The 57,671-nt window shown below is 41.8% G+C and carries 41 protein-coding genes, 1 tRNA gene and 1 pseudogene (1 of these 43 running past the window's edge); 29 read left to right on the top strand and 14 right to left on the bottom strand.

The window, feature by feature from the left end; all coding sequences use genetic code 11:
• Window positions 1–549 carry the 5' portion of an inosine/xanthosine triphosphatase gene (gene yjjX, locus Q4533_RS02580; RefSeq protein ID WP_102476923.1) on the bottom strand. Its footprint begins 9 nt before the window's first position, so the window shows 549 of its 558 coding nt (coding positions 1–549); it begins with the start codon at window positions 547–549; its stop codon lies beyond the left edge, outside the window.
• 102 nt (window positions 550–651) lie between these two features.
• On the opposite strand from yjjX, the gene Q4533_RS02575 reads away from it, so the two are divergent.
• The 3 genes from Q4533_RS02575 to Q4533_RS02565 all read left to right on the top strand — a co-directional run bounded on the left by Q4533_RS02575 (window position 652) and on the right by Q4533_RS02565 (window position 4,774).
• Complete coding sequence (locus Q4533_RS02575) at window positions 652–1,425, top strand: ribonuclease H family protein (protein WP_102439719.1); 774 nt, start codon at window positions 652–654, stop codon at window positions 1,423–1,425.
• A gap of 498 nt (window positions 1,426–1,923) precedes the next feature.
• Window positions 1,924–3,216, top strand: coding sequence for a serine/threonine transporter (locus Q4533_RS02570; protein WP_102476924.1), 1,293 nt, complete (start codon window positions 1,924–1,926; stop codon window positions 3,214–3,216).
• Between the two features lie 190 nt (window positions 3,217–3,406).
• Entirely contained in the window at window positions 3,407–4,774 is a 1,368-nt protein-coding gene (locus Q4533_RS02565; protein WP_102439717.1) for an L-serine ammonia-lyase, read from the top strand.
• An 89-nt stretch (window positions 4,775–4,863) separates the two neighbouring features.
• Here Q4533_RS02565 and Q4533_RS02560 read toward each other — a convergent pair whose 3' ends face one another.
• Window positions 4,864–5,319: a GNAT family N-acetyltransferase gene (locus Q4533_RS02560; RefSeq protein WP_102439716.1), complete on the bottom strand. Its 456-nt coding sequence runs from the start codon at window positions 5,317–5,319 to the stop codon at window positions 4,864–4,866.
• A 275-nt stretch (window positions 5,320–5,594) separates the two neighbouring features.
• On the opposite strand from Q4533_RS02560, the pseudogene Q4533_RS02555 reads away from it, so the two are divergent.
• Together Q4533_RS02555 and Q4533_RS02550 are read left to right on the top strand one after the other, a co-directional pair.
• A pseudogene (locus Q4533_RS02555) lies at window positions 5,595–5,816 on the top strand (hypothetical protein); the annotation flags it as partial.
• A 196-nt stretch (window positions 5,817–6,012) separates the two neighbouring features.
• Window positions 6,013–7,350 carry a dicarboxylate/amino acid:cation symporter gene (locus tag Q4533_RS02550; RefSeq protein WP_102439714.1) on the top strand — a complete coding sequence of 446 codons (1,338 nt, stop codon included), beginning with the start codon at window positions 6,013–6,015 and terminating at the stop codon, window positions 7,348–7,350.
• 71 nt (window positions 7,351–7,421) lie between these two features.
• Here Q4533_RS02550 and Q4533_RS02545 read toward each other — a convergent pair whose 3' ends face one another.
• Window positions 7,422–7,838, bottom strand: coding sequence for an META domain-containing protein (locus Q4533_RS02545; RefSeq protein ID WP_102439713.1), 417 nt, complete (start codon window positions 7,836–7,838; stop codon window positions 7,422–7,424).
• Between the two features lie 194 nt (window positions 7,839–8,032).
• On the opposite strand from Q4533_RS02545, the gene Q4533_RS02540 reads away from it, so the two are divergent.
• From Q4533_RS02540 to Q4533_RS02530, 3 genes are read left to right on the top strand one after another with little or no spacing between them, the layout of a single operon-like run.
• A complete protein-coding gene (locus Q4533_RS02540) occupies window positions 8,033–8,260 on the top strand; it encodes a hypothetical protein (RefSeq protein ID WP_102439712.1) in 228 nt (75 codons plus the stop codon).
• Window positions 8,257–8,799, top strand: coding sequence for a GNAT family N-acetyltransferase (locus tag Q4533_RS02535; protein WP_102439711.1), 543 nt, complete (start codon window positions 8,257–8,259; stop codon window positions 8,797–8,799). Before Q4533_RS02540 ends, Q4533_RS02535 begins: the two co-directional genes overlap by 4 nt.
• Before the next feature lie 50 nt (window positions 8,800–8,849).
• Window positions 8,850–9,215: a hypothetical protein gene (locus Q4533_RS02530; RefSeq protein WP_102439710.1), complete on the top strand. Its 366-nt coding sequence runs from the start codon at window positions 8,850–8,852 to the stop codon at window positions 9,213–9,215.
• Between the two features lie 47 nt (window positions 9,216–9,262).
• On the opposite strand, the gene Q4533_RS02525 is transcribed toward Q4533_RS02530, so the two are convergent.
• Complete coding sequence (locus tag Q4533_RS02525) at window positions 9,263–9,853, bottom strand: GNAT family N-acetyltransferase (RefSeq protein ID WP_157936101.1); 591 nt, start codon at window positions 9,851–9,853, stop codon at window positions 9,263–9,265.
• 316 nt (window positions 9,854–10,169) lie between these two features.
• Here Q4533_RS02525 and Q4533_RS02520 point away from each other — a divergent pair, with 316 nt between their 5' ends.
• Window positions 10,170–10,772: a flavin reductase family protein gene (locus tag Q4533_RS02520; RefSeq protein ID WP_303501741.1), complete on the top strand. Its 603-nt coding sequence runs from the start codon at window positions 10,170–10,172 to the stop codon at window positions 10,770–10,772.
• A 158-nt stretch (window positions 10,773–10,930) separates the two neighbouring features.
• Here Q4533_RS02520 and metK read toward each other — a convergent pair whose 3' ends face one another.
• The gene (metK, locus tag Q4533_RS02515) at window positions 10,931–12,082 is read right to left on the bottom strand and encodes a methionine adenosyltransferase (protein WP_102439707.1); all 1,152 of its coding nucleotides are present in this window, start codon (window positions 12,080–12,082) and stop codon (window positions 10,931–10,933) included.
• A 782-nt stretch (window positions 12,083–12,864) separates the two neighbouring features.
• Between metK and Q4533_RS02510 the strand changes: the two genes are divergently transcribed.
• From Q4533_RS02510 to Q4533_RS02455, 12 genes are all read left to right on the top strand, one after another.
• Window positions 12,865–14,949, top strand: coding sequence for a winged helix-turn-helix domain-containing protein (locus Q4533_RS02510; RefSeq protein WP_303501737.1), 2,085 nt, complete (start codon window positions 12,865–12,867; stop codon window positions 14,947–14,949).
• Between the two features lie 206 nt (window positions 14,950–15,155).
• Complete coding sequence (locus Q4533_RS02505) at window positions 15,156–18,932, top strand: S8 family serine peptidase (protein WP_303501734.1); 3,777 nt, start codon at window positions 15,156–15,158, stop codon at window positions 18,930–18,932.
• A gap of 83 nt (window positions 18,933–19,015) precedes the next feature.
• Window positions 19,016–22,615, top strand: a complete 3,600-nt coding sequence (locus Q4533_RS02500; RefSeq protein ID WP_303501731.1) for a S8 family serine peptidase — start codon at window positions 19,016–19,018, stop codon at window positions 22,613–22,615.
• Between the two features lie 408 nt (window positions 22,616–23,023).
• Window positions 23,024–25,018 carry a transketolase gene (gene tkt / locus Q4533_RS02495; protein ID WP_303501872.1) on the top strand — a complete coding sequence of 665 codons (1,995 nt, stop codon included), beginning with the start codon at window positions 23,024–23,026 and terminating at the stop codon, window positions 25,016–25,018.
• 129 nt (window positions 25,019–25,147) lie between these two features.
• Window positions 25,148–26,170, top strand: a complete 1,023-nt coding sequence (epd, locus tag Q4533_RS02490) for an erythrose-4-phosphate dehydrogenase (RefSeq protein ID WP_102439702.1) — start codon at window positions 25,148–25,150, stop codon at window positions 26,168–26,170.
• Between the two features lie 87 nt (window positions 26,171–26,257).
• On the top strand, window positions 26,258–27,433 hold the full coding sequence (locus Q4533_RS02485) for a phosphoglycerate kinase (RefSeq protein ID WP_102476933.1): 1,176 nt from the start codon (window positions 26,258–26,260) through the stop codon (window positions 27,431–27,433).
• A gap of 292 nt (window positions 27,434–27,725) precedes the next feature.
• On the top strand, window positions 27,726–28,790 hold the full coding sequence (fba, locus tag Q4533_RS02480; protein WP_303501728.1) for a class II fructose-bisphosphate aldolase: 1,065 nt from the start codon (window positions 27,726–27,728) through the stop codon (window positions 28,788–28,790).
• Between the two features lie 280 nt (window positions 28,791–29,070).
• Window positions 29,071–30,414: an MATE family efflux transporter gene (locus Q4533_RS02475; RefSeq protein WP_102531937.1), complete on the top strand. Its 1,344-nt coding sequence runs from the start codon at window positions 29,071–29,073 to the stop codon at window positions 30,412–30,414.
• Window positions 30,415–30,593: 179 nt separating this feature from the next.
• Window positions 30,594–31,334, top strand: a complete 741-nt coding sequence (locus Q4533_RS02470) for a YdiY family protein (protein ID WP_303501726.1) — start codon at window positions 30,594–30,596, stop codon at window positions 31,332–31,334.
• 399 nt (window positions 31,335–31,733) lie between these two features.
• Window positions 31,734–32,486 carry a hypothetical protein gene (locus Q4533_RS02465; RefSeq protein ID WP_102439697.1) on the top strand — a complete coding sequence of 251 codons (753 nt, stop codon included), beginning with the start codon at window positions 31,734–31,736 and terminating at the stop codon, window positions 32,484–32,486.
• A 16-nt stretch (window positions 32,487–32,502) separates the two neighbouring features.
• Window positions 32,503–33,033: a hypothetical protein gene (locus Q4533_RS02460; RefSeq protein WP_303501723.1), complete on the top strand. Its 531-nt coding sequence runs from the start codon at window positions 32,503–32,505 to the stop codon at window positions 33,031–33,033.
• Window positions 33,034–33,123: 90 nt separating this feature from the next.
• A complete protein-coding gene (locus Q4533_RS02455) occupies window positions 33,124–34,515 on the top strand; it encodes a hypothetical protein (protein ID WP_102439695.1) in 1,392 nt (463 codons plus the stop codon).
• 56 nt (window positions 34,516–34,571) lie between these two features.
• Here Q4533_RS02455 and Q4533_RS02450 read toward each other — a convergent pair whose 3' ends face one another.
• The 6 genes from Q4533_RS02450 to Q4533_RS02425 all read right to left on the bottom strand — a co-directional run bounded on the left by Q4533_RS02450 (window position 34,572) and on the right by Q4533_RS02425 (window position 44,524).
• Complete coding sequence (locus tag Q4533_RS02450) at window positions 34,572–36,806, bottom strand: PAS domain-containing protein (protein WP_102439694.1); 2,235 nt, start codon at window positions 36,804–36,806, stop codon at window positions 34,572–34,574.
• A gap of 168 nt (window positions 36,807–36,974) precedes the next feature.
• A complete protein-coding gene (locus Q4533_RS02445; protein ID WP_241904103.1) occupies window positions 36,975–37,616 on the bottom strand; it encodes a TatD family nuclease-associated radical SAM protein in 642 nt (213 codons plus the stop codon).
• 175 nt (window positions 37,617–37,791) lie between these two features.
• A complete protein-coding gene (locus Q4533_RS02440; protein ID WP_102439725.1) occupies window positions 37,792–40,932 on the bottom strand; it encodes an efflux RND transporter permease subunit in 3,141 nt (1,046 codons plus the stop codon).
• Between the two features lie 38 nt (window positions 40,933–40,970).
• A complete protein-coding gene (locus tag Q4533_RS02435) occupies window positions 40,971–42,185 on the bottom strand; it encodes an efflux RND transporter periplasmic adaptor subunit (RefSeq protein ID WP_102439693.1) in 1,215 nt (404 codons plus the stop codon).
• 254 nt (window positions 42,186–42,439) lie between these two features.
• The gene (srmB, locus tag Q4533_RS02430) at window positions 42,440–43,672 is read right to left on the bottom strand and encodes an ATP-dependent RNA helicase SrmB (protein WP_303501721.1); all 1,233 of its coding nucleotides are present in this window, start codon (window positions 43,670–43,672) and stop codon (window positions 42,440–42,442) included.
• Window positions 43,673–43,753: 81 nt separating this feature from the next.
• Complete coding sequence (locus Q4533_RS02425; protein WP_303501718.1) at window positions 43,754–44,524, bottom strand: tRNA1(Val) (adenine(37)-N6)-methyltransferase; 771 nt, start codon at window positions 44,522–44,524, stop codon at window positions 43,754–43,756.
• 448 nt (window positions 44,525–44,972) lie between these two features.
• Here Q4533_RS02425 and brnQ point away from each other — a divergent pair, with 448 nt between their 5' ends.
• The 4 genes from brnQ to recJ all read left to right on the top strand — a co-directional run bounded on the left by brnQ (window position 44,973) and on the right by recJ (window position 50,055).
• A complete protein-coding gene (brnQ, locus tag Q4533_RS02420; protein WP_198589256.1) occupies window positions 44,973–46,316 on the top strand; it encodes a branched-chain amino acid transport system II carrier protein in 1,344 nt (447 codons plus the stop codon).
• A gap of 85 nt (window positions 46,317–46,401) precedes the next feature.
• The gene (gene xerD, locus Q4533_RS02415) at window positions 46,402–47,304 is read left to right on the top strand and encodes a site-specific tyrosine recombinase XerD (protein WP_102439689.1); all 903 of its coding nucleotides are present in this window, start codon (window positions 46,402–46,404) and stop codon (window positions 47,302–47,304) included.
• A gap of 141 nt (window positions 47,305–47,445) precedes the next feature.
• Window positions 47,446–48,174 carry a bifunctional protein-disulfide isomerase/oxidoreductase DsbC gene (gene dsbC / locus Q4533_RS02410; RefSeq protein ID WP_102439688.1) on the top strand — a complete coding sequence of 243 codons (729 nt, stop codon included), beginning with the start codon at window positions 47,446–47,448 and terminating at the stop codon, window positions 48,172–48,174.
• Between the two features lie 156 nt (window positions 48,175–48,330).
• A complete protein-coding gene (gene recJ, locus Q4533_RS02405) occupies window positions 48,331–50,055 on the top strand; it encodes a single-stranded-DNA-specific exonuclease RecJ (RefSeq protein WP_303501715.1) in 1,725 nt (574 codons plus the stop codon).
• A 280-nt stretch (window positions 50,056–50,335) separates the two neighbouring features.
• On the opposite strand, the gene Q4533_RS02400 is transcribed toward recJ, so the two are convergent.
• Both Q4533_RS02400 and Q4533_RS02395 read right to left on the bottom strand, forming a co-directional pair.
• Window positions 50,336–50,411, bottom strand: a tRNA-Phe gene (locus Q4533_RS02400).
• Between the two features lie 182 nt (window positions 50,412–50,593).
• Entirely contained in the window at window positions 50,594–51,358 is a 765-nt protein-coding gene (locus Q4533_RS02395; RefSeq protein WP_102439686.1) for an outer membrane protein assembly factor BamD, read from the bottom strand.
• A gap of 125 nt (window positions 51,359–51,483) precedes the next feature.
• Here Q4533_RS02395 and rluD point away from each other — a divergent pair, with 125 nt between their 5' ends.
• From rluD to Q4533_RS02375, 4 genes are all read left to right on the top strand, one after another.
• Complete coding sequence (gene rluD / locus Q4533_RS02390; RefSeq protein WP_076540848.1) at window positions 51,484–52,458, top strand: 23S rRNA pseudouridine(1911/1915/1917) synthase RluD; 975 nt, start codon at window positions 51,484–51,486, stop codon at window positions 52,456–52,458.
• 38 nt (window positions 52,459–52,496) lie between these two features.
• The gene (pgeF, locus tag Q4533_RS02385; protein ID WP_102439685.1) at window positions 52,497–53,231 is read left to right on the top strand and encodes a peptidoglycan editing factor PgeF; all 735 of its coding nucleotides are present in this window, start codon (window positions 52,497–52,499) and stop codon (window positions 53,229–53,231) included.
• A 144-nt stretch (window positions 53,232–53,375) separates the two neighbouring features.
• A complete protein-coding gene (clpB, locus tag Q4533_RS02380; RefSeq protein WP_303501713.1) occupies window positions 53,376–55,949 on the top strand; it encodes an ATP-dependent chaperone ClpB in 2,574 nt (857 codons plus the stop codon).
• 250 nt (window positions 55,950–56,199) lie between these two features.
• Window positions 56,200–56,520 (top strand): hypothetical protein, encoded by a 321-nt coding sequence (locus Q4533_RS02375; RefSeq protein ID WP_303501711.1) that lies wholly within the window; start codon window positions 56,200–56,202, stop codon window positions 56,518–56,520.
• 119 nt (window positions 56,521–56,639) lie between these two features.
• Here the strand turns inward: Q4533_RS02375 and Q4533_RS02370 are convergent, their stop codons facing one another.
• Entirely contained in the window at window positions 56,640–57,089 is a 450-nt protein-coding gene (locus Q4533_RS02370) for a DUF4124 domain-containing protein (RefSeq protein WP_303501708.1), read from the bottom strand.
• Window positions 57,090–57,671 lie beyond the last annotated feature (582 nt).

Here is a 57,671-nt window from a genome sequence, read left to right as displayed (position 1 = left end):
GAAAAATTCAGCATTCATAAAAGGCGCCATCGCTAAAATAATCGCTTGGGTGTAAATGCTTTCGCGGGTTGCTAAGCCGTGAGTGAGTAATCCAATTGCGCCGCCTTTTTGCTTAATGTTGTGGGTATTAAAGAGTTTATCCATAACATGGCCCAGCTCTTCACCTTGCTCTAGCGCTTGGTAAACTTGAGTGGGTAATGGCAGTAGCGCGCTGCGACCAACTGATAGTTGTTGCTTATGAATGATGGCCATATAAGCAAATGTCGCAGGGCCATGGTCAAAATTATCAACACCGCCTTCCATCGCGATAAAAAAGTCAGCCTCTTGGGCATTTGATTGGTATTGCGACTGGCAAAACTGGGCGCGATTAATGGCCCCTAATTTGGTTTCTGCATCTGTCATGGGTTGATCGGCCACTAACGAGGGGGCATGCATGCCGCTGCAATTGATTTTACGATCAGGAAAATACTGACTGATGGCCACTTTGGCGGCATTGATTTTTACGGGGTTATTTGAGCCGACAATAATCGTTAATGGTGCTTGAGGCATAAATTAGTATCCAAGTTTTACTGAACAGTTGGTGATTTTGCTACGTCATACGCTAAACTGGTGCGCATTGAGTATCTTAAGCGATTTTATAGAGAAGTCATTATGGCGAAGAAGTTTTATGTGGTTTGGGCAGGGCGTGAGACCGGCATTTTTACCAGTTGGGATTATACCAAGAAGCAGGTGGATAAATTTCCCCAAGCAAAATACAAATCTTTCCCGACTGAAGCAGAGGCTAAAGCGGCATTTGGCGCATCGGCAAGTAAAAGTATAGGTAAAGCGGCTTTTAGCGCGAAAAGTAAAGCTAGCACTGCGACTAAAACAACATCGACCAGCAAAGCTAAGATTGATTTATCCACTCATGAGGTGATGATATTCACTGATGGTGGCTGTGAGCCCAACCCAGGTAAAGCGGGCTCTGGCATGGCGATTTACCGTAATGGCGCAGTCGCTGAGTTGTGGTTTGGTTTATATAATCCCAATGGCACCAATAATAGCGCCGAATTGAATGCGCTTTATCAAGCGATATTAGTGGCACAAAAGGCCATTAAGGCTAATCAAACGGTTAAAATACTCAGTGACTCCCAATATTCGATTAATTGCATCACTAATTGGGCTTATGGCTGGAAGTCAAAAGGCTGGAAACGCAAGACTGCCGGTGATATCGCCAATCTTGAAGTCATTAAGCAGGCTCATGAACTTTATGATGCCATTAAAGATGATATGGAGATTGAACACGTTGCCGCTCATGTGGGGATTGAAGGCAATGAATTGGCCGACCGTATGTCGATTTATGCCATTGACCAAAAACTGACTGGGTTTGTCAAATATGACAAGGCGCTGGATGTCGCCGCCATATTAAGTTTAAGAACGGGCTAGCGATATTGTTATATCGTATATAACTTCAGTTGAGTCGAATTTACCGCTGTAAAAATGTAAATTCGACGCTTTGCTGGGTGAATATTAACTTTGCTTTTAGCTTACTTATCTATTTCCAGCTAACTTTCTTTTTCAAGCTAATCTTCTATTTCAAGCTAACCTTCTCGTTTCCCTTTCGACAGTGATAAGGCTATTTTATCATCGAAAAACCTTGAGTTACTTGATTGAAATAGTCAAGTATTCACTAGGTTATTAGTGTTTAAACCCCTTTGGCTTGTGACTTTGCAGTACATTCGCAGTTGATCATTTGTATCTAATGTTGGCAATTAAATTAATTGTTGTTAATGAAGCTGTATTAGTAACCAAGTTAATATTTGATCATGCGCACATTGCGCCTCTCTTATTGCTGTGTGGGATCAAAAAAATGAACTAGGTCACTATTCTCAAATAAGAACACTGTATTCTCCGCGCAAAATTAGTTACCTCAAAGGTTATTCCATGCAAAGAGATTCAATCAGTGCGCAGGATGTTGCTGTAGCAACTCAAGGTGAGCAAACTCAAGTTAAAGGCTGGAGTCGTCAAGATACCACTTGGATGTTAAGTCTATTTGGCACCGCTGTTGGCGCCGGTATTTTGTTTTTACCTATTAACGCGGGTATGGGCGGTTTTTGGCCTTTAGTCATGATGGCCGTTATTATTGGACCTATGACTTACCTTGCTCATCGCGGTTTATCTCGCTTTGTGTGCTCTTCTAAGAATCCGGGTAGTGATATTACTCAAGTGGTAGAAGAGCACTTTGGCGTTAATGCGGGTAAAGCGATCACGCTGTTATACTTCTTTGCTATTTTTCCTATTGTGCTTATCTATGGTGTTGGTATTACTAACACAGTTGATAGCTTTATTGTTCACCAGCTTGGCTTTGCCTCACCGCCACGTTTTTTATTATCGGCATTACTTATTATTGGCATGATGTCAGTGATGGTTGCGGGTGAAAAATTCATGCTGAAAGTGACGCAATTTTTAGTCTACCCACTGGTTGCGATTTTGGCATTTATGTCATTTTACTTAATTCCTGACTGGAAAATGGATGCTTTGCAAGTGGTGCCATCGGCAGGTGAGTTTTTTGGTACTGTTTGGTTAACTATTCCAGTATTGATCTTTGCTTTTAACCATTCTCCTGCAATTTCACAATTCTCTGTGTCACTTAAGCGTGAGCATGGCAACAATGCAGCTAAAAAAGCAGATGTGATTTTACGTAACACCTCAATGATGCTTGTGGGCTTCGTGATGCTGTTCGTGTTCTCTTGTGTTTTATCATTAAGCCCAGCGCAACTTGCTGAAGCAAAGAGTGAAAACTTAGCTATTTTGTCTTACTTAGCCAATGTTCACTCAAGTGGTTTTGTGAGCTACTTTGGCCCTATTATTGCGTTTATTGCGATTATTTCTTCTTTCTTTGGCCACTACTTAGGGGCGACTGAAGGTTTAAAAGGCATGATCACTAAGCAATTACGTAGCAGTAATAAAGAAGTATCAGAGGCTAAGCTAAATAAATTCATTTTGGCTTTCATGTTCTTCAGCATCTGGATTGTTGCGGTTATTAACCCAAGCATTTTAGGCATGATTGAAGCGTTGGGCGGTCCGATTATTGCTGCAATCCTTTATCTAATGCCTATGTATGCTGTCCATAAAGTACCTGCGCTAAAAGCTTACCGTGGCCGCATTAGTAATGTGTTTGTGGTTATTGCTGGTTTACTGGCTATGACAGCGATTCTATTTGGCTTAATGAGCTAAATTAATTCAAGTTTTGCTGTAGTAGAGGAGTATCTTTGATGCTCCTCTTTTCTGTTTTATCTTTGCTGTTTTAGTGTGTTGTTTTGGTCCAAGTGAATTAAGTTAACTCAACTGATTAACTACAATCGATGTTGATTTGACATGATAGCCAAAACCGCGCGCTTAGATACAAAAGTGTTGAGGTACATCTATGTTTAGTGCATTTGAAATCTTTAAGATTGGTATTGGGCCATCAAGCTCGCATACCGTAGGCCCAATGAAAGCGGCTAATCGGTTTGTTGATGATTTAATTGAACAAGGACAGCTAACACAAATTACTAAATTTACCGTGGATGTTTATGGTTCTCTTTCACTAACGGGAAAGGGTCATCATACTGATATCGCTATTATTATGGGTTTAGCCGGTAATGAGCCTGAAACTGTGGATATTGAAGCTATTGAACATTTCATTGCTCAAGTGGCTAAAACCGAAGAAATTATCATTGGTGATGCGATTCATCATGTGGCGTTCCCTACTGATGCATTAGTGTTTCATCCTGAAACGCTGCCATTACATGAAAATGCGATGAAGTTGCATGCTTGGATTGGTGATGAGCGTGTTTACTCAAATACCTACTATTCAATCGGTGGTGGCTTTATTGTTGATGAAGCTGAGTTTAATCAAACTCACTCTAATGGGGTAAAAGTACCTTATCACTTTAATTTTGCTGATGAACTCATGGCGCACTGCAAAGAGTCAGGTTTAAGCATCAGCGGTTTGATGAAGCAAAATGAGCTGTGTTTTCGCACTGAAGAAGAGATGTACACTGGCTTTAGTTTAGTATGGAAAACCATGCAAAACGCCATTGAAAAGGGCTGTCATACTGAAGGGGTGTTAGCGGGGCCGCTAAAAGTGTCACGTCGAGCGCCAGCGTTACATCGTGAGTTATTACGCTGTGAGCGTTTAAGTAATGATCCAATGGAAATAATTGATTGGGTTAACTTATTTGCCTTAGCTGTGAGCGAAGAAAATGCTGCTGGTGGCCGCGTGGTGACGTCACCAACCAATGGCGCTGCTGGGATTATTCCTGCGGTATTAGCTTACTATAATAAGTTTATTCAAAAGGTTGGCCCTAAAGAATGCAGTCGTTATTTTTTAGCAGCAGCGGCAGTCGGCTCGCTTTATAAACGTAATGCGTCAATCTCTGGTGCTGAAGTGGGCTGTCAGGGTGAAGTGGGTGTGGCGTGTTCTATGGCGGCGGCGGGCTTAGCTGAGTTAATGGGCGGCTCACCTTCACAAGTGTGTATGGCGGCTGAAATTGGCATGGAGCATAACCTTGGCTTAACTTGCGATCCAGTCGCAGGTCAAGTGCAGGTGCCTTGTATTGAGCGTAATGCCATAGCATCGGTTAAAGCGATTAATGCCTCACGTATGGCGCTTCGTCGTAATTCAGAGCCTAGAGTAAGCTTAGATAAAGTGATCGCGACTATGTATGAGACTGGCAAAGACATGCACTCTAAATACCGTGAAACCAGTCAAGGCGGCTTAGCCATTAAAGTGACTAACCTTTGTGCTTAATTTTTAGTTTGAGATAACAGCTTGAACTCAATAAAAAGGCTTTCATTTGAAAGCCTTTTTTATTGAGATTTTTTGATAGTTGACGCTGATTAGTGAGCTTCTGGAAGCTGTTCAAACATCAAATAATGGCTTTGCTCCATGCCGAGTGCCTTATAGGTTTGCTGAGCGGCATGATTATCATGCTCTACATATAATCTGAAACTGGCCGCGCCGCCCATGTCCTCAGCCATTGCTTTAACTTGCTGATAAAGTTTGCCATATATTCCTTGGCGGCGGTTTTGCGGGCGTATATACACACTTTGGATCCAGCAATAGTTAGTTGCGCGCCAATCACTCCATTCAAGGGTGACCATTAATGAACCCACGATGTCACCATCTATCTCAGCCACTAAATAAAAGCCTTTTTCTGGGCTGCTTAGCATAGTGCTCACCCCTTTAGTGAGCTGTTCATTATCCAAGTGAAGCTGCTCAGTTTCCATTGCCATGGCTTGGTTAAATTCAACTAATGCTGATAAATCTGATAGTTGGCCTTTTCTTATTTTCATTGTGGCTCCTTGATATAAAAATAGTGCTAATTTTTATTCGACTAAAGTCTAAGCTGCTATGCTTAATAATTATACTTGTTTTGTTTTTGGGGGCAGTTATGGCAAAGCCACATGCTCAATGTCAATCAGGATTAAATTCTACGGTTCAGGCTAATAAAGCTGTCAGCTCATCGATTTACCGACGCTATCAATTTAGGGTTAGGCGATATTTTAGCCACCCTAATAGGATTCACTTAGCTCATGCTACTACAGTCAGATCGCTTACACAGCCTTCGATTAATCATTTGTTGCATTTTTTGCTCACCATAGTCACCTTTGGCTGTTGGGGCATGGTCTGGTGGTGGTTAATCTTAAAATCACGTGGCGAGGGCAATAATTTTCTCGCGGGATTTGATGATGATTACTGGAGTTACTTAATTGAAAGGGAGCGACCTCCGGCAGCACTTTATACTCTAAAGGTCGGTACTGATGAGGCTGAAACTGTTTTTGAAGCTTAATGCGCTTAAACCCTGTAATTTATAGTGTATAGACCTTATAAGGTGACCTAGATCATCTAATGTAGTTGAGGTGTCATGCTAGTATGCGTCGCCGATTTTTATCGTGATATATGCCACCTTTAGCGGTGCATTCGTTAGTCATATCATAAGCAGCGTACTTAATTACTCAACTATCAATTTTACAGGGTTTTAAATCATGTCAAAACATGCTCCTTCACTTCTTGGTCGGGCCTGGTCTCGCTGGATGTCAGTTCCTTTGTGGTTACAAATCCTCATAGGTATGGTGCTAGGTATTATTACTGGGGTAAGCCTAGGTGAAGATGCCAACTATTTAAAACCCATTGGTACTTTGTTTGTAAATACCATCAAAATGTTAATTATTCCTTTGGTATTTTGCTCGCTCATTGTTGGTGTGACCTCGATGCAGGATACGGCGAAAATGGGCCGAATTGGCTTTAAGTCTTTTGCCTTTTATTTAGGTACCACTTCGATTGCTATCAGTATTGGCCTGCTTGTCGGTTATATCATGCAGCCTGGTGCAGGTCTTGGTCTTAAAGGGGCTGCAGCTGCAGCCGATGTAAAGCAAGCGCCAAGCTTAATGGATACCTTGATTAATATTGTGCCGACTAACCCTGTCGCGGCACTAGCCAGTGGTCAAATTCTGCAGGTAATTGTATTTGCTGTGGCATTAGGTATTTCACTGGTGTTAATCGGCGAGCGTGGCAAGCCTGCGATTAAGCTATTTGAAAGCTTAGCAGAAGCCATGTACAAGCTGACTGACATGGTGATGAAGTTAGCACCTTATGGCGTGTTTGGCCTGATGGCTTGGGTTGCAGGTGAGTATGGCTTAGAGATGTTGTTGCCGCTAATTAAAGTCATTGTAGCGGTTTATTTGGGGTGTGCATTACATATTCTTGGTTTTTACAGCTTAGTATTAACTGTGTTTGGCAAACTCAATCCGCTGCAGTTTTTTAAAGGCATTGCTAATGCGATGGCGGTGGCATTTACCACTTCAAGTTCAGCAGGAACCCTGCCTGCGAGCATGAAGTGTGCCAGTGAAAACTTAGGTGTGAATAAAAAGATTTCAAGCTTTGTATTGCCACTGGGAACCACCATTAATATGGATGGCACAGCGCTTTATCAGGGCGTGACTGCGTTATTTGTTGCTCAGGCATTTGGGGTGGATTTAACTTGGGTTGAATACATAACGATTATTCTTACCGCGACTTTAGCCTCAATTGGCACTGCGGGTGTGCCTGGCGCTGGTTTAGTGATGTTGACCTTGGTGTTAACAACGGTAGGCTTACCACTTGAAGGTGTGGCAATTATTGCCGGTATCGACCGAATATTAGATATGGCGCGAACAGTGGTTAACGTTTCAGGAGACTTAGTGGCAACGACTATGATTGCTCGCTCTGAAGATGAACTTGATGTTGAGCATTATAATGCGGATATGGAGCAGTCTGCGATGATTGTGCAGCAGGCAGAAACTGAATTACAACAAACTGAGTCACAGGTAAAAATACCTAGCTAGCATCATGCTGTGAGCGATTGATACAAAAAGAGTGAAGCCATGGCTTCACTCTTTTTTTGTTTAATCGCAAGCTAATCTTGTTTAGCCAATACCAATAAGGTGGCGCCATCTTGAGATTTTAGTAATAGCTTACCCGATTTCGCTTGTTTGATATTGGTGACTAACGTCATTGCTTTCATAATACTTTGCTCTTGCTGCATCAATACTTCAACACAGGCCATTCTGGTAGTGCCTGCAGGCGTTAAGCTTAGCTTATCTTGTTGCTGGCTATAATCACCAAAGAAGCGGTTACAGCTGTTGTTGCCAGATAATTTACCTTCTTCAGCAAAGGTAATTTGTGCAGGGCTATTATCAATCACAGGATTTGATAGCGCGGTTTCAATATGCCAACTGCCAAGTAGATTGACTTGTTCAACTGGAGGCGGCGCACTTTGACAAGCACTGAGTCCAAAAATAATACAACACGCGCCGAGGAGAGGTTTGAACATGAGAGGCATTTCCAAATAGGGTCGTTAATAGCCATAGTATATACTGAGTCACATTGATTTTTTTCATCTTGAATAATAATTAATGATAATTTACTGATTTTATTACCGCCTTATTTAATCAATAAATGTTAAATCAGCCGAATCTGCCCGATAAGGCGATACAATAAGGCTATTAGCCAAAAAGAGTGAGTTTAATGAGTAACATTTTTAAAATTTTGCATGCCGTTGGATTGATTTTTGTCGCCGTCGGCGCTGGTTTGTATTTATTCACTGAAGTGGCTAGTCAAGTCTCTGGCATGTTAGTCGTGGCGTGTTTAATTGGGCTTGGGTTTGTCATCATGGCGCCTTATCCGGTAGCCCTGGTTTTTAGTTGGGCGCAAAAACAAGCCGTAAACTCAACTGATGATGAGCAAGATAAATGAAAGTTAGTTATCGATTAGCCCAACGAGATGATGCCGCTGAAATTGCTCAGCTTGAGCTAACTCATATGCATGATGAGCTAGGGGCAAATGGACAGGGGATGGCAGGGCAACACTTTTCGGAGCCGCAAATTACCAGCTTAATTAATCAAGGCTGGATAATGCTGGCTTGCTGCGATAGCAAGATTATTGGTTATGTTATTGCTGGCCCTTGGTCCCTATTTAAATCTTGGTCTATCTATCAAGCGATATTAAAGCGCTTACCCAGTATCGAAATGGGTTATAGCCGTTTATCTGAGAGTAACAGTTGCCAATATGGTCCTATTTGGATCCATAGTAATCATCGCGGCCAAGGTATTTTTGAACAACTGGTTAGTCAGTTAGCAAGGCATGTAGGCAAAAAGCTACCTTATATGGTCACCTTCATTGCTGAAGATAATGCATTATCTTTTGCCGCACATACCCGTAAGGCATCGATGGAAGTGGTCGATTATTTTGGCTTTCAGCAGCGTGATTATTATTTACTGGTGTTAGCTAATTAGTATCGTACTCTCATCGAAAAAGACATCAAGATGAGGTTTAAGAGGTCACTATGGAACAAAATACAACTCAGCTGTTTAATGAGTTATTTGCATCTTATTTGTCGTTAAGACTATCAGCATTCGAGAATTTAAAAATTGTAGTGGGTGTGCTTGCGGCTAATGATTTGGATTGTGAAGCATTTGAGCTTAATAAGCAGCCGACAACCAGCGGGAATGCTCAGTCAATATATGCAGTAAAATGGCAAGACCAATGGATTTTATGCGGGCGTTCAAATGGTTATCAAGAGCAAATTGTGCTGAGTACTGACAATCACCTACTTGATACTGACAATGGTCGAGTGATGAATGTACCAGTTTTATCATTACAGCAGATTTCCTTTATGTGTGTCGAAACTGCGCATTTTGATCACTGTTAACGAAACGATTATTAACGCGAAGTTTTTAACAAGCGGTTGCTTTTAAACTATTTTCTAGAAGAAAGTTGAGTCTGCAGCTGCATTAGCACCAATGGTTTTTGTGGTGAATGATGTTTTAGATAAAGTTGTTGAATATCATTTGTCGCCAGTTTTACCTCATTGAAGCCATGCTCTTGATAAAGTTGGGTTAAATGGGGTAAGGAAAATACAAAACATTGCTCGCATTTTAGTTTTTCAGCAATGAATGCTAGCAATGTATGGGCAAGTCCACCGCCTCTATACTCACTAGCAACGACAAGGCCGGTTACCAACTGATATTGGCCAATGGGCTTTATTCTTACTACCGCAATAATACTATTGTCAGGATTATTGCGACTCTTTCCTTTAGCAATAGCGGCACTAGAAACTGTATTAACAGGTTCATTCATTTCTTTATCAATATTCGACTGCTGTAACTGAGTATCTTGAGCCATGATCACCGCTATATCTTCTTTCATTGTTGGCTTTGAATAAGGCATCTGTTGTTTGTAAAACTGTTTCAGCATTGACCAGCACTTTTGTTGCCCGGCTGTCATCGCTGGTGCTATTGACGTTTTGAATTGAGTGACATCATCAAATAACCATTGGGTTTTACGCATTAAATTTTTACCTATTGAGTATGTAGAGCGATAAAGTTCTGAAAGGTGAAAGCTCATTCTTTTGTTATTGGATGGCACAATTTTAATGTTTAATTGATGGCTTAGATAGAAAAGACTCGCTTCATTACTCCCTTGTTAGAATTGAGCAATTGTCATTCTGAACAGCGGTTTGATATCTTGCAAAGGAGTTTCATCTTTAACCGATCAAAATGTGTTGGGTTAACATATTTTTAAAACCTATACAGCGTACATACCTGACATAGTACTGTTAAAGTTGAATGTGATTTACCCTATTAAGAATATTTGCGAGAGCCTAATGTTATTGTCGCCACAACAGTTAAGTAAGCAACAAATATATAAGTTATTGATTGGTGGAGTAACGCCTAGACCCATCGCATGGGTTTCCACTATTTCTGTTGATAGGGTGGCCAATTTAGCACCTTTTTCGTTTTTTACTGTGGCCAGCGCTAACCCGCCAGTGCTGTGTTTCAACCCTATGGGCATGGGTGATGGTCAGGAAAAGGATACGTTAACTAATATTCGCCAACAGGGTGAATTTGTCATCAATACAGTGAGCTATCCTGATTTAGCGGTGATGAATGAAACTTGCCATCATATTCCTGCGGATATAGATGAATTTGAGTATGCCAACATTGAAAAAGCCCCAGCATCTATAGTTAAGCCGAGTCTCGTTAAGCAAGCGCTAATTAGCTTTGAGTGCCAGCTTAATCAGATTATTGATTTGGGCAATGAACCGTTATCTGGCCATTTAATATTAGGTAATGTCGTCGCTATTCATGTTAAAGATGACATCATTGAGGATTTTAGAATCGATAGTGACAAATTAGATGCCATAGGAAGAATGGCCGGCAGTGATTACTGCTTAACCAGAGAGAAGGTTAAGCTTACTCGTAAGTAGTGACAGTTTATGTGCTCTGCAGAACTGTAGCGAAATAAAACTATAGCGAAATAAAACTATAGCGAAATAGTCCAAGTTGAATCAATCAGCAAATTATAGATATAAAAAAACCGTCAATTGACGGTTTTTTTAGTTTTACATACTGTAATGAGGGCTAATTATAGACCGGCATCAGCACGTAAGATTTCAGCTTTATCAGTCGCTTCCCATGGGAATTCGTTACGGCCGAAGTGACCATAAGCAGCAGTTTGTTGGTAAATTGGACGAGCCAAATCCAACATCGCTGTTAGGCCGTAAGGGCGCAGTTCGAAGTGTTGACGAACTAACTTAATTAATACGTCTTCTGATACTTTACCGGTACCAAATGTTTCGATGCTAATTGAGGTAGGCTCTGCTACACCGATTGCATAAGAAACTTGGATTTCACAACGATCTGCAAGACCTGCAGCGACGATGTTCTTCGCTACATAACGTGCTGCGTATGCAGCACTACGGTCAACTTTTGATGGGTCTTTACCTGAGAAAGCACCACCACCATGACGCGCCATGCCGCCATAGGTATCAACGATGATTTTACGACCGGTTAAACCACAGTCACCTACAGGGCCACCAATAACAAAACGGCCAGTTGGGTTGATGAAGTACTTAGTATCTTTGTTTAACCACTGTGATGGTAAAACTGGCTTAATGATGGTTTCCATTACGCCTTCGATTAAGTCTTCCTGACTAACATCTTCACGATGTTGAGTTGATAGAACGATTGCATCGATACCAACAATTTTACCTTCATCATAAGCAAAGGTAACTTGGCTTTTTGCATCTGGGCGAAGCCAAGGTAAGGTGCCATCTTTACGTACTTCAGATTGACGTTTCACAAGTTTGTGAGCGTAAGTAATAGGAGCAGGCATTAATACGTCAGTTTCGTTGCTGGCATAACCAAACATTAAACCTTGGTCACCAGCGCCTTGTTCTGCAGGATCACTGCGGTCAACACCTTGGTTGATATCAGGAGACTGCTTACCAATGGCATTTAAAATGGCGCAAGAATCAGCATCAAAACCCATATCAGAATGAGTGTAACCAATTTCACGCACTGTTTTACGCGTGATTTCTTCGATATCAACCCATGCAGAAGTTGTGACTTCACCACCGACTAATACCATGCCTGTTTTTACGTAAGTTTCACAAGCAACACGCGCTTTAGGGTCTTGCTCTAAAATTGCGTCTAATACTGCATCAGAAATCTGATCAGCGATTTTATCTGGATGACCTTCTGAGACCGACTCAGAGGTGAACAAGTGGTTTGCCATAATGGGAAATCTCGTCTTTTTGAATTTGAACGTGTAGAGGTATCTACATCTAGACGTCTATTTTAGTCGAATTTAAAAATGATAACACCCCCCAATACGATAATAAGTCAAAAATTGTGCAATGCCGCAAATAATTAAATTCAACCTAAAAGCTTGTTTAGGAATTAGTTGTGCTTATCTTTATGATTGTATTAGTTTAATGTGTTTTTTGTGGTGATATTTTTTAAGGCTGTATGCTAAATTAAACAATTTATTTAGCCAGTGGATTTGGGCTTATCAATAGAGGCCCCCTTATTGACTTACTAGAAATATGGTCATTAAGCCTTATGTAAACCAGCAAGATTCCACTTTATTGTACCTATACAGAGTTTGATAAGCCTTAAGAGAGGCTAAGCTCTGAAAAAATACTGTGGTTAACCTCGTGTCTTTATTGAATAAAATCAGACAAGTAAGTTGTATTTTAAATAATGCTGCTGTGCCTTTAGCATTTATCACTAAAAAAAGCGCTAATATCAACACAAATCACTTGTTAAATAAGTGTAAACATAATTGTTAGCTGATACTCTGTTTTGTATACTATCAAGGTATAACTCATAATATTTATGTATATAAAGTGACTGTTTATATTTTGATACAAGTTGTAACGCGGGTTAACGCCTTCGTTAACAATAGCTTAATTAGATTTGTATCAAATGAGTTGCGCTTGGAATGGTTTTTTGTAGATATTTATTTATGATGACTAGTGAAAATAATAATAATAACAAATTACTAGGTGAGACTTGATGGCATTACTTCAGTATCAAATAGGGCCGTGTACGTTAGATTGCAGCATAATGACCTTAAGCTGTGGTGATAAGACAATTAAGTTGTCGGCTAAAGTGTTTGAGTTGCTGAAACTGTTTATTGATAGTCCAGATCATATTGTTTCTCGCCAAACAGCAATTGATACCATCTGGGATGGTAACCAAGCTGTTGGTGAAAAAGGTTTCACTAATTCAGTATGGCTAATACGAAAATCCTTTAAAGATTTACATATTGAAGCTGATTTACTGCTGACATTACCAAAACTTGGTTACCAATTAGTGTTACCGATTTCATTAATTTCTTCAGCTAATGAGGAGACGAGTCTTTCAGATATCACTCACAAAAAGGCAGGCCGTAAACATACCGTGTTGGCAGTTTTTGTGCTCGCATTTGTGATACTACTCAGTTATTCCGCTTATCAATTTATCAAATCTTTTACAGAGCCTGAAGCCGCAGCCGCTTTGGCGTCACCAATAAAAAGTAAAGTGACCAATTTTGAAGGGGTTGAAGAGCATATTGCCGTGTCCAATGATGGCAAATACCTTGCGATGCAATGGCGTAATGGTCAGCAACCGGGCAAAATTTATATTAAAGAGCTTAATAACAATGACTCGCCACTGAAATTAATTTCGTTTGTCGATAGTGAAGAAGCTTCTCCCGCTTGGTCGCCGTCCGATCAAAAACTGGCTTACGTGCGAGTTTTAGCTAGTGGTGTTTGCCAAGTAAGAGTAAGGCATTTACAGCAAAATACCGATGATCTTGTGACTGAGGGCTGCTTTTATTTGCCATTTAAACGAGTACTGAGCTGGTCAAAAAATGATGAAGATACACTTATTTTTGCGAAGCAATTAACTGATAGAGTGGCTTTGTTTTCATATTCGATGTCGACAAAGCAAAGTACACAATTAACCAAGCCCGGTAAAAACGAGGTAGACTTTTCGCCTCATCAATTGACCAATAATGATGAAATTGCGTTTATCAGAGAAAAAAGTTCATCACTTCAAATGAGCCTGCTATTAAAACGTGGTGAAAGTGATGTTGTTGATTTAATAGCGAATAGTGTCAGTATTATTGACTATGACTTTAGTTATCAAAATGACAGCTTTTATGTGAATCATATTGAAGGATCAAATTTAGTGATCTCTAAAATTGATCTGTTAGGTAATGTTCAGCATACCATTCCATTTACTGGCTTAATCAGTAGCGTCACTTATTCCGATGTGTCCGAGACGCTATTTATTAGCGAGCACATTTCAAAAGAGTATATTGCACAACTGAGCTATCAAAACCAAAAAGTACTGCGAAAAATCTCCTCATCTTCACGAGACATGTATGCCCGTTATTCAAAAAAGACTGGTGATATTTTATTTTTGTCAAATCGTTCAAAATTGTGGTCCACCTGGAAAAATAACCAAGTCACTAGTAAAAACCTGACTAAAAGCATGGGGAATGCAGGGGTCGTGGGGGTATCGCCTACCAGTGAGATGTTTGCCGTCACCATCAACCGTAATGATAAACAAACCTTATATTTAGGTAATATTCAGTCGGAACTATTTGAAAGAGTTGATATTGGCGATCTTGCAGCCGAAAACATCAGTTGGTCTAAAGATGGTAAGGCTATCTATTTTAAAGGCACTGAAAATGAGAGTAGTGGCATTTATCGTTATTCACTTGATGATAAATTACAGCCAATTAAGTTTGGCCAAGGGAATTATGCTGTTGAAGGTGAGTCCCCAGATATACTGTATATGTCGAAGTTTAATTTAAATGGTATTTGGCGTTTTGATGCCAATACTAATGAAGTTAGCCAGATTACCGATCGTTTAGCTAAATATGATTTTGGCTCATTTTACTATGAAGATGGCTTTGTATATTTCGTCGAACGCACAGTAAAACAAGACCTGATCCAACGAATCAATGCTGCTGGCGAGATACAAACTGTGATGTCATTTCCAGCGAATACAGTGCGCAAGTTTTTTGGTTTATCAAGCGCTGATGAACAGTCTTTATTGTTAACATTAAAGGTTGCTAACGAGGCCGATGTTGTTGGTTATCGCCTCTAACTAGTGTTGTTAGTATTATGTTTTTCGTAGTTAAATGCCTGTATTTAAATAAAAAAGATAATTAAAAGATATAAGCTAGACAAGCGCAGATATAAATATGAGTATTAAATGAATCTGAGGTTGTTGTGACAATGTTCCTTGCACGTTATTAATTGGTTAGAGCCTGAAAAAGGCCGAATAACAAAAAATAACGTGAAGGAATGGAAATGAAATTTAATAAATGCACGCTCGCATTATGCGTCTCAACCGCCATTCTGTCGGGTGCTCTACATGCGAATGCTCAGACCGAATCAGTATCAGCATATGGTAGCGCTCAGCAGCAAGAACGCGCGACCTATACTCTATATTTAACAAATGCCGCAGCTATCGAGCGCCAAGGTGATAAACGCGATTACACGCAACGCCTTGCTGAAGTTAGCAAATTACAAGATCAAGTATTCAACCAAATTAAAGCCATTGATCCGCAGGCAATATTAACAGCGCGTTCAGGGTTAGTTGCGAATATAATCAATGTTGAACTGCAAAGCGGCTCAGTTGCTCAAGTTAAGGCGCTTGATGCAGTGCAACGTATTTTCAGTGCCAGCAATACTAGCAGCGTTAAGCAAACTGAAGCGACTCAGTCTGTTCAGCAAAATGCTACGGTAATGGCCGATGAAGAAGTCGCCTTACTGACTCCATATACTGGCAATGAATCGGCTGGTGCTGGTGTTAGCGTTGCAATCATTTCTACCGGTATTGATTACACTTTACCAATATTTGGTGGTTCAGGTGTTTATGGCGAAAATAATGACCCTGAAACGCCTCCACCGGCTGGCAGTTATTTAGAAGCCTTAGAAAATGGCGCTATTGAATATAGCGGCTTCCCTACAGCGGTAGTTGCAGGTGGTTGGGATTTTTCAAGCGAAAACTACGGTAATGACGCTAACCCAATCGATCAAAACCTAAGCTATGAGTCTTGGGATGGTTGGGTATACCCTACAGGCATGGGGACTGAGCTTGCGAGTATCGTGCATCAACTTGCACCTGGTGCATCACTTCATGCTTATAAAGTCTATAACGTATCGGGCGCAAGTTGGGACCCTACTTATATTACGGCGTCAGGACCTTCATTAGATAAACTTGTTCAAGCCTTTGAGCATGCTCTTGACCCTAACCAAGATGGTGATATTAGTGACCGTATCGATATTGCATTACTAGAGGCTTCTGGCGCGGGTGCATTTTTTGATATCGATGGTAATGCCTCGGTAAGCTTACTGCAATTGATGATTGAACGTGTATCAGCTCAAGGTATGACTGTAGTCACTCATGCTGGAGATTTAGCTGAGTACTCACTTTATGGTGACGCTGAAGCTAAACACCGTAACTGGATTTCAGCTGAAGGTAGTGCGACTTCGGCAATTACTGTTGGTGCAGTAAACTATGCTGACGATGGTGAAACACTTGTTGTACCTGAATGGGCTGCAATGGGCCCAGTGCGTGGCTCACAAACGTTAAAGCCTGAAATTGTCACTTTCACTGACAATCAGCCAGTGGTGCATATTTCCAATGCAGATGAAACTGCAGCTAAGTACGGTATGCGCTCTGGCTCTATGGCAGGTGCTGCAAGAATTGCTGCCGCTGCTGCGGTGATTAAAAGTCAGTTCCCAGGTTTTGGTCCTGCTGAAATTAAAGCTGTTTTAGCTAACACTGCTAATATCGATAGTATTTTAGAAAGTGATGAAATTACCCCTGCTGAAATCTATTCTATTGGTCATGGTGTTGAAGATTTAGATGCTGCAATCAGCTCGCCTTTAGTGGCTTGGGAAAGCGCTTCAAATCAACCTTACGTTCAATTTGGTATGCATGAAATTGCAGATACTAAAACAGTTCATAAGAATATCACTGTTCGCAATGTCTCAGATACCGCTCAGACCTACAGCTTATCGTTTAAAATGGTCGGTGATAAAGCTGCCCATGAAGCATTAACACTTAACTTGCCTGAATCAGTGAATATCCCTGCTAATTCAAGTGTGGTTATACCTGTGTCTATGATAGTTGATGCTAATAAACTGCCACAATGGCCGTTGATGAGCACTGCGGATCATACTGACGCTAACTTAAAAGCAACTGAGCTAAATGGTTACATTAGCTTAATGTCTGAAGGTAAGCCTGAGCTTAACCTTGGTTGGATGGTAAAAGCGCGTCACAGCACCTCGATTACTAAACGCCCAAACGCGATTGAGTTTCCGACTTATCTAGGTTGGAACCCAGACACTTTCCAAACAGAATGGAATCACTTAGCTTGGGGTCGTGAATTATACCCTGATGATGAGTTTGGTAATGGCAGTTATCAAGGTTATGTGGCTTCATTCATTAATGATTCTAAGACTGAAACAACCTTTCAAGCTTATCCGTTAATTTTACAAAACCGTACCGTTAGACCTGATTTAGAAAATGTTAAAGGTCATAAAATCAAAGCTGTTGGTGGCGCTATTTTTGATGATGCCATGTGTACGGTTTCAGGTAAGAAACTCAATATTGCGGTGAGCTTATTTGACCGCGCTGATGTGGCACTGGCTAACTTTCAAGAACGCGGCCCACAGCTATTTGCTTACGACCTATTTTTTGAATCTGTTGTTTTAGAAAATGGCTGGAATGAGAGTTTTGCAGATGGCTACATTTATGATGAAGCGCAGCAGGTCAATCAACCACGTATTGCGTTAAATGCCAAAGGTCAACCAGCGACATATGTAATTGATTACAGCGTTGCTTATGACTACACCAACCCAAATGGTCGTATGAAAGAATCTACCCTACCAACGTATTTTACCAATAATGGCAAAAATATCGTTTCTCAGGTTTGTCTTGAAGACCTATATCACCACGAGCTTGATAGCGTAGAAGATTTTGACCAAAACTTTGGTTTCCATATTCAAACCGACCGCCACACAGGTAAAGAACAATACGAACCAATTGCACAATTTAACCCGATTAAAGGTGGTAATTATGCAGTTGAAGAGTCTTGTTACTTTGATTGGTTTACCGGCATGGATGTGTGTACCGATGTAGCAAATGACCGCTCTGTTCATGTTGGTTTTGCGGCAATGGGTCAAGATGCTGAAGTTGGCGAGCTAGCGTTTTCACCAACCTATACTGCTCAACCAGGTGAAGAGGTTTATATCGCTTCAGTGGGCGCATCTGATTTAGGTGGTATCGGCCAGATCCCTGCACCGAAAGATTTCATGGTTGTTAGTGTAAACGATGACTTTATGCAAATTGGCTATAACGCAATGGTAGATGATGATGGTTCTATTGTTGCAAAAGCACAGGCTAACCAAGTCTTTAGCGTTGCAGAAGGCGCTGAAATGAATACTGTTTTAGGAAAGATTGAGCTGGATACTCAGGGCTTCTTTACTTACGGTTCAACAGACTTTGAGCCGCTTGAATTGCATATCGTTAATTCAGTTACAGGTACGCCTTTTGCGATTGACCAAGAAACTCATGAGTTATACGTGGTTAATCCATCAGCGCTTGATTTTGAGAATAACCAAGAATTTGAACTTAAAATCCTTGCTCAAAAAGGCAACACAGTTGGTGAAACCGAAAGCATTAAGGTGATGGTCACGGACGTGAATGATATTGCGCCAGTAGTTGATGAAGACGTTGCCGCTGCTATGCCGACTCCTCAATTGACCTTCAAAAAAGGCGATTCAGCAAGCTTTACCATGGATATCGATGGACTGTTTATGGATGTCGAAGGTAACAGCTTAAGCTACACAGTTGAAGGTTCAGGCTTTACTGCACTGGCTATCGCTGGCACTCAAATCACGGGTGAACTTGATAGTGAAGGTAGTCATCAACTAACTGTTACGGCTTCTGACGGTGTGAATGAAGTGAGCCACACGTTAACTGTAGAGTCAACGTATGAAAAAGACAGTGGTGGTAGCTTAGGTATGCTTTCACTATTGTTTGCAGGATTAATCGCTCTTCGTCGTCGTTTCTAACTGGCTAAACACTTGCTTGTTTAACCCTGGTAGGGAAAGCCGAATTCGGCTTTCCCTTTATAAAAAGAATAATAGGTTATCAAATGAAATTAAGTAGTAGATATTTGGTTCTTAGTGCTGTGAGTTCAGTATTGGCATTTTCTAGTCATGCTGATTCAGGCAAACCGCTTAACAGCATCAATCCTGGCCAAGAAAAAATAAAACTAGAACTTGCCGGAAAAATGCGTACTGACGGACTGTACTTTGTCCGTTTAAAAGATAGCGCGCTAGCAAGTTACGATGGCTCGGTTACAGGCTATGCCGCAACCAGCATCAAAAGTAATCAAAGTAACAAAACTACAGCGGGCGTATTAAATCTTAAATCTCAAGCCAGTGTGAGCTATAAACGCTACCTTGAGTCAAAGCAGACACAAATTACCCAAAGGTTAAGCGGTAAACTTAACCGTACTTTAAAGCCAACACAACAGTATCAAGTAGTTGCTAATGCATTTGCACTGCAGCTTGATGCCAGTGAAGTTAAAACCATCCAAAAAGATCAAGATGTATACAGTGTTGAACCTGTCGGTATGCATTATATTCAGACTTCTACAGGACCTGAATTTATCGGAGCCAAAAAAGTTTGGCAAGGTGTCAATGATATCCCTGGTACCAAAGGTGAAGGGATTATTGTAGGTATTATGGATACCGGCATTAACGCTACGCATCCCTCATTCAAAGAAGTGGGCGATGATGGCCATGTATTTGTTAATCCAAATGGCGAAAATCAATACTTTGGCGATTGTCAGCAATACCCTAAATTTTGTAACAACAAACTGATTGGTATTGTGAGTTATCCAGAGCTTGTTGATTATCGGGCAAGTGTTGCAGATAACCTAGATGACCCAAGTTATGATGACCTAGCGGATAAAGCTAAAGTGGGTTATGACTTCCACGGACATGGCTCACATGTGGCATCTACGGCAGCAGGTAACGTCGTTCAAAACGTTAATTATTACCTTCAAGTGGAAGAAGAAGATGGCAATATCATTGCCGAAAAAAGTGCCTTTGAGTTTCCTGAGATTAGTGGCGTGGCCCCCCATGCCAATATCGTCTCTTACCAAGTATGTGACGATGTAGGCTCTTGTTACCCTGAATTTACGATTCAAGCTCTTGAGCATGCCATTGAAAATGGCGTGCAAGTACTTAATTATTCAGTTGGCGGCTCTGCAACTGACCCGTGGGATTCAGTAAGCGCTGAGGCATTCCTAAATGCTCGTGAAGCTGGTATTCATGTGGCAACAGCAGCTGGTAACGCAGGACCTACAGCGAGCACAATTGGCTCTCCTGGTAATGCGCCTTGGGTAACAACCGTAGCAGCTTATAGCCATAACCTGAGTTTTGACGAGAAAGGTTTGACTGATTTCACCTCTGTTGGTGGCACTTCTCTGGCTGATTTATCGGGCCGTGGTGTTACCAAAGGCTTTACCGGTAAGGTGGTTCAGGCTAAAGATTATGATGAAGCCAATGCTATGTGTACTGAGCCTTTTGAAGCAGACACATTTACTAGCGATCAAATTGTTGTCTGTGAACGTGGCCTTAACGCTCGTGTACGTAAAGGTATTATTGTCAGAGACGCCGGTGCGGGTGGCATGATTTTGATTAACCTGGAAGGTGGTGCAGATACGGTAAATGATGATAACCACGTACTTCCAGCTATTCATTTAAATGATGTTGACGGTCAATTATTGACTGACTGGTTAGCAACTGGGACTGATCACCAAGCAACAATAGCTGCCAGTGTAACCAGCACTGATGATAGTTTGGGTGATATTGCCGGCGCATTTACATCTCGTGGACCAAACTTGCCATATCCGAATATTTTTGCTCCTGATATTGCTGGACCGGGTGTGGATATCTATGCTGCAAATGCAGAGGACAGAGTATTTGAAGGTGAGATTGGCCATATTCCTTATGTGTCATTCTCTGGGACATCCATGGCAAGCCCACATGTTGCTGGCGCACTTGCCTTGATCAAATCAGCTTATCCTCAATGGACGCCTGCGCAAGCGCAAATGGCTATTATGTCTACAGCTTATCAGGTGACTTACCAAGATGATGACTATGACGGTGTTAAACAGCGCTCTGATTTCTTCACTCAAGGTGCCGGTAGTATCCGTATTAATGATGCCCTAAAAGCGGGTTTATTAATGGATATCACTAAAGAAGAATATCTTGCAGCTAACCCATCGATTGACGGTAACCCAGGTGATTTGAATACAAGCTCGATGGTTAACAATGAGTGTATTTCAAATTGTACTTGGACACGTAAAGTCACAGCGACGAAAAGCAGTAACTGGACAGTGGGTTATGAGTACTTAAATGATGGGTTTACTTTTGAAGTGTCACCTTCATCATTTGCACTTAACGCTGGTGAGTCTCAAGTATTGACGATCAAGGCTATCGCTAATGCAGAGTTAGTTGATGAATGGGTGCATGGCTACATTAATCTAAAGAATTCAGCTGATGACATGAGTGATACTCACTTACAGGCCACTATTGGCTTTAAAGCGGGGCAAATCGTAGATAGCGTTTCAGCTAAGTTAAACAACCTAGATAATACAATCGAGATCAATGACATCGTTACATCTGGTAGTAATGATCTGCAAGTTAACGGCTTTGGTTTATTTAAATCACAAAGCTTTAGCGGCACAGCGATCGGTGCATCTAATGATGTTGAGCGTAACAGCCCTGCATACAATCAAGAGGTGTTATTTACCACAACGACTGTTGTTAAACCATATACCAAACGTTTAGTGGTTGAAATCACAGATACAACTTCACCTGACATGGACTTATATGTGGGTATTGATGAGAACAATGATGGTAAAGCGGATGCAAGCGAACTGTATTACTCATTAGTGTGTATCAGTGGTGAAATTGACTCTAACGAGCAGTGTATTATTCCAACACCTACCACAGGTAATTACTGGATACTTGCGCATAACTATGAAGGCACAGTCGCTGATGAGGCTGATGACGTTACAGTGCGAGTGACTCATGTTAGTTATTCTTCTCAAGCAAGTTTCGACATTGATGCGCCAAGTACTGTTGCCCAAGACGAAGAGTTTGATGTCAGCATGACAGTTAATGGCTATCTTGATGACAGTCAAACCTTAACTCCGCTAGAAGAAGGTGAGGTTTACTACGGCTTACTAGAACTGGGGACAACGTCAAATTTAGTGCGTAACATTGGTGGCACACTGATTAAAGTTGAAGGTTTGGCTCCAGTTGAAGTACCTGTTAATACCGCTCCAACAGTGGCTAATCCACTTAGCGATGTTGAAACTGAGCTTACTGACTCAGGCAGTGTTGCATTCAGTGTTGATTTAACAGATGTATTTGCTGATGCCGAAAATGACACTCTGACTTATAGCGTGTCAGGCTTAGATACATTAAGCATTGATGGCATGAGCTTATCTGGCAGCTTGACTGAAGCGGGAACATTTGAAATTAAAGTGACAGCAACGGATGGTGAGTTATCAGCATTTAGCATGTTCACACTCACGGTTGCAGCCGCGCCAGAAGTTATACCTCCGGTAATCGAAGAACCAACTAAAAGCAGTAGCGGTGGTGCTATGGGTATGGGTTGGATGATGTTACTTATCATGGCTTGTATTCGCCAACGTAAACGTGTTCAGAAATAGCTTAAAAACTAACTGTAAACTCGCTGTTAATATCAGCCCGATGAATTATCAAGTCATATAATTAATCGGGTTTGTGGCAGTACTTCTTATTGTTTAATTACCTTTATAAGGCCAACAAGGATGTTGGCCTTTTTTTCCTTCCCGTTATCATTTCAGCTATTGCCTCCCCAACGCATCCAAAGTTCAACTTTTACAAAATGTTAATTATTGGTGTAAATGTGATTTAAATGTTACCGATAACATGGTATAAATCGAGCCATTAATAATATCGTCAGGTGTAAGCAGTATTGCTCGGGATAAAAAATTGCTACTTATATTTAATTATAATTTGCGTCCCATCGCTGAGTAGGGGAAAATATGTCCCCACAATTGCCCGCTAGACCTCATCATCAACAAGCAGGAGAGAGCATGTCATCTCGTAAAGAACTCGCCAACGCAATTCGTGCGTTAAGTATGGATGCCGTTCAAAAAGCAAATTCTGGACACCCAGGTGCACCAATGGGTATGGCAGATATTGCAGAAGTGTTATGGAATGATTTTTTAAAGCATAACCCAACCAATCCTAACTGGGCTGATCGCGACCGCTTCATTTTATCAAATGGTCACGGCTCAATGCTTATCTACTCTTTACTGCATTTATCGGGTTACGAACTTCCGATTGAAGAACTTAAACAGTTCCGTCAGCTGCATTCTAAAACGCCGGGTCACCCGGAATTTGGTTACACACCAGGTGTTGAAACCACAACCGGTCCATTAGGCGCGGGTATCAGTAACGCTGTCGGTATGGCGATTGCTGAAAAAACCTTAGCAGCACAATTTAACCGTCCTGGACACGATATTGTTGATCACAACACTTACTGTTTCTTAGGTGATGGCTGTTTAATGGAAGGTATCTCCCATGAAGCTTGTTCATTAGCGGGTACTTTAGGTCTAGGTAAACTTATCGCATTCTGGGATGACAACGGTATTTCTATCGATGGTCACGTTGAAGGTTGGTTTACTGACGATACGCCTAAGCGTTTTGAATCATACGGCTGGCATGTTATTGCTGATGTTGATGGTCACGACAGTGATGCTATTCGCGCTGCAATCGAAGAAGCTAAGTCAGTAACAGACAAACCAACAATGATTTGTTGTAAAACTGTCATTGGTTTTGGTTCGCCAAACAAGTCTGGTAGCCATGACTGTCACGGCGCGCCACTTGGCGATGCCGAAATTGCAGCAGCTCGTGAGTTCCTTGGTTGGCCACATGCCCCATTTGAAATTCCTACTGATGTTTACCAAGGTTGGGATGCTAAAGAAGTTGGTATTGCTAACGAAAAAGCATGGGATGAAAAATTTGCAGCTTATAAAGCGGCAGAGCCAGCACTTGCTGCTGAATTTGAGCGCCGTGTATTAAACGGTGACTTACCAGCTGATTTTGAAGCTAAAGCTCAAGCATTTATCCAAGAGTGTCAAGATAAAGCAGAAGGCATTGCCAGTCGTAAAGCATCACAAAATGCCATTGGTTTCTTCGGCGAAATGCTTCCTGAATTACTAGGCGGCAGTGCTGACTTAGCGGGTTCAAACTTAACCCTTTGGTCTGGTTCAAAAGGTATTCAAGACGACGCTGCCGGTAACTACATCTACTACGGTGTACGTGAATTTGGTATGAGCGGCATCATGAATGGTGCATCATTACATGGCGGTTTTATCAATTATGGTGCAACTTTCATGATGTTTATGGAATATGCGCGTAATGCGGTACGTATGTCTGCACTGATGGGCATTCAAAACATCTTTGTTTACACCCATGATTCAATTGGTCAAGGTGAAGATGGTCCTACTCACCAACCTGTTGAGCAATTAGCTAACTTACGCATGACGCCAAACATGACGGTTTGGCGCCCATGTGATGCTGCTGAAACATCGGTATCTTGGAAGTCTGCAATTGAAACGCGCAAGTCGCCAACCTCATTAATCTTTAGCCGCCAAGGCCTAAAAGCCCAGGCTCGAACAGCTGAGCAGTTAGCCAATGTTGCTAAAGGTGGTTACGTACTTGCTGATTGTGAAGGCACAGCAGACGTTATCTTGATTGCCACAGGTAGTGAAGTACAACTTGCATTAGACTCGGCAGCAGCATTGACTGAAAAAGGTCAAAAGGTTCGCGTAGTGTCTATGCCATCTACGAATGTATTTGATAAGCAAGATGCTGCGTATAAAGAGTCTGTATTACCTTCATCAGTACTTAAGCGTGTTGCGATTGAAGCAGCTCACGTTGATTTCTGGCATAAGTATGTTGGTTTCAATGGCGCAGTGGTTGGTATGTCGACCTTTGGTGAATCAGCGCCAGGTGGCGACTTACTTAAACACTTCGGCTTTACTGTTGAGAATGTCGTTAATACGGTTAACTCATTAGGTTAATCCCTAAGCGACTCAATTAAAGGGTAAACTTTTAGCCTTTTAATCTGTATAATGGCGGCCTGCAATCACTTGCAGGCCGTTTTTTTTCTAAATTCTGCTGAGTACTGTTAAGAGGAAGCTTAACCCTCAATGATCCGAGTTGCTATCAATGGTTATGGCCGAATAGGCCGTTCAATCTTACGTGCCTTATACGAATCGGGTAAACGTCAACAGATCCAAATTGTTGCCATTAACGAGCTTGCTAAACCTGCTGCTATCAGTCATTTAACCCAATATGACACCACCCATGGCCGCTTTCAAAACAGCGTTAAATTGCATGAAGACCAATTACATATTGGTGATGATGTCATCCAATTATTTCACCAAGCTGACGCCAGTAAATTACCTTGGGCCGAATTAGACATCGATATAGTGTATGAGTGCAGTGGCAGCTTAATTGAAAGGCAAGCCTGTGAAGCCCACATCTATGCAGGGGCCAAACAAGTGTTAATAAGTCACCCATCTTCTGCAGATGTTGATGGCACTATCGTATTTGGGGTTAATGACCACTTACTTCAGCCGCATCATACTGTGGTGTCAAATGCATCTTGCACCACCAATTGCATCGTGCCAATCATCGATGTACTGGATAAGCACTTTGAAGTAAAAAGCGGCGCAATTACAACAATTCATTCAGCGATGAACGATCAGCAAGTGATTGATGCCTACCATGATGATTTACGTAGAACCCGCGCAGCAGGTCAGTCAATTATACCGGTTGATACTAAACTTGCCCGTGGCATCGAGCGGATTTTACCGCACATGAAAGACAAGTTTGAAGCGATCTCAGTGCGTGTTCCAACCATCAATGTGACCGCAATCGACTTATCAGTCACCGTTGATAAACTGGTTGATATTGCCAGTGTAAATCATGTGCTAGAGCATGCCGCCAGCGGTCGTTTTAATGCTATTTTGGGTTATACTGATGAACCATTAGTATCGTGTGATTTTAACCACGATCCCCGTTCCAGTATCGTCGATGGTACCCAAACACGCGTCAGCGCAGGGCATTTAGTGAAGCTATTACTGTGGTGTGACAATGAATGGGGCTTTGCTAATCGAATGCTTGATACCAGTTTAGCGATGATTTGCGCTAAAAATAACGGTAATTAATTTATATTAATTGAGCGCTTTATCTTATGAGGTAAAGCGCTCAATTGTAACAGCAGCTTTGTTTTTAAATTAAAAGGAAATATCTCCATGGCTATTATCAATATGAGTGAGTTGGATTTGACCAATAAGCGTGTGCTTATTCGTGAAGATCTTAACGTGCCAGTCAGTGACGGTGTTGTGACCAGTGATGCACGTTTACGCGCTGCTTTACCGACAATTAAGCTGGCCCTTGAAAAAGGCGCCGCAGTGATGGTGATGTCTCACCTTGGGCGCCCAACAGAAGGCGAATTCAACGCTGAATTTTCTATGCAACCAGTGGTTAACTACTTACAAGCGGCATTAGACTGCCCAGTGACTTTAGCTGCTGATTACCTTGATGGTGTTGCTGCGAACATTGGCGAAGTGGTTGTGTTTGAGAACGTGCGCTTTAATATCGGCGAAAAGAAAAACGATGAAGCATTAGCTAAAAAATTGGCTGCATTATGTGATGTATACGTAATGGACGCCTTCGGCACCGCTCATCGCGCACAAGCATCAACCCATGGCGTTGGTCTACATGCGCCTATTGCTTGTGCTGGCCCGCTACTTGCAGGTGAACTAGCTGCATTAGGTAAAGCACTTGATAATCCAGCTCGTCCAATGGTGGCCATTGTGGGTGGCTCGAAAGTATCAACTAAGCTGACGGTACTTGAAAGCTTATCAACTAAAGTTGATCAGTTAGTTGTAGGCGGTGGTATTGCTAATACTTTCGTTGCGGCAGCAGGCCATCAAGTGGGTAAATCACTCTTTGAAGCTGACTTAGTTGATGAGGCTAAGCGTTTAGTGGCCAATGCACAAAGCCGTGGCGGCGATATCCCTGTCCCTACAGATGTTGTTGTTGCCAGTGAGTTTAGCCCGACTGCAGCGGCAACCTTAAAGTCAGTGGCGGATGTTGCTGACACAGATATGATTTTTGATATCGGCCCCGATAGCGCTGAAGCATTAGCAAAAATCATTGAAGCTGCAGGCACTGTAGTATGGAATGGCCCAGTGGGCGTATTTGAATTTGATCAGTTTGGCGCAGGGACTAAGCGTATCGCTCAAGCGATTGCCGATTCAAGTGCATTTTCAATTGCGGGTGGTGGTGATACTTTAGCGGCAGTGGATAAATACGATATAGCAGACAAAGTCTCTTATATCTCAACAGGTGGCGGCGCGTTCTTGGAATTCCTTGAAGGTAAAGAGTTACCAGCCGTTGCTATGCTCGAACAACGCGGCAAATAATAAGCACTAATAGCTTAAGCGGCGAATTTAATCGCGATTATCAGAGTTATCTCGGCACAACTGAGTCAAGATGAGTCGTGGTTTATCGCGAATAACGAGTAAAAATTGTAGTACGAAACCGATAATAATTAGAAAAAAACCGCTCTTATACTTGCTAGTTTACTGTTTGAGTGCTTGCTGACATAAGTTAACAAGCACTTTTACATCGGATATTAGCAAGATGTAAGGGTATAAAAATCAATCCAAGCGATAGCGACCTAGGTGAGTAATCACCCTATTTTTGGAGTAAAAAATGGCCTTAATATCTCTACGACAAATGCTAGATCATGCTGCAGAACACGGTTATGGTGTTCCAGCATTCAACGTAAACAACCTTGAGCAAATGCGTGCAATTATGCAAGCTGCTGAAGCGACTGACAGTCCTGTCATCGTTCAAGCATCTGCTGGTGCGCGTAAGTATGCTCGTCCACAGTTTCTTAAATATTTGATGGCTGCAGCGCTTGAGCAGTATCCAGATATTCCAGTATGTATTCATCAAGATCACGGTACTGATCCTGATATTTGTCAGCGTTCAATCCAGTTAGGTATGTCATCAGTGATGATGGACGGCTCTTTGATGGCAGATGGTAAAACACCAGCGTCATACGATTACAACGTTGATGTTACTCGTCGTACGGTTGCTTTTGCACATGCTTGTGGTGTGTCAGTTGAAGGCGAAATCGGTTGTTTAGGCAGTTTAGAAACTGGCGAAGCAGGCGAAGAAGATGGTATCGGTGCTGCTGGTATCTTAACGATGGAGCAAATGCTAACTACGCCTGAAGAAGCAGCGCGTTTTGTTTCTGACACTCATGTAGATGCACTTGCGATTGCGATTGGTACTAGCCATGGTGCTTATAAGTTCAGCCAACGTCCAACGGGTGATGTGCTGCGTATTGACCGTATCAAAGAGATCCACGCCCGTATTCCTAACACGCACTTAGTTATGCACGGTTCATCTTCAGTACCACAAGAGTGGCTGCAGATAATTAACCAGTACGGCGGTGAAATCCCAGAAACTTACGGTGTACCTTTAGAGGAAATCGTTGAAGGGATTAAGCATGGTGTGCGTAAAGTGAATATCGATACTGATTTACGTTTAGCATCAACAGGTGCAGTACGTAAGTTCTTAGCTGAAAACCCTGCTGAATTTGATCCACGTAAATTCTTAAAAGCGTCAATGGAAGCAATGGCTGACATTTGTACTACACGTTATGAAGCATTTGGTTGTGCTGGCATGGGTTCTAAAATTAAGCCTAAGTCACTACAAGCAATGTACAAAGCGTATCAATCTGGTGAGTTAGATCCGCAAATTAACTAACTTACTCAATAGTGCATACAAGATGTTCAATGGTTTTTTACTGCTGCTTTTTGTGTAACTAATTGATTAATAATAGTACTAAAAACCCAACCTTTCGCGTTGGGTTTTTTTATGGCTTTTTTTCTAAAACCACTTGTATCCCTTAGGTAAATAGCGCAATATCGCCGCCCTTAAAAACGGACTTAATTTCATATTGATAATAAGCTGGGCGAAATCTCATAAATTATTGTTAAGCTTTAGAAGGAACTGACTAACCTTTAACCTATATTGAATATGACGTATGCACGCTAAACCCAATGCCCAGTTATCGCTTTTCTCCCTCACTTGGCCATTATTTTTTGACTTTGCGTTGCACTTTTTGACCGCAGCTTTAAATACATTAATGATTAGCCGAGTTTCTTATCAAGGGGTTGCCGCACTGTCAGTGGGCAACATGGTATTTGAGCTATCGATTACGCTTTTTAGCTTCGTCAGTATTGGCGCCAGTGTGGTGATCACTCAATATCTTGGAGCCAATAATAAGGCAACGGCTAGCGACGTTGTTTACTCGTCGATAGGGTTTAATTTATTAGTGGGTGTGGTTGCGGCATTAGGGGTATTTAGTGGTGCAGGATTAATTCTACATCTAATGAATTTACCTGCTGAGCTGATCCCAGATGGTAAACTTTACCTGCAAATTGTCGGTATTTGTTTAATACCTGAGGCGATGGCAATGTGTCTTGCTGCAGGGATGCGAGCCCATGGCTTTACCCAACAAGCCATGTGGGTCACTTTACTGATGAATGTGATTACCTTTTGCGGCAACTTGCTGTTACTTTACGGCTGGTTTGGTTTGCCGCAAATGGGCGTTGCAGGTGTGGCTATTAGCACGGTTGTAGGGCGCTTAGTTGGCATGACATTAATGGCTTACTTATTTGTTAAGTACACCAAAATCCAACTTAAACTGCTTGAAATTATCAAACCTAAAAAGCAGCTTCTTAATAAAGTTTTTCATATCGGACTGCCTGCAGCGGGAGAAAATATTTCTTGGATGCTGCAATTTATGGTGGTGACCGCCTTTGTGGGATTAATGGGCGATAAAGCCCTCGCCGCACAAGCTTTGTACTTCCAAATTTGTATGTTTATCTTGTTATTCGGCTTATCTATTGGCATTGGTAATGAGATTATTATTGGTCATATGATAGGCGCCAAACAATATCAAGCTGCTGAAGCACAAATGTATAAAGCACTCAAGATAGGGCTAATCGTCACCACTATAGTGGCGGCATTAGCTGCTGCTTTTGGCGAGCATTTAGTGGCCTTTTTTACCAAGGACCAAGATATCCTTACTATGGTTGGTCAGCTATTTATTCTAACTCTATTAATGGAACCTGGTCGGACATTTAATCTGGTCGTCATTAATGCCTTAAGAGCCAGTGGCGACGCTCGTTTCCCATTTTTTATCGGCCTTTTATCTATGTGGTGTATTGCTGTGCCTGGGGCATACTTTTTAGGAGTACATTTAGATTTAGGCTTAGTAGGCATTTGGTGCGCTTTGGCTGTGGACGAGTGGGTTAGGGGCTTATTGATGTTATGGCGCTGGCGCAGTGGGCGTTGGCAGCAAAAGTGCCTAGTGATGGCTTAGTGATAATTTGGCAGCGCTAAGCTGATGCAGCACAAGAGATTATAGAAAATGGTTTTTAGGGTTTTGTATTAATCGCTTTAATAGGTGAGTAGTTTTTTCATTTTCGCTATCAAAGTGTTAGAATTCGGTTCGATTTTTGGGGTGAGTTTGAAACTATTGTAATTAAAGGACTTGATGACATGAAAAAATTGCTACTTGCTGCAGCTGTAACTATAGCTATGCCGTTTGCTGCCCATGCTGGTGCAGACTTTGTTGAAGGTGATAAAACCTTCGCTGGTGAGGCTGAATTAGGCGCAACACTAACAACGGGTAATACCGATACTTCTTCAGTTAAAGCGCGTTTAGGTTTGAAACAAGAATTAGGCAATTGGGAGAATGCATACCTGCTAGAAGGTTTGTATAAAGAAGATTCTGGTGAAAATACTGCTAAACGTTACTATGCCGGTGTTCAAGGCAACTATCAGTTCGACGAAAAAAGCTATATGTATATCACCGCAAACTATGAAGCCGATCCTTTTACTGGTTTTGATTACAAAATGATTGCTTCAGCGGGTTATGGTTACAAGTTTATTGATAATGAAAGAGCTTTTTTGAGTGCAGAAATCGGTCCAGGTTATATCTATAAGCAATTAGATGATGAGCAATCATTGGCATTAGGTTATGACACTGAGGACAGTGTTGTTGCTCATGGTATGATGAACTTTACCTATAAAATTACCGATAGCTCAACTTTTAGCCAACTGTTTGTTGCCGATTACGGTGACAACTTAGAAGGCCGCTCTGAAACTGCGCTAACGGCTAATATCATTGGTGCATTGGCAATGAAGTTTGCTGTTATTGTGCGTTATAACGATGCACCACTTGAAGATAAAAAGAGTACTGATACTGAAACCAATATGACTTTGTTGTATGCATTCTAATTAGTTTTTGGGGCAAGCGCCCTTAAAAAAATCGTCATATCAGAAACCGAGCTATGCTCGGTTTTTTTTTGCTTAATAATACAGCTTTATTGATACAAAATTAGCGCAAAAAAAAGCTCGCCAACTATTGAAAATGATTTTTATGTTCGCTAGGGGTGGTGGGTGGTGTTACTAAGTATCGGTTGATGTTGATCTGTGTTGGTTTCGGTGTGATTTTGATGCAACTTGGTTAACACTTGTATGCTTTTGCGGGCCGTTGGAGTTGATTTATGTCGAAATTTCGCGGCGTAGTTCACGAATTTTAATCTTGTCTGACTATCAGTTGTGTGGATCACAAATAACTATTTACTGCTCCGCTATAATCTAATGATATATAGAGCAATATGAGATGGACTAGGCATGCAAATTGGGTGTTGTTGGTTTGATGATAAGCAAAAAGTGCTTAGCAACCAATCCAAAGCTACCACATGGCAGCTCAATAATAACGAATTCTGGGTGTTGAGCTTATTAGCAAAACATCGCGGACAAGTTGTGCCTATCGAAAGCCTCTCTTTCCCCACTGATGGCCAGCATCAGCAGCAAATTTCAGAAGAAGATTTACAACAAATAATTGTGTTGTTTCAGGATTATTTAGGCGCTTCTCATAGCAGGCTAATAGAGTTAATCCCCAATCAGGGTGTCATTCTTTATACTAAAGTCGTTTCTGGTAAGAATAGCCTATTTGATTCACCTAATAAGGTGATTTCTTATGGTCAGTATATTGTGATTATTTTGCTAACGTTAATCGCACTATTTTTTGTTCATTCACACCTTAATAATCAAGAATCGGTGAAGCCGGATGCTAGCCGAGAGTTTTTAACTCAACAAGGCAATGTTTCTAACCTGTATTTATATGCCTCTAAAGCCAGTGAAATCGATTTAGATTTAAGCAGTATTGCAGACCGTATCTCTAATCAGTTAAGAAATTGCCCCATCATGCCTTGGGATGCTATTTCCGCCACTTTGGCTGAAGATAATAAAGCCGTCAGCATCGTAATGAAAAAACGCCTACCCGATCGCTGGCGTTTTTATAATATCAAGGTTTTGAGGGATCAAGCTCAGCATAGCTTTGTAACGCCTGCGTGGCTAAAAAAGGTAAATATTTGTGGTTAAAGCAGTAACAGATTTTTTGTTAACTAGAATTGGTCGTGTTGTTTTTACTGTCTGTTTCATCGTAGTTTCTTGTATTTCGGTGTTAATGTTAGAGCAGTTTGCTGATACAAGAGATATATGGGCCTTTGATTGCCAGAGTGATTTATATGAATTTAGCGCTGACAAAGAGCATACAATCGAGCTTGATCATGGACCACTATTTTTAGCATTAACAGTTAAAAATAAGCAAATTCAGTTGAATTATTACAATGCCAAAGGTTCAAAAAACCATGAATATGCAACATTCGATGGCGATTTGACTGAACTAGAGGTTGGTGACATGACCTATAAATTAGATTTAGTGTTAACCGATGCTCAGTTTAACCAAAATAATTCCTATTTGAGAAAGTACCTCGCCAAAGAGCTTAAAACCACAGCGGCTCAGTTGCAAACTCAAACACTGCTGCATATAGCTGTTCAAGTCTTAGAAATGGATATTGATAATAAATATATCTTAATGAAATTTAAGCCCTACAATATGCTTTGGGCATGCCGTTTACATGAATAATGGTATAGTTTTAGTTATTTACGCCTCCTTTATCTGCTGAAATTCGTTATAGTTAAGGCAAGGCAAACTCTGAGATAAAATACTTCCATAGTGGCTAAAGTCAAAGTAAAAAAAGAAGAATCATTATCGATTAAATTCAGCCATCAAATGGAGGCTGGGCAGCAGCGCAGCTTTGATTTATATTTTTACTTACCCACAGAAATGGGGGTTGGCGAAAAAACCCTAGACGAAGAAGAGTATTACCACAGCGCAATGCTTGGGCGGCGGTCTTATTACTCTCAAGGGTTACACCTACCATTAGTACAAAACCGTTTTGCCAGTATTAATAAACGCACTAAAGAAGAGTTCCGTTTATACCTCAACTTATTTGCCTATCAATTTGCCGTAGCCATTGAGACTGATGCAAAAGAATTGCGTCTTATCACTGACCCTGACGACTTTTATCCCGCATTAACTGAATTAGGTGAGTCGGTCACGCAGTTACTTAAAAAGTTTCGCCGTAACGAGCCCAGCGATGAAAAGCTCAAATCCTACTTCAATAATGCTGACAATTACCTGTCCTGGTTTTGTGAACAACAACTGTTAAAAACCTTAGCTTATCGGCCGCGTAGTGCTGAATATAGTGATGTTAAAGATCAACTGGTGGCGTTATGCCGCGCTGAGCATCATTACCGTGAAGAGGAAAGAAAGTATAACTCATCCGGCACCAAGCAAGATGCTAATCGTATTTCAAATAAGATGCTGTTATTAAGGCGCTTAATACAACAAGGTGTGGTATTAAAGGAGGAGCTAAAACCTTTAGGCATAGGCTTGAAAAAGTTCGTGACGGGATTAGCTACGGGGTTAGTGATGATGGTGGTATCAGCACTGATCATTAAGGCCCAAGGGGTGTTTAGCGGCTTAACCATGAGTTTGGTGGTTACCTTAGCGGTGATATACGGTTTTCGTGAAATTTTTAAAGAAGATGTACGGGTTGCGATGTGGCGTTATATTCAGCGAGGACGTCCACGCTGGAGTCAGATTTTAAGGGATACCACCACCCAAGCCGTGATTGCTAAGCAGTTCGTATGGCTGGATTTTATCCGCACCCAGGATATTCCCGCTGCAGTCGCTGAGATAATGAAACAGCGGCATAGGCAAAATAAAGTCGATGCCGTGGTGCTGCATTACCGTATTGCTTCAAAGGTGACCAACAAAGAATTTGAAGCTGGCTACTCCAAAATCCAAGAGCAAGTAAACTTTAGCTTGGTGCCATTTGCCCGTCACTTAGAGCGTGGTAAGGCAAAAATCTATAGTGAACAAGATGGCAAAGTCAGTAACGAATCAGTAGAAAGGCGCTATCAAGTCAACCTTGTTGCAGTGCTAAAAGATGGCAAAGGCCCACTTGAATATGCCCGTTACAAAGTTATTATGAGCCGCTCTAGTATCATTGAAATTACTCAAAGCAAACTGCCAGGTGGGCTGTTAGAAATTGGCGAATAAGTTGCTTATTCGCCAATTAGACTTTAGCTGTAGTGATGATATAAGGCTGGCTATGATTAGCGAGCCTTACGGGTAAAGGCTTGGCAAATATTTTGGTTACCGGTTTGCTTTGCACGCCTTAATGCTACCTCTGCATTACTGAGATAATGTTCAAAAGACTGCTGCTCTAGATACCCAGAAATACCGATATTAATCCCTTCATTTAATTCATTTTGCTCCAATCTATCCATAATGCTCATGGCGTATTTGTGTGCTTGAACGGAATCACTTAGTGGCAGCAATATCACCAAAGAGCCTAGACGCCAATGGGCGATTTGAAAGCCTGTGGGTAAATCGATGAGTAACTGCATTTCAATGTCTTTTTGGCGTTGCTCTAAATGGTCTATATCACTGATGTGACTTATGAGCCCCTCAGGGTTAATGTCCATGATCAATAAGCAGGTTTGTTCACGGCTAGACTCTGTTAGGGTATTAAAATGTAGTTCTAATTCTGAAAGCTGCAATACCATTGAACTCAGTGGCGTTTGTTGATTAGGTAATTGTTTTAGCGCTGTTTGCGGCAATAGATTTTCAAAAGTACAGATAAAATACTCGTGTTCACCGTCGACAGAATGCTCCGAGCGAATATTGGCTTTTAAGCTAGTGGCAAAAGGGGTTTCACTGCTGGCGATTACTTGGCCCTTCCATTTCCCTTGCAAGCTGATGCGGCTATTGATATCGGCCCATTGTTTGGTGATGTCTTTACCTAACAGGCTTAAGATATTGACATTGCTGTCAGCAGCGAGGGCCATTAAGTTTTTAAATTTAAGGTTATATTTGAGTAATTGACCGCTGGAATCCGTTAATGCCGTGGCTACAGCGCTCTCAGATAATAACTGGTAACGGTATGCTTGATGCTTTGCTTGGGTAAGTTCGGTGATGTTTTCAAAGGTCACCAGCCAGTATTGCTCACTGTGTTTATTTTTATAGCTGGGCTGACAACATAGTGAAATAGTGCAGTTGTCATTATTTAAATTGACCACCTGCTTCCAAGTGACATTGTCACGCATGGCTTCAGTGAGCTGTTTATATTGCTCATCTTCTAATGACAATACGCGCTGTAAACTGCGCTCAAACAGTGATTCAATACTGGTTGATAGGGTATTAGCTGCTTGTAAATTGGCTTTGATGATGCGACCGCTAGTATTCACTATTAAGCAATTTTGATTACTGTTAAATAATACGCTGGCTAAATTAATACTATTGCTATTGGCGGTGCTTTCTAAATAGAAGCGATGCTTTAACACCAATAAACTGGAGGCTAACGCGGTAATGATCAAAGAGAAGCAAATTAACATATAGCGCCAGTGATCAAACTTTGCAGCGATATCCTCATGGCGAATATAAGACAGTAGATAGTATTCTCTTACCTCTGCATCTTGAGGTGCTACTTCAACCTTTAAAAACACAAAAGTGCCACTGTCAGTATGAAATTGACCAAAATGGGTGTTGGCCATGTGTTGCCATAATTCTGGGTATGACTGAATAATACTGCTGCCCAATGTATTAGGTAGTCTTTTCATGGGAAACTGCTGATTACCGCCCGCATAGAGCACGCCTTTAGAGCCAATAAGCAGTAATGGCGAGTTATGGTTAAAAAATGCCGGTTTGATGGATTCGAGTATTTCAGAAACCGAGTTGTAGGTCACTAAGTAACCGCGAATACTTTGGTCGTTATTTTCAATCCATGCCAACTGGTAAACATAAGGGGTTAACTTGCCATTTATTGGCACAAATTGAATATTGGAGTAGTAGGTGTCATTGCCTCCCATTGTATTGGAAGCTTCTAGAATAAATTCAGGGATAGTGACGTTACTAAAAGCATCTGTTGAGCTTATGCGTGGATTACCTTGGGGATCAAACAGGGTTAAACCTAATAACTCAGGAATATTGTTAAGCAATATGTCCCAGTTTTCTTCTAGCTTATGACGTTGCGCCTCAGATGGATTGGCTAAATATTGTTTCACAAGCTCTGCTTTCGCGAAAGCTTGGGTGCGAAATTGAAGGAAGTTAATTTTATCCGATGCGAGGGTGCCTACTGTTTGTATTTCACTATAACGCTTATCTGCCCAATCTTCTTGTAGGCGCCTTTCGCCTAACTTAAGCAGTAGCACAGTCAAAATGACAATACTTAACAGCATAACCAATAATTGACTAGACAGCGCTAATACATGTTGTCGCGCCCATTGAATATCTTGGGTGGAGATTAAAACAGACTTTGAGACGTTTTTATTAGTATATCTCTTAAACATTCACTTACTTATTTTTAACAGTCCCGGTAAGTGAATGTTAGCACGAATGCCCCATAAGGTTGACCTTAGAGACTGAGTTTTTCAGTAATTTTTTGTTCAAAGGTAAAAGTTACCATAAGGGCAAGTGGAGCCAATAATAAAGCTTAATCCAGAAGCCTCTTGGTTTAGTTAGCCAACAATATCCAGTTGACGACATTTAAAGGTTGCGCCTCGTTGCTCAACTAATATTTTACAACGGGCAATATCAACCCCTTCAAGGCCATTGATTGCCGACACCTGTACATCACTTATAAAAGTGGGCGCCATTTCGATAAAGCTGAGTACAGCAGCAAATGCGTGTTTCAATTTGGGCTGACAATGCTGAATATACAGGGCTTCAGTATCGGCATTGAGCGATATTGACAAGCTATCAATACAAGATGCTAACTCAGGTAATATATTGCGCCGATGGAAAAGGTTAGCTAAGCCATCGGTATTTAAACGCACTTTCGCACCTGATTTTTTAAGCTGCGTAGCGACCACTAATAAGGTCTCAAGGTTTAAGGTTGGCTCGCCATAACCGCAAAAAACATACTCATCAAAGTCAGCAGCATTGCCTAATAAAGGAATAATATCGTCAGGCTTCACTTGCCTATCAAGAGATAATTCATATTGATGAACTTGTTTTGAGCCATTATGTTTGGGGCAAAACTGGCATCTTAAGGTGCAGCGACCAGTAATATTAAGGTAGCGACTGCCGCGAATATCATAGACTAAGGTGTTGGCTGCGGTATCATTTGTCGCCGTTGCTGTGGTATTCGTTTTTGACATTGTGGTTTCAGGCTTCATCTGAATATCATTATTGCAGTGTGATTAAATGATATTAACCTAAGCCAATATTGATATCTGTTTGTGAGTTCGCATTATTGGCTAAAGCGCCAATTTCATGAGCTTTAGGCATAAAAAAGGGAGCTAAGCTCCCTTGTTAATGTACTTGGACTAGGCGCTAATAATAAGCTTCATCGTCTTCTTTTTTCGGTTGCCACCACCAGTTAAATATCCGCCGCGTTAACTGCTTCACATCATCTAAAATGATGTACAGCACAGGCACTAAAATCAGCGTTACTACAGTGGAAAACAAAATACCAAAGGCTAATGATGTTGCCATCGGAATGACGATTTTAGCTTGCAGGCTTTTTTCTAACAAAATAGGTACTAAGCCAACAAAGGTCGTCATTGAGGTTAAGATTATTGCTCTGAAGCGATAACAGCCCGAGTCGATGGCTGACTCCATTAACGAGAAGCCTTTGCGGCGGGCGCGGTTAACAAAGTCCACCAAAATCAGTGAGTCATTGACCACAACCCCAGCCAAGGCAACAATGCCACAAAGGCTTAATACACTCATGGATATCCCAAGAATGAAGTGACCCACCAAAGCGCCAATCATGCCAAATGGGATCACCGACATAATGATTAATGGCTGGCTATATGACTTTAATGGAATCGCCATCAAAGCATATATGGTAAACATGGCAAAAAAGAACCCTTGCAAAAGGCCCAGCATGGCATCTTGTTCATCTTGACTGCCACCATCTAATGCGGCGTTGACCTCTTTGTAGCGCTCAGTCAATTGCGGTATAAATTCTTCTTGGATTTCACCAACCACTTTTGATGGCTCAACGGTGTTTTTGTTCACATTAGCGCTAATGGTAATCGCTCGGCGACCATCAACACGAGTAATTGATGCAAAGGATTCACCTAGCTCAATATCTGCCACCGTTGAAAAAGGCACAGCAACACCTTGTGGGGTGCGAATTAACATGTTTTCAAGGTGACCAATGGTGCGGCGCTGCTCTAATGGGTAGCGCACCATCACTTTGATCTCTTCTTTGTTACGAAGAATTCGCTGGGCTTCATAACCATAAAAGCCATAACGCACCTGACGGGCTAGATCTGACAGGGTTAACCCTAGTGCTTCGGCTTCTGGGCGAATGTTGAGTCTGATCTCTTGGCTACCAGATGAAAAGTTATCCGAGATATCGAACACACCTTCATAGGTGGCAAGTTTGGCTTTTAACTCTTTTGAGGCTTGGGCTAGTTGCTCTAAGTTACTTGAGGTTAATCTAAACGAAATATCGCCGCCGGCATCATTGGTACTGGCAGAAATATTAAGCTTTTTCACTGATAATAATTCAGGTAGCTGTTTACGCCACTCTTCAGCTATTGTGACACCGTCAATTTCACGATCTTCACCTTTTGACAGCTCAGCAAAGATAAACCCAGAGCTACTGGAATTTATCGCGATAAAGCTGTGCTTTAACACGTCAGAGCCAGTCTCTTCGACAAACTTTTCATTCATGGCGTACAGCGCTTCTTCAACTTGCTGTACCACATATAAGGTATTGAGCTCGGAGCTGCCTTCTTCCATCTCAAGGTTGACTTGAATAAAGTCCGACGGAATATCAGGGAAAAATACCCAACGAACTTTGCCACTGGCAACCAGTGCGATAGATAAAATCAGTACCCCGACAAACACCGCCACAACGTTGTAGCGATTTTTAATACAAGTACCTAAAAAGTTGCGATAATTGTTGTGAATAAAGTATTGCAGCTTCTCATTAATCCATAGTTTAAATTTTGAGAATATGTTAGTTGGCGGGCGCTTTTTCTTCACTTTCATATGAGCTAAATGCGCCGGTAAAATCAATTTTGATTCGATAAGTGAAAACGCTAACGCTAGGATCACCACCATACCGATGGACTTCCAAATTATCCCCATAGGTCCTGACACCATGATCATCGGTATAAAGGCGGCAATTGTGGTGAGTACGCCGAAGGTTGCGGGCATGGCGACCTTTTGCACCCCTTTAATGACATTCTCTAAGGAGTGACCGTTGTTTTCTACTTCTGTGTAGGCACTTTCGCCGATGACAATGGCGTCATCCACCACGATCCCCAACACCAGAATAAAGGCGAATAGGGTTAACATGTTGATTGACATGTTAAAGGGCTCTAATGGCATCAATAATAAAGTGCCAAGAAAACACACGGGTAAGCCGACCATAACCCAAAATGCCAGTTTCAAGTCGAGAAACAAGGCTAAGATCATAAACACCAATAATGCACCATAAAACATGTTTGATAACATCATGTTTAAGCGGCCTTCAAGGTAATGGGTTAAATCTCCCCAGGTATCTAGCTCGACATTGGCGGGTAGGGTGGTTTTCTTATCGGCGATATAGCTTTTAACTTGCTCTGAAATCGTCAGCGCGTTTTGATCGTCAATGCTGGTGATTTCAATAATCGCGGCAGGTTTACCATTAAAGCGGGTGTATTCAATGCGCTCTTCGAAACCATCTTTAATGGTGGCAACATCGGGTAGCATGATACGGCTGCCATCTGGGCGGGTGGAAACCACAATGTTGGCAAAGTCGGCTCCAGTATAGGCCTGGCCTTTAGTGCGCAGCAAGATATCACCATCTTGGGCTCTAATTGAGCCACCGGGTAAATCTATCGAAGAGTTTTGTACCGCTTGTGCGACTTGAGTGAAGGTTATTTCATATTCACGCAGCTTATCTTCTGATAACTCAATGCCTATTTCATAATCTAGCACGCCATTAACTTGGGCACGTGTGACAGCAGGTAAATCGGTAATATCATCACGGATGCTTTTAGCCATTTCTTTCATCTCATGGAGACTTAAGTCGCCATAGACAGAGACCCAGATGACATTGTTTTCAGGTTTTATTTGGAAAATATTCGGCTTTTCTATGTTGTCAGGAAAGGTTGAAATCGCATCGATACGCAGCTTAGCCTCATCTAAAACTTGCTGAACATCATAACCGTCTTCAACCTCAATGGTGACTGTTCCTACGCTATCACTGGCAACTGAGGTGACCTTGGTAATACCATTAATATCTTGAATGGCCTCTTCGATTTTAATATTAATCCCTTCCTCAATCTCTTGAGGTGCAGCGCCAGGGTAGGCTACTGAGATCGTCAGCAAATTAAGTTCAAAGCTAGGGAAAACTTCCTTATTAATTAATTTGGCGCTGAATAAACCACCAATGAGCAGGGCTGCCATAAGTAAGTTAGCGGCAACACTATTGCGAGCAAACCAAGCAATAATGCCTTTGTTGTAATCGATATCGTTATCGGAGGCTGAGTTTGAATTAGTGTTATCCATTACAGATCACCTGCTATGGTTATTTCATCACTGTTTTCTGCTGGCGCTTCTAGTTCCTCATCTGGCGCGTCAGCTTCTTCACCTAACAATTTCACTTTCTGGCCTGAGGTCATATTATTGATATCGGTGATCGATACGCGCTCACCACTTTTCAGGCTACCCTTAATATAGACATGTTCAATATCGGTGCGCACGATATTAACTGGGCGTATTTCAATGGTATTGTCGTCTTTAACAATGGCAACTTGATTGTCTCTTACCACATAGCGGGGTAGCTTCACTATGCCATCGACAGTGCGACCAGTGATAACGGCAGTCACAAAGCTGCCATATTTAAGTGGGAGTTCATTTTCGCCGCGCTGCTGTCTTAGGTAAGGATCTTTAACTTCTGCGACTAAGTAAACCATACGGTTTTGCTCATCAATGACGTTTTCACTGCGGACAATATTACCTTGCCAAGTAAATGAATTACCCGCCAAAGAAGCGCTTAAAGTGACTGAGGTATCAGGGTTATCCACCGACTCTAAGTAAGCTAAATCATTGTTGCTTAACGGTAAGCGAACTTCAGCAATGCTGATATCGTATAGCTCACCTAAATTTGTCCCTAAAGAGACATATTGGCCTAAATCGACGTTACGCGCTTTAATGAGGCCATCAAATGGGGCTCTTATCACTGTGCGCTCTAAATTTCGCTGAGCACGGGCAAGTGCGGCTTTAGCGTATTTGACATTGGCTTGTTCTTTTTTCAGTTGCGGTATACGCAGGCCTAACTCTGGCGGTAGGCCATCATCAAAATCTTTAAATTCAATTTTAGCGACTTCACCACGGGCGACTTCTTCATTAAGCGCTGCATAGGCTTGGGCAAGGCTAGCTTCTGCTTGGATAAAATCAGCTTCATAATCTGAAGGTTCAATTTGTGCTAAAGCTTGACCTTGTTTGACTATACCGCCGGCGACAAAACTTGGATCTAGGCTAACTAAACGGCCTTGTACTTCGGTGACTAACTGGGTTTTGTATTTAGGGCTGACAACACCATACGAAGGCAGATTTAACGAGACTGTTTGTAGCTCGACGTCAATGACATCAACAATAGCAATTTTAGCTTGTTCTTGTTTTTGCTCAGGAGCTTCTTTGGTACTTAGCAGCACAAAAGCTAAGCCTGCGAAAATGATCAGGATAAATAAAGGCGATAGGATTCTTAAGATTCGTTTCATTGGTAACTGTATCCATACAAAATATTACATCAGAGAGTAACTCTATTTTTTCATGACTTTTAGAGTCTTATACCCGCTAAATTAGCAGAGTTCGTCAGCGAGCTAAAGCGATAGATGTAAATTAAATGTTTCATAAGATTTTTTCATCTTTATTTAGGGTTTTACACTATAAAACTGATTTTTAGATAAAAAAAAGCCCTGAAGCATTATATTGATTCAGGGCTTAAACAGTTTTTTAATCGCGAGAGAAAGGCTTACTTTTTCTTTTTCGCTTTTGCTTTTTTAGATTTTTTCTTCGCAGCGATTTTCACTTTGTCTTTTTTCTTGCCAGGCACTTTCGCTTCTTTGTGCGTTGGTCGTAAACCGTCGATGTAACGACGTTTTAGTGGCTGCTCAATATAGCGCTCAATTTTATTAACGATGCGCATATCATGGGCTTCAATTAATGAAATTGCAGTGCCTTTCGCGCCAGCACGAGCAGTACGTCCAATACGGTGAACATAGGCATCGGCAGAGCGAGGCATATCAAAGTTAATCACGTGGGTGATACCTTCAATATCAATACCACGGCCAGCAACATCAGTTGCCAGTAAGATATTAACTTCGCCTTTACTGAATTTGCTTAAGGCTTGGAAACGTTTTTTCTGTTCCATATCGCCACGTAAGAAAGCGCAAGGAATACCTGCTTTAAGCAGCAGGCCTTCAAGACTTGCAACGATTTCACGGGTTTTTACGAATACGATAGTACGCTTAACTGACTCTTGCTGAAGAATGTTACATAGCAAGGCAAATTTATGGGCTTGGTTATCGGCAAGGTGAGCCCATTGGTGCACTTTGGCTTTTTCACTGCGAGGTGAATCAACGTCAATAGTGACCGGATCATTCAATAGGATTTGGGCGAAGCGCGATACACCGCTGCCTTCAAGAGTGGCAGAAAATAACATATTCTGCTTACGGCCTTGGGCTTCAATTGCGATGGTTTCTACCACTGACGAGAAGCCCATATCTAACATACGGTCGGCTTCATCAATAATCAGGATTTCAACTTCAGTCGCTTCAAATTGACCTTTGTCGAGGTATTCCATCAGTCGACCAGGCGTTGCAATTAATAAATCGACATTATCTTCAAGCTGTTCTTCTTGCGGACCGTATGGCACACCACCGGTAATGATGCCAACATCTAGGTCTAAACCGGTGGCAAGGTGGCAAGCATAACGATGAATTTGGCTAGCAAGTTCACGGGTTGGGGTAAGAATTAATACCCGCGCTTGACCATTAAATCGTCTTGGGAAATCAATCAAGTGTTGTAATGCAGGCAGCAAAAAGCTAGCCGTTTTACCAGTACCTGTTGGCGCTTTAGCTAAAATATCCCGTTGTTCCATTGCCATTGGCAATGTTTGTTGTTGAACAGTCGTTGGGGTTAAATGTCCCATCGCTTTTAACGAATCTAAAAGCATCGGGTCTAGGTCAAAATCTTCAAATAGCATGCGCTGTAGGTCTCACTGATTGATAGCCGAGCATTATAACCTAAGAAGCTCAACTCAGCGAGAGCGATATCTATACAAAGCTTAAAGTTTTAGATAGAACTCACGACAAAGGGTGATCATTTGTTGACTATATTGGCCACTGTTATCGCTTATCACTAAACTTGAGTGCTCAATAGTATCAATATTCGGCTGATGTTTAAGCTCAAGCAGCAATCGTCTAGCGGGTTTATTGATCACCGTTGAGATGCTGACTCGCTTAGATATGGCCAAAGACGTTTGTGTTAATGCGTCGGTAAAGCGCGCTTCACTTTCAACTGGAAGAATTAAGCTCGCCGCGCCATTTGGCGCCAGTAATAGCGCGATATTTTTCAGTAACTCGCTAAAGCTTAAGCTCTCGGTATGTCTTGCGGTTGCTCGCTGCTGCTGCTTTGATTGCGGCCCATTGTCAAAATAGGGCGGGTTACAAATTATGCTATCAAATAATGGGCTTAGCTTAGCTTTATACTGAACTAAGTGCTGGGCACTAAAGTCTTGTATTGCCCCATGGTGAAACTCAATCATCTCAGCCCAAGGGCAATTGGCGATATTGTGTAAACAATCTTGGGCAGCTAAATCATCGAGCTCAACAGCGACGATTTTAATCGCTTTGCTTGATAACCCTACTGCTGTTTTTGCCAATTGCTCAGCTCGCTGAGCAGCCATGAGGGTTAATAGTCCACTGCCGGCACCGATATCCAAAATCGTTCGGCTATGTTCGATATTAGCCCAAGCGCCTAACATCACCCCGTCAGTACTTACCGGCATACCACAGCGGCTATCATCAATATGAAATTGTTTGAAACTAAAAGGCATAGGACTATAGATTGAGAAATGGCCGATTATGGTAACTGTTTTTGCAATTTTTCCCAAACGGATAGTAGGTTGATTTATTGTTGCTAATATACTGGCGACTTAGGTGCTTGTGTTGTTATTGTAGCGCTAATGTTTGGCTGTTTTTAAGCTTGTTTTCAGATGATGGTTGTTTTTGCTTTATGCGGGTTTTGCGCTTGTGTATCTAAGTGCTATTTGCTATTAGTTCCTACCCGTTTGAGCACATTATTGCGGTTTAAATGGGAAAAATGAAATCAGCTTCACAAATCGGCATAGGTATTACGAAAATACGCTGAATTTATCAGCAATATTGCAGTGATTTTAGTGAGCTTAAGTGTAATTTAAAGTTTACAGGTTTGTCGGGAGGTTAGATTAGCGATAGCTAATTGGTGACTATTCCCTTAAGTTTGTAAAAAAACAAAACAACAAGATGGGGCAATGTGTGCAAAACAATAATATGAGTATTGGCGATACGATAGGCTTAGGCTTTATGACGTTCGCATTTTTCTTAGGTGCTGGTAACCTAATTTTTCCACCGTTTGCAGGTATGTTAGCTGGTGAGAACATGACACTAGCAATGTTAGGCTTTCTTATTACTGCCGTGGGTTTACCCCTTGCTGGACTTATTGCGATTGCAAAAGCAAATGGTAAGGTCATGGCGATGTTACCGGCATTTGCGGCAACTGCTTTAGCGATTTCTATCTATATTATTATCGGCCCAGCCTTTGCTGCTCCGCGTACAGGCTTGGTGGCTTTTGAAATTGGTGCTCGTCCATTTTTAGATAATGCCGATGCAATCATCCAACTTGGTGCACTGTCACTTAATAAAGCACAATTGTTTTATACCATTGGCTTTTTTGCCATTGCGATGTTGTTGTCGTTATTCCCAGGTAAATTATTAGACAGCGTTGGTAAAGTATTAACCCCTATTCTTATTTTCCTATTAGTCGGTTTAGCATTATCTGTGATCATTACCCCTAGCGCTGCAATTCAAGCTGCAAGCGGTGATTACATTAATAGTCCACTTTCTAAAGGTATTTTAGAGGGGTACAACACTATGGATACGCTAGCATCATTGATTTTCGGTATGTTAATCATTGATATTTTGCGTAAAAAAGGCATCACTGATTCAAAAGCGCAAACTCGCTATTTAGTACGCGCTGCTATCATTGCTGCATCGGGTTTAGCTTTTGTTTATGTGTCATTATTCTATTTAGGCGCTACCGCTGGTGATATTGCTTTGGGCGCTGAAAATGGTGGCCAAATTCTAACAAACTATGTGACTCATGAGTTTGGCACTATGGGGACTATCTTATTAGCAACGGTAGTGAGCATTGCCTGTTTAACAACTGCAGTTGGGTTAATTACCGCCTGTTCAGAGTTTTTCAATGAGCTATTGCCTAAGATCTCATACAAAGCGTTTGTGATTTTCTTCAGTTTGGTTTGTGCCACGGTTGCCAATGTGGGCTTAACGCAGTTAATTAACATCAGTATTCCTGTGTTAATGACTATTTACCCAGTGGCAATTGCATTGGTAGCGATTACTTTCTTAACTGAGCGTTTCCCTCGTCCTGAATTTTCACATCGTTTAGTGTTATCTGTTGCTTTGTTCTTTGGTATTTTTGATGGTCTTCAAGTTGCTGGCGTAGATACAAGTTTCCTAAGCTTTATGCCACTTCATGCTGAAGGCATGGCATGGTTATTACCAGTAGGGCTTGCGATTGTTGCTTGTTTATTTGTTCCTGCCAAGGATCAAGCTTTAGCTGCAAGCTAGGTAACCTTTGTCAAACTAAGCTAACTTTAGTTACACTAACGGCGTTATTTCATCTTGAAATAACGCCGTTTTTTTAGGAATTCATGTGACAGATAAGTATCAAGCCGATCCCATTATCGATGCATTTTTAGATGACCTTTGGTCTACGAAAGGACTTAGTGACAATACACTGGCTTCCTATCGTACTGATCTACGCCATTTTGAACGTTTTGTGCTAACGAAAAAACGCCAGTTGATTAATGTCGATCAGTTGCTGATCCGCGATTACTTAGCCTTTCGAGTGGAACAAAATTTTGCAAAAAGCAGTACTGCGCGGTTATTGAGTAGCTTGCGGCGTTTGTATGGTTATTTGTTGGTTAATGAGCAGATAGCTGTTGATCCCACCGCGCTGGTTGAGTCCCCTCAATTAGTTAGGCAATTACCCGAGGCACTCAGTGAAGCCCAAATAAACAGCTTACTGGATGAGCCCAATGTTGATGATCCGCTAGAGTGCCGAGATAAAGCCATGTTGGAGTTACTTTATGCCACTGGGCTGCGGGTAACCGAACTGGTTAGCTTAACCCTTGAGCAAATAAGCTTACGCCAAGGCTTAGTGAGAATTGTCGGTAAGGGCGGTAAAGAGCGCTTAGTTCCCTTAGGTGAGTTAGCGGTGACAGAAGTAGATCAATACCTTGTTGCGGCAAGAGCTGAGCTACTGGGTAATAAGCAAAGTGATGTACTGTTTCCATCAAAGCGCGGTCAAATGATGACAAGGCAGACCTTTTGGCACCGAATTAAGCTATATGCGTTACGGGCAGGAATACACAGCCATTTGTCGCCCCACACTTTGCGCCATGCTTTTGCGACCCATTTATTAAATCACGGCGCAGACTTACGGGTAGTGCAGTTGCTACTGGGCCACAGTGATTTATCGACTACGCAAATTTACACCCATGTAGCTAAAGCGAGGCTGCAACAGTTGCATAGTGAGCACCATCCAAGAGGTTAGTGCAAAATGAATGTTTATTATTGCTTACACAAAATGAGCGCTGTGTAGTTGCTTTCATGAAATATTGTCTGTAACTTTTGCGCTGATGAGCGGGTCTATATAGTGAGTAGACTAATACAGATTGACCAAATAGGATTTTAAATGAAGTTAACCAAAGCATTCTCTTTAGCGATAACGCTTGCAGTAGCCCCGTTATTACATGCCGCTTCTGCCTCTGATATCCCTAATGAAGCAGAACTCAAAAAACAAGTTTCAGATACCTTAGGTGTGAATGTTTTGAGCATTGAGGCATCGCCAATTGATGGTCTTTATCAAGCGCTTACTGACCGTGGTCTGCTATATGTGTCTCCAGATGGCAGTAAGTTACTTCACGGTAATATGTATGATTTACAAAAGGGCATGAAAAACTTAACCGAGGCAGCACTAGCAGGCCCTCGCATTGATATGCTAAAACCTTTTGAAAAGGATATGTTGGTTTATAAAGCCAAAAATGAAAAACATGTGGTGACTATTTTTACCGATGTTGATTGTGGCTATTGTCGTAAGTTGCATCAGCAAATGGATGGCTATAACGATTTAGGAATTACCGTAAGATATTTAGCTTATCCTCGTGCGGGTATTCCGTCAGCGAATGCCGATGAAATGGAAGCTGTGTGGTGTGCTAAAGATCCACTACAAGCGATGACCGATGCCAAAACTGGTCGTAATGTAAAAGCGGCAAAATGTGATGCTAATATCGAAGGTCAATACCGCTTAGGTGGCTCATTTGGTATTAACGGTACCCCAGCAATTGTGTTAGAAAATGGCGTATTAGTACCAGGCTATCAACCGCCTGAAGCATTATTAAATACCATTAAAACCAATCTTTAATCTACAGTGAGTTAACGGATTTAGCCGCTAAAGCGCGTTAAAAGACGTTAATTTATAACAAAAGGTGAGCCCAAAGCTCGCCTTTTTTGTTATGGTAAATTCAGTTTCAATGATTCATTCCCACTTCATAATTCGATATTTTCTTAAGGTGTTTTTGTGGCCCATAAAATTGTTCGCCGACCTCTAGTAGACGATAGTCATTTACCAGCTAGTATTCCTGCTATTTTAAAGCAATTGTATGCCCGTCGAGGCGTCGACCTTTTGGGCTGTGATCTGAGTCTTTCAAAGCTATTACGCCCAGATTCTATGATGGGCTTGGCTGAAGCTGCGCGTATTATTGCCGATGCTATTATGGCGAAAAAGTCCATTTTGATTGTGGGCGACTTTGACGCAGATGGCGCTACCTCAACCAGTGTGTGTTTGTTGGCATTACGGATGATGGGTGCTCAGCATGTGGATTATCTTATTCCTAATCGATTTGATTATGGCTATGGCTTAAGCCCAGAAATTGTAGCTGTGGCGCAGTCAAAAGGCGCTGAGGTATTAATTACCGTAGATAATGGTATTTCATCCATAGAAGGCGTAGCAGCGGCTAAAGCGCTGGGGATGACCGTAGTGGTGACAGATCACCATCTACCGGGTAAATCATTGCCCATAGCCGATGCCATTGTTAATCCAAATCAAGCTGGCTGTGAGTTTGCCAGTAAATCTATTGCAGGTGTGGGCGTGGCATTTTATTTGATGTCTGTACTGCGCAGTGAATTACGCGCCCGCGATTGGTATCAGCTTAATCAATTAGCCGAGCCGAACTTAGGCAGTTTATTGGACATTGTTGCACTGGGGACTGTGGCTGATGTGGTTTCCCTTGATAGTAATAACCGCATTTTAGTGCAAGCTGGCTTACAAAGAGTACGTAGTGGTCGCTGCCGTGTTGGGATCACAGCTCTGCTTGAAGTCGCTAAGCGAAACCCGCAGCGCATTGTCGCATCAGATTTTGGTTTTGCAGTAGGCCCAAGACTTAATGCCGCAGGACGCTTAGATGAAATGGCCTTAGGGGTCGAAACCCTACTTTGTGAAGATATGATGCTCGCCAGACGCATGGCAGGTGAGCTTGATGGTCTGAATGCTGAGCGCCGCGAATTAGAAACCGGTATGCAGCAAGAAGCCCTAAAAAGCTTACAAAAACTCAGCTTGGATGAAACTAAATTACCTTGGGGATTAGCCATTTTTCAAGAAGATTGGCATCAGGGCGTGATTGGTATTTTAGCATCACGCATTAAAGATAAATATCATCGCCCCGTGATTGCTTTTGCCGATGCGGGTAACGGTGAGATTAAAGGCTCCGCTCGCTCGATTAAGGGCTTACACATGCGTGACTTATTGGAGCTAATTAATAGCCGTCACCCTGGGATGATCCTTAAGTTTGGCGGACATGCGATGGCAGCAGGACTATCCCTAAAAGCTGATGCCTTTAGCGAGTTTGAACAAGCCTATGACAAAGCGGTGCGCGAGATATTAAAACCTGAGCAGCTTACCGGTGAGATTTTATCTGATGGTGAATTGCCAGTCGCGCTGATGAACCTCGATACTGCCTATTTGTTAAGAGATGCAGGCCCATGGGGGCAAGCATTTGAAGAGCCATTATTTGATGGTTATTTCAGTGTCATTCAACAGCGCATTGTCGGTGAAAAGCACCTAAAGCTGGTGTTAGAGTCTGAATGTGGCGCTGTAATGATGGATGCGATTGCATTTAATGTTGATTTAACCACTTGGCCTGATGCAAGCATAAAACATGCTCGTGTGGCTTATAAACTGGATGTGAATGAGTTTAGAGGTAATCAAACCGTACAAATGCTGGTGGATTACATTGAGCCAGCTTAATGGGTATTGTCTGTGAGGTTAACTTAAGCCAAGGGTGACTTTGTGTTAGTTAGCTGCGGCGCTAATAAGTTGCGCTTTAATGAGCTGGTATTACTCAGGTGTGCTTGCTCAAGAGGCTAGTACAAGGAGCTAGTAAATGAGTCAGAGTACTGACTCAAAGTCGTTAAGGCGCTTTATTGATGCAATGGTTACCGCATGAATGATAAATGACAGAAACAAAAAAGCCTCGCATTGCGAGGCTTTTTTGTTATTTGGTCGCGTTAGCCACCAAATCTAAATATGGTGCCCGAACCCGGAATCGAACCAGGGACACGAGGATTTTCAATCCTCTGCTCTACCGACTGAGCTATTCGGGCGACGGGATGCAATTTAAGGTTTTAAGCCGTTTGAGTCAACCGTTTTTTTAGCATTTAAGCTGAAAATGTGTCAACTGCATATCTTTTGTACCTTTTGTGATGTTTTATTCTACATGGCGTATAAATAAAAAATGCCTTCAAATTGAAGGCATTCTAGCGTAGTTAAGCAGTAAGGCTAAACATTAGTTACTGACTAACTCATTATTCGGGAAATTCGCCGCCATCACGGTTACCACGTTTTGCTTTAGCTGCTCTTGACCTAATTCTTCGTAAGCCTGAGCCATGATTTCAAGGGCATGTTCAGTTGATGGTGTTCCTGGGAATTGCTCCATCACAGTTTGTGCTCTTACCGCTGCAGCGCTCCAAGCGCCCATTTTAATATAATACTCAGCTACTTTGATTGAGTATTTTGCTAAACGGTTTTTTAGGTATTGCATACGATGTTGTGCATCTGCTGCATACTTACTATCTGGGTAGCTTTTGATTAAACGATCAAAATCTTTAAAAGCATCTTGGGCATTTTTAGGATCGCGATCGGTGCGGTCAATATTCATCATATCGTGAAAAAGATAATTATCAGCCTGCATATTAGTCAAACCACGCATATAATAGACATAATCAATATCTGGATGGGTTGGGTTTAAGCGTAAAAAGCGGTCAATGTTAGCAATACCTGATGCGACATCATCCATCTTATAATAGGCAAAAATCATGTCCAATTGGACTTGAGTTTTGTGGGGGCCGAACGGGTAACGCGAGTCTAACGCTTCTAGGGTTCTAACGGCTTTTGAGTAGTTCCCAAGTTCCATTGAGGTTCGTGCCTGAGCATAAAGTGCTTCTGGCGACTTGTTACTGACAACTTCTTCTTCAAAACCTTTAGAGGTGCTACAAGCCGTTAAAGTCAATGAAAACAATACTAGGGCGGCGCCTTTGGCAAAATTATGCATATGTAAATTCAATTCTTTTATAAGTTATTGTTAAGAATTTTTCCATTTCACTGTAAAATAGAAAACAATCCGATTGTAACAGATAGTTCATTCACTTTGGACCCCAAAAAAGGGGTACGGTTCCTATGACACAAGAGATTAATCTAAAAAGCGAAATCACAGCAAGTCAAACGGGTCTAAGATTAGACCAAGCTTTGGCTGAATTGTTCCCTGATTATTCCCGTACACGCATCAAAGAATGGATTTTATCTGGTGCAGTTTCAGTTGATGATACTGTCGTCGATATACCTCGTGAGAAGGTACTAGAGTCGCAGTTAATTGCTGTAGAAGCAACGCTTGAAGAAGAAGTTAAAGATAAAGCGCAGAAAATCCCACTAGATATCGTCTACGAAGATGACCATATTTTAGTGGTAAACAAGCAAGCGGGCTTGGTTGTGCATCCTGGTGCAGGTAATGCTGATGGCACATTATTAAATGCGTTATTACATCATTGTCCTGAAATCGAACATGTACCACGTGCTGGTATTGTGCATCGTTTAGATAAAGACACCACAGGTTTAATGGTGGTGGCTAAAACGGTTGAAGCACAAACTCACCTTGTTGCGGCGCTTCAAGCCCGTGATATCGTGCGTGAATACGAAGCAATTGTGATTGGTACTATGACAGCTGGTGGCACGGTTGATGAACCTATTGAACGCCATGAAACTCGTCGTACTCAAATGGCAGTGATTATGGGGGGCCGTCCTTCAGTCACTCATTATCGCGTTGCTGAAAAATTTAGAGCCCATACTCGTTTAAGACTGCGTCTTGAAACAGGTCGTACTCACCAAATTCGTGTTCATATGGCTTATATTGGCCACGTGCTAGTTGGTGATCCTGTTTATGGTGGTCGTCCACGTCCGCCTAAAAAAGCAAGCAAAGCGTTTTTTGAACTTTTAAAAGGCTTTGAGCGTCAGGCGTTACATGCGGTGCGTTTGGAGCTTGCACATCCGTTTACCCAAGAAATTATGACTTGGCATGCTCCTATCCCTGAGGATATGAAGATGCTAACCAAAGCATTGCGCGAAGACACAGAACTAAATCCAATAGAATACCTATAGGTGTTAGTCTTGCGTAAGCGATGGCATAAGGATTGATTGTGTTTAAAGCCAGTTGGCCATTACCTGATAATGTTGCTATCGCCATGACAAATCGTCATGGCGGTGTCAGCAAACCACCTTATGACAGCCTGAATTTAGGCTTGCATGTGGGGGATGTTGTAGCAGATGTCATGGCCAATCGGGCTTTATTACAAACAGCGCATTCAATCCAGTCGCCACTTGTTTGGCTTGAGCAAGTGCATGGCACTGACATCATTGATTGCTCTAGACTGACGACAGCTGATATTGCATCTCCTCTCATTGGCGATGGTAGTTATACCAACTCCCCCAATACTGCACTGGCGATTATGACCGCAGATTGCCTTCCTGTATTACTGTGTAATAATGCGGGCACTGAAGTTGCTGCAGTCCATGCCGGCTGGCGTGGCTTATGTGATGGCATAATTGAAGCCGCAGTTAGCAAATTTTCCTCTCCAACGACTGAACTCATCGCCTATTTAGGTCCTGCAATTGGCCCAGGTGCGTTTGAAGTTGGCGCAGAAGTACTTCAATATTTTACCGAAAAGCATCCTCAAGCGACTGACTACTTTAAACCGCAAGCTGAAAAGTATTTAGCAGATTTAGCGGGCTTAGCTCAAATGAGACTGGCGTTATTAGGTATTCCCCAAATATATTGCGCTAATCGCTGCACTTTTAGCGATAGTGATTACTTTTCTTATCGCCGCGAACAACAAACTGGCCGCATGGCGTCGCTTATCTGGCTTAAGTCCTAATCTGTTTTTTAGATTTGATCTACATCATTTAACCTAACGGTTTATTTTTAAATTCGCCTCATTAGATTGAAAAATCCATAAACACCCCCATATTTTACTTATCAAAAACATTCCCGTTTTTAAATTAATTGTTTAGGAGGCCGTATGAGACTCGATCGTATGACCAATAAGTTTCAAATCGCCATTTCAGATGCACAGTCACTGGCGTTAGGACGAGATCATCAGTTTATTGAACCTATTCATTTGATGATGGCTTTGTTAAATCAAGATTCAGGTTCAATTCACCCATTACTGACCCAAGCGGGCATTAATGTCAGTGCGCTGCGTTCGTCAATTAGCCAAGAGCTGGAACGAGTATCGCAAGTGCAAGGCACCGGTGGTGATGTTCAGTTGTCACAAACCCTGATCCGCTTGCTGAACTTATGCGATAAATTAGCCCAAAAGCGAAAAGACAAATACATTTCGTCAGAGTTGTTTGTATTAGCGGCGTTAGAAGGCAATGACCCGTTAGCTAAAAGCCTTAAAGCGGCGGGTGCCACCAAAGAAGTCTTGGAGTCGACCATAGATCAAATCCGTGGCGGACAAAATGTCGATGATCCCAATGCCGAAGATCAACGCCAAGCGCTAAAGAAATTTACCGTCGATCTTACCGAGCGAGCAGAGCAAGGTAAATTAGATCCGGTTATTGGCCGCGACGAAGAAATTCGCCGTACCATCCAAGTACTGCAGCGCCGTAGTAAAAATAATCCAGTATTGATTGGCGAGCCCGGTGTGGGTAAAACTGCCATCGTTGAAGGCTTAGCTCAACGGATTGTCAATGGCGAAGTACCTGAAGGCATTAAAAACAAACGGGTACTTTCCCTTGATATGGGCTCGTTAATTGCGGGCGCAAAATATCGCGGTGAATTTGAAGAGCGCCTCAAAGCAGTATTAAGTGAGTTAGCCCAAGAAGAAGGCCAAGTCATCCTGTTTATCGATGAGCTGCACACTATGGTTGGTGCAGGTAAAGGCGAAGGGGCGATGGATGCAGGTAATATGCTTAAACCCGCTCTTGCTCGAGGCGATTTACATTGTGTTGGCGCTACCACGCTTGATGAATACCGTCAGTATATTGAAAAAGATGCCGCACTTGAGCGTCGTTTCCAAAAAGTGCTGGTTGATGAGCCAAGTGTGATAGATACCATTGCGATATTACGGGGTTTAAAAGAACGCTATGAGCTGCATCACCATGTGGAAATTACCGATCCTGCTATTGTAGCCGCAGCCACTATGTCACACCGCTATGTCTCTGACAGAAAGTTACCTGATAAAGCTATCGATTTGATTGATGAAGCAGCCTCAAGTATCCGTATGCAAATTGACTCAAAGCCAGAGTCATTAGATAGGTTAGAGCGTCGCGCAATTCAACTTAAGCTAGAAGAACAAGCACTAGCGAAAGAAGAAGATGAAGCCAGTCGCAAACGTCTGAGTGATTTACAGGCTGAGCTTGCTCAAGTTGAAATTAAAGCCAACGAGCTAAACGAAATTTGGCGCACTGAAAAAGCCGCATTGGCTGGCACTCAACATATTAAAGCCGATTTAGAACAATCGCGCATGGATATGGACGTGGCGAGAAGGGCAGGCGATTTAACGCGAATGTCTGAACTGCAATATGGCCGTATTCCTGAACTTGAAAAGCAATTAGATTTAGCTTCTCAGGCTGAAATGCAAGACATGACCTTATTACGCAATAAAGTCACCGATATTGAAATTGCAGAAGTGTTGTCAAAAGCCACCGGTATACCAGTGAGTAAAATGCTCGAAGGTGAGCGTGACAAGTTATTGCAAATGGAAGACGCACTACATCAAAGAGTGATTGGTCAAAATGAAGCGATAGAAGCGGTATCAAATGCGATTCGTAGAAGTCGCGCAGGTCTAGCTGATCCAAACCGCCCTATAGGTTCTTTCCTCTTTTTAGGCCCAACTGGTGTGGGTAAAACCGAACTATGTAAATCATTAGCGACATTCCTATTTGATACTGAATCCTCCATGGTGCGTATCGATATGTCAGAGTTTATGGAAAAGCATACCGTGTCACGGCTGGTGGGTGCGCCTCCTGGTTATGTCGGCTATGAAGAGGGCGGTTACTTAACAGAAGCCGTTCGTCGTAAGCCTTATTCTGTCATCTTGCTCGATGAAGTTGAAAAAGCCCATCCTGATGTATTCAATATCTTACTGCAAGTATTGGACGATGGTAGATTAACTGACGGCCAAGGCCGAACGGTCGACTTTAGAAATACCGTTATTATCATGACCTCAAATTTAGGCTCTGACATTATCCAGCAAGGTTTTGAAACCCAAAACTATGCTCAGATGAAGGCATCGGTAATGGAAGTCGTTACCCAAAGCTTTAGGCCTGAGTTTTTAAACCGTATCGATGAAACTGTGGTGTTTCATCCATTATCAGCTGAACATATTGCCTATATCGCAGAAATCCAGTTAGAGAACTTAAAAGCGCGCTTAGCAGAAAAAGACTTTAGCTTAACGATCTCTAAAGCTGCACTGGCATTAATTGCTGAAGCAGGATTTGATCCTATATATGGAGCAAGACCACTCAAGCGTGCCTTGCAACAAGAAATTGAAAATCCACTGGCCAACCTTTTATTACGAGGTGAGCTGCTGCCGGGTAAAGCGATCAATATTGATGTGAAAGATGGGCTGCTAACATTTAGTCAATAACGGTTTTAGCTGTTAGTAAATCAACAGCAGGAAAAAATATAAAGGGAGCATAGTTATCTATGTTCCCTTTTTTATCGAAAAAGTCACTGATAAACACCATCCTAGTTACAAGGCTTTTTATAAATTAGAAACCCCGTAGCAGCTAAGCTAACTTGCGAGTAGCAAAATTATAAACTAGCTTGAAAGTAGACTGTTTAATCCAATCACTCTGATTAACCCAACCACTCTGATTTTCGTCAAAGGATATAGCATGAATAAATTAGTTGTATTAGGTAGCGCACTTTTAGCAATAGCAGTGACTGGCTGCAGTAGCTCAGGCCCCCAAACCAATGGTGAAACCCCAGTTATTAAGGTTGGTAATGTTGATTACGACAGTATTTATCATTATGGCTATAACCGAGGTTGCCAAAGCGCACTATTGCAAAGCACATCAAATGAATCACTCGATTCAATGAAAGATAAAACATTAGATGGAATTAATGCATTTGAAGACGGTTGGCGTTCAGGTACGCAGACTTGTAATGATGGTGAGTTTCGCTCTATGTATACAGTAGGTATTGCGCAGCAATAGCTTGAGTAAAACGCGAGATAATAAAAGGGAGCTTATGAGCTCCCTTTAAACTATATCTTTAGTATTTGATAAATTAAGCCAATTGACGGCCTAACTTATCGCAGTAGTTGAAATGACACTTACTGGCAAAAAAGCTTTACCCTTTCTTCATTAGTTTCTAATTGAGCAAGTCTCTCTTCTTCTGTTACCTGCACCGTTTCACCAGTGGTGGGATCTTTGCGGTGTAACCGTTGGTAGGTACTTAAAACATTTAAACTGTGCTTGGCATTTTCACAAATAGATGCGGCTTGTTTAGCATCATTGGCTTTTATTGATTCTGCATTTTTTTCTGCATCTGATGGTTTATTTGTATTCACACCTGTTGAAGCATTTGTTAGGACCGGTAGATATCCCACTTGAGCAGGTTCGATGTCTTCACTATAGAGTTTGTCTGAATTCACATCAGTTGGTGGCTGCTGACTATAATGCTTAATGCCATTCTCATCGACCCACGAATAAATAACAGTCGCTTGGGCAAGTTGAAAGAAACTAAAACAGCCAATTAAACACAGTAAACGTAAACTAAGCATATATATTCCTAAATGGTGTATCCCAACTTTCCTTATTAAAAATAAAATAGGCGATTTGGAGCATAAAACCAATAGTTATTATCGAGTTTATTAAATACTTTGGCCCAATGCTCCACCTATGCCGACAAATAGCCGCAGTCAGAATGTCAGTTTACAGTCATTGATGGCGTTTTTAGTCGATAAAAAATACGACTTGTTCAGCTTTTGCGCACTCAATGCGTGTCAGTGATAAAAAATAGAAAAAGCCCTTGCAAGAAATCCTGATTTGCCTATAATGCGCATCCACTGACACGGCGACAGGCCAATAGCCTCAAGGTGTTAGCGTTAATTAAGACGCTTTTAAAGCGTCATAATTAACCGGTTGAAAAGCATTTTAAATTAACGTTAAAAATGACTTGACGCCAACAACGGGAGGTGTAGAATACGCATCCCTAAGCCAACGACCTAGCGTCAAATGGCTGCTGATATGAAAGATTATTTCTTGCATAATTAGCAACGCTCTTTAACAAATCAAACAAGAAATCTGTGTGGACACTCACAGGTGTTGAGTTAATCGAAATTGCTCATTCTTTCTCGTAAAGA

It is taken from the genome of Shewanella sp. 6_MG-2023 (assembly GCF_030547195.1).
Taxonomy (GTDB): Bacteria; Pseudomonadota; Gammaproteobacteria; order Enterobacterales; family Shewanellaceae; genus Shewanella.
Note: the sequence above shows the minus strand (reverse complement) of the source record. Positions and strands in the feature narration are given on the sequence as shown.

Excerpts from the sequence above, each read along its gene's own strand:
- Q4533_RS02540 (WP_102439712.1), top strand. The coding sequence starts at position 8,033 with ATGAGTAACATTTTTAAAATTTTGCATGCCGTTGGATTGATTTTTGTC.
- Q4533_RS02425 (WP_303501718.1), bottom strand. The coding sequence starts at position 44,524 with ATGCCTTTTAGTTTCAAACAATTTCATATTGATGATAGCCGCTGTGGT.
- Q4533_RS02470 (WP_303501726.1), top strand. The coding sequence starts at position 30,594 with ATGAAAAAATTGCTACTTGCTGCAGCTGTAACTATAGCTATGCCGTTT.
- Q4533_RS02500 (WP_303501731.1), top strand. The coding sequence starts at position 19,016 with ATGAAATTAAGTAGTAGATATTTGGTTCTTAGTGCTGTGAGTTCAGTA.
- Q4533_RS02510 (WP_303501737.1), top strand. The coding sequence starts at position 12,865 with ATGGCATTACTTCAGTATCAAATAGGGCCGTGTACGTTAGATTGCAGC.
- srmB (WP_303501721.1), bottom strand. The coding sequence starts at position 43,672 with ATGCTATTTGAAGATTTTGACCTAGACCCGATGCTTTTAGATTCGTTA.
- fba (WP_303501728.1), top strand. The coding sequence starts at position 27,726 with ATGGCCTTAATATCTCTACGACAAATGCTAGATCATGCTGCAGAACAC.
- Q4533_RS02560 (WP_102439716.1), bottom strand. The coding sequence starts at position 5,319 with ATGAAAATAAGAAAAGGCCAACTATCAGATTTATCAGCATTAGTTGAA.
- Q4533_RS02375 (WP_303501711.1), top strand. The coding sequence starts at position 56,200 with ATGAATAAATTAGTTGTATTAGGTAGCGCACTTTTAGCAATAGCAGTG.
- epd (WP_102439702.1), top strand. The coding sequence starts at position 25,148 with ATGATCCGAGTTGCTATCAATGGTTATGGCCGAATAGGCCGTTCAATC.
- Q4533_RS02435 (WP_102439693.1), bottom strand. The coding sequence starts at position 42,185 with ATGAAACGAATCTTAAGAATCCTATCGCCTTTATTTATCCTGATCATT.
- Q4533_RS02535 (WP_102439711.1), top strand. The coding sequence starts at position 8,257 with ATGAAAGTTAGTTATCGATTAGCCCAACGAGATGATGCCGCTGAAATT.
- Q4533_RS02520 (WP_303501741.1), top strand. The coding sequence starts at position 10,170 with ATGTTATTGTCGCCACAACAGTTAAGTAAGCAACAAATATATAAGTTA.
- Q4533_RS02445 (WP_241904103.1), bottom strand. The coding sequence starts at position 37,616 with ATGTCAAAAACGAATACCACAGCAACGGCGACAAATGATACCGCAGCC.
- Q4533_RS02485 (WP_102476933.1), top strand. The coding sequence starts at position 26,258 with ATGGCTATTATCAATATGAGTGAGTTGGATTTGACCAATAAGCGTGTG.
- Q4533_RS02550 (WP_102439714.1), top strand. The coding sequence starts at position 6,013 with ATGTCAAAACATGCTCCTTCACTTCTTGGTCGGGCCTGGTCTCGCTGG.
- rluD (WP_076540848.1), top strand. The coding sequence starts at position 51,484 with ATGACACAAGAGATTAATCTAAAAAGCGAAATCACAGCAAGTCAAACG.
- Q4533_RS02465 (WP_102439697.1), top strand. The coding sequence starts at position 31,734 with ATGCAAATTGGGTGTTGTTGGTTTGATGATAAGCAAAAAGTGCTTAGC.
- brnQ (WP_198589256.1), top strand. The coding sequence starts at position 44,973 with ATGGGGCAATGTGTGCAAAACAATAATATGAGTATTGGCGATACGATA.
- tkt (WP_303501872.1), top strand. The coding sequence starts at position 23,024 with ATGTCATCTCGTAAAGAACTCGCCAACGCAATTCGTGCGTTAAGTATG.
- Q4533_RS02570 (WP_102476924.1), top strand. The coding sequence starts at position 1,924 with ATGCAAAGAGATTCAATCAGTGCGCAGGATGTTGCTGTAGCAACTCAA.
- Q4533_RS02525 (WP_157936101.1), bottom strand. The coding sequence starts at position 9,853 with ATGCGTAAAACCCAATGGTTATTTGATGATGTCACTCAATTCAAAACG.
- Q4533_RS02545 (WP_102439713.1), bottom strand. The coding sequence starts at position 7,838 with ATGTTCAAACCTCTCCTCGGCGCGTGTTGTATTATTTTTGGACTCAGT.
- dsbC (WP_102439688.1), top strand. The coding sequence starts at position 47,446 with ATGAAGTTAACCAAAGCATTCTCTTTAGCGATAACGCTTGCAGTAGCC.
- Q4533_RS02505 (WP_303501734.1), top strand. The coding sequence starts at position 15,156 with ATGAAATTTAATAAATGCACGCTCGCATTATGCGTCTCAACCGCCATT.
- Q4533_RS02565 (WP_102439717.1), top strand. The coding sequence starts at position 3,407 with ATGTTTAGTGCATTTGAAATCTTTAAGATTGGTATTGGGCCATCAAGC.
- metK (WP_102439707.1), bottom strand. The coding sequence starts at position 12,082 with ATGGCAAACCACTTGTTCACCTCTGAGTCGGTCTCAGAAGGTCATCCA.
- Q4533_RS02575 (WP_102439719.1), top strand. The coding sequence starts at position 652 with ATGGCGAAGAAGTTTTATGTGGTTTGGGCAGGGCGTGAGACCGGCATT.
- clpB (WP_303501713.1), top strand. The coding sequence starts at position 53,376 with ATGAGACTCGATCGTATGACCAATAAGTTTCAAATCGCCATTTCAGAT.
- Q4533_RS02370 (WP_303501708.1), bottom strand. The coding sequence starts at position 57,089 with ATGCTTAGTTTACGTTTACTGTGTTTAATTGGCTGTTTTAGTTTCTTT.
- Q4533_RS02530 (WP_102439710.1), top strand. The coding sequence starts at position 8,850 with ATGGAACAAAATACAACTCAGCTGTTTAATGAGTTATTTGCATCTTAT.
- Q4533_RS02395 (WP_102439686.1), bottom strand. The coding sequence starts at position 51,358 with ATGCATAATTTTGCCAAAGGCGCCGCCCTAGTATTGTTTTCATTGACT.
- Q4533_RS02475 (WP_102531937.1), top strand. The coding sequence starts at position 29,071 with ATGCACGCTAAACCCAATGCCCAGTTATCGCTTTTCTCCCTCACTTGG.
- Q4533_RS02450 (WP_102439694.1), bottom strand. The coding sequence starts at position 36,806 with ATGTTTAAGAGATATACTAATAAAAACGTCTCAAAGTCTGTTTTAATC.